We start from the raw sequence: 57,671 nt of genomic DNA on the forward strand, positions 1-57,671 counted from the left end.
CAACAGCGGGGGGGGGGGGCGGTCACGCCCGGGCCCTCGACGGTCACAGCCGGTTGACGTCCACCACGTGCACGACCGCGTAGCCCTCCGCGTCGGACGCGGCCAGGTCCACCTCCGCGCTGATGCCCCAGTCGTGGTCGCCGGCCGGGTCGGCGAAGATCTGGCGCACGCGCCACAGCCCGGTCTCCTCCTCGATGAGCAGCATCTTCGGTCCGCGCGCGTCGGGTCCGGTCCCGATCTCGTCGTGCTCGGCGAAGTACTCCTCCACGGCCTCGGCCCACTCCTCGCCGCTCCACTCGCCGTCCTGGGACAGCTTGCCCAGGTCCCCGTAGCGGCGGCGGGAGGCCAGCTCGACGCGGCGGAACATCTCGTTGCGCACCAGCACCCGGAAGGCCCGCGCGTTGGCCGTGACCGGCCGCACCTTCTCCTCGGCGGGCTCCTGCCCCTCCGGGGCCTCCTCCTCGGGGTTGGTCAGCCGCTCCCACTCGTCCAGCAGGCTGGAGTCGACCTGGCGGACCAGCTCGCCCAGCCACTCGATGAGGTCGCGCAGCTCCTCCGTCTTGGCGTCGTCGGGCACCGTCTGGTTGAGCGCCTTGTACGCGCTGGCCAGGTAGCGCAGGACCAGGCCCTCCGAGCGAGCCAGCTCGTAGTGGCCGACGTACTCGACGAAGTTCATCGCCCGCTCGTACATGTCGCGTGCCACGGTCTTGGGCCGGAGCGGGTGGTCGCCCACCCAGGGGTGGCCGCGCCGGTAGACGTCGTAGGCGTGGTGGAGGAGTTCCTCCAGAGGCTTGGGGTAGTCGACCTCCTCCAGCAGCTCCATGCGCTCGTCGTACTCGATGCCGTCCATCTTCATCTGCTGGACGGCCTCGCCGCGGGCCTTGTTGAGCTGGGCGCCGAGGATCTGCCTGGGGTCGTCCAGGGTCGACTCCACGACGGTGAGCACGTCGAGCGGGTAGGTCGGCGACTCCTTGTCCAGCAGGTCCAGCGAGGCCAGCGCGAACGTCGACAGAGGCTGGTTGAGCGCGAAGTCCGCCTGGAGGTCCACGGTGAGCCGGGCGGTGCGGCCCTGGTCGTCGGGTTCGGGCAGGGTCTCCACGATGCCGCCGTCGAGCAGCGACCGGTAGATGGCGATCGCCTCGTGGATGTGGCGGCGCTGCGCGGGCCGGTCGTCGTGGTTCTCGGTGAGCAGGTGGCGCATCGCGGTGAAGCAGTTGCCCGGGCGGGCGATCACGCTGAGCAGCATGGCGTTGCTCACCCGGAACCGCGAGGCCAGCGGCTCGGGGTCGGCCTCGATGAGCTTGTTGAAGGTCGCCTCGTCCCAGGAGACGAACCCCTCGGGCGCCTTCTTGCGCACCACCTTGCGGCGCTTCTTGGTGTCGTCGCCCGCCTTGGCCAGGGCCTTCTCGTTCTCGACGACGTGCTCGGGGGCCTGCGCCACCACGTGGCCGACCGTGTCGAACCCGGCGCGTCCCGCCCGCCCGGCGATCTGGTGGAACTCGCGGGCGCGCAGGCGGCGCACGCGCACCCCGTCGTACTTGCTGAGGGCGGTGAACAGCACAGTGCGGATGGGGACGTTCACCCCGACCCCCAGGGTGTCGGTGCCGCAGATGACCTTGAGCAGGCCCGCCTGGGCCAGCCGCTCGACCAGGCGCCGGTACTTGGGCAGCATGCCGGCGTGGTGCACGCCGATGCCGTGCCGCACGTACCGGGAGAGGTTGCGGCCGAACTTGGTCGTGAAGCGGAAGTTGCCGATCTCCGCCGCGATCGCCGCCTTCTCCTCCTTGGTGGACATGTTGATGCTGGTCAGCGACTGGGCGCGTTCGACGGCCTGCGCCTGCGTGAAGTGCACGATGTACACGGGCGCGTTGCCGTCGCGGAGCAGCTCCTCCAGCGTCTCGTGCAGCGGGGTCACCCGGTAGTCGTAGTAGAGGGGGACGGGGCGCTCGGCGGAGGCGACCACGGCCGTGGTGCGCCCGGTGCGCTTCTCCAGGTCCTCCTCGAACCGGCTGACGTCGCCCAGGGTGGCGGACATCAGCAGGAACTGCGCCTGCGGCATCTCCAGCAGGGGCACCTGCCACGCCCACCCCCGGTCGGGCTCGGCGTAGAAGTGGAACTCGTCCATGACGACGGTGTTGATGTCCGCGTTCGCGCCCTCGGCGAGCGCGATCTGGGCGAGGACCTCGGCGGTGCAGCACACGATGGGGGCGTCGGCGTTGACGCTGGCGTCGCCGGTCATCATGCCGACGTTCTCGGTGCCGAAGATCTTGCACAGGTCGAAGAACTTCTCCGACACCAGCGCCTTGATGGGCGCGGTGTAGAACGCGCACTCGTCGCGGGCCAGGGCGGCGAAGAGCGCGCCCGTGGCGACCATGCTCTTACCGGAGCCGGTGGGGGTGTTGAGGATGACGTTCGACCCGGAGACGACCTCGATGAGGGCCTCCTCCTGGTGCGGGTAGAGGGTGAGGCCCCGCTCCTCGGCCCACAAAGCGAACGCCTCGAAGAGGGAGTCGGGTTCTGGTTCGGCCGGAAGCACATCGATGAGACTCACAGTCTCTATACTGCCCGCTCCCGGGCCCCCTTCGGGACGTGGCGGGCGCCCGCCGACCCGCAGCGGCGCCCCGCGCGCCCCGGCCGGCCCGTACACGGCGACGGGCACGCCCCCGTGGGAGGCGTGCCCGTCAGCGGCCCTGCGGCCCTCGCCGGCTCTACACGAGGCCGAGCTTCCGGACGGTGTCGCGCTCCTCGACGAGCTCGTTGACCGAGGCGTCGATGCGGGCGCGGGAGAACTCGTCGATCTCCAGGCCCTGGACGATCTCCCACTTGCCGTCGCGGGACACGACCGGGAAGGAGGAGATGAGGCCCTCGGGCACGCCGTAGGAGCCGTCGGACGGGATGGCGGCGGAGGTCCAGTCGCCCTCCGGGGTGCCGTTCACCCAGTCGAAGACGTGGTCGATGGCGGCGTTGGCGGCGGAGGCGGCCGAGGACGCGCCACGGGCCTCGATGATCGCGGCGCCGCGCTTGGCGACGGTGGGGATGAAGTCGTTCTCCAGCCAGGCCTGGTCGCCGACGGCCTTGGCGGCGTTGCCGCCGCCGACCTCGGCGTTGAACAGGTCCGGGTACTGGGTGGCGGAGTGGTTGCCCCAGATGGTGAGCTTCTTGATGTCGTTGATCGACACGCCGAGCTTCTTGGCGAGCTGGGTGAGCGCGCGGTTGTGGTCGAGGCGGGTCATCGCGGTGAAGCGCTCGGCCGGGACGTCCGGGGCGTTGCTCTGGGCGATGAGGGCGTTGGTGTTGGCCGGGTTGCCGACCACGAGTACCCGGATGTCGTCGGCGGCGCCGGCGTTGATCGCCTCGCCCTGGGGCTTGAAGATGCCGCCGTTGGCCTGGAGCAGGTCGCCGCGCTCCATGCCCTTGCCGCGCGGCCGGGCGCCGACCAGCAGGCCGACGTTGGCACCCTCGAAGGCCTTGGTGGCGTCGTCGAAGATGTCGATGCCCTGGAGCAGGGGGAAGGCGCAGTCGTCGAGCTCCATCGCGGTGCCCTCGGCGGCCTTGACGGCCTGCGGGATCTCCAGCAGACGCAGCTTCACCGGGGTGTCGGCGCCGAGCAGCTGGCCGGACGCGATCCGGAACAGGAGGGCGTATCCGATCTGGCCGGCGGCGCCGGTGACGGTGACGTTGACGGGTGCTTTGGACATGGCGTGAACTCTCCTGACGACGATGTGCGACCCGCGATGTTACCAACGGGTCATACGCGGCGTCGGTGCCGGGCGCTGGGGTCCGTCCAGTCGCGCGCCGCACTCCACCACCCTAGACCGAGCCCCCTCGGGGCCCGGGACCCAGGTGCGGTGTTCGCGGCGTGCCCGCGCACCCGGTCCCAGCAGGGCCTGTCCTGTAACGGATTTACGGCGCGGAAACGCCGGACACACCCTGTTAGGATGACGTTTGCCGACGACGGCGGGCCGGTAGCTCAGTTGGTTAGAGCAGGGGACTCATAATCCCTGGGTCGCGGGTTCGAGTCCTGCCCGGCCTACCCCCTCCAGGCACACCAAAAGCGCCGCCGACCTGCGGATACAGGCCAGCGGCGCTTTCTTGTGCCCTACGGTCGGCTACGGACTTCCACGGTTCCGTCCGGGTGGCCGCGCCGAATACGCGTGGAAGTTTCGGGCCTCGGAAGTCGTCGAACCCGGTCCCGGCCCCGTCCAAGCACCTCGCGTAAATCCGAAGTAGGACATCAAGGTTGCGTCCGTCCTATTCTGCTACTTGTGGGGGATTAGTCCCTGTATTGGCCGGGCGATCCTCCCAGTGCCCCGGAGGGGCGTGCGGCGGGTGCGCCGGTCCCTCCCGTCCCGGCCGCCCCGTGTGCCGGTTCCGGGCTCCCGCGAGCCCCATGGGTCGGGGTGTGTCCGGTGGTGGCGGGTTTCGTGGGGATGAGTGCCGAAGATCCCGGTATCCTCGGTGGCGGTAATGCCGAGGTGCGGCCATCGGGGCGCTCGTCGGGGTCGGCCGGTCCGTGACCCGCCGGTCCCCGTTCGCGGGTCCGGGCCCCTCCGTCCTCGGCCGGTGGAGAACCCCTTCGTCCGCAGGGGGTGGGGGCGGACCCGTGTCCGCCCTGGTGAACTTCGTGGACTTTCGGCGCGTATGTCTTATTCATACGGATTCCTCTGCGTACGGTTCGGAGAGGGGCCGTCCGGTCCTGTCGTCCGTCCGGCCGCCGGGCGGGCGTCGTGCGAGACGGGGAACCCCTGTGTTCCCCCGGACTCCGGACCGCCCGGAAGTGCCCACAGACGCGGTCCGGAACATGCTCCGAACGACCGTGTGAGCGGGGACGGCTCGTCTAAACTGGCGGCCGTTCGGGGCGCAGAGGTGTCCCACGTCTCACAACCACCGTGCTCCCGGCGTCGTCCGACACGTCGGTGGAACTTCATCGGGAAGGGCGAGCGTTGGGCGCTGATGGGACCGGGGGGCGCGGCGCGCACCGCCGCAGACGTGACGACCTCGCCCCGCACCTGCTCCGCGGCGCGGCGGCAGCCCTCGTGGCGACGGTCCTCGTGACCGCCTTCTACGTCGTGACCTCGCGCGACGGGGACGCGGGCGTCCAGGACCGGCAGGAGCAGGCGGCGCCCCGGGCCATCGGCACCCCCTTCGCCAGCCTCGTGGACGAGATCGGCATCTCCCGGGACAACTCCGCCGCCAACGTCGACCTCGACGGCGCGGGCCACAGCCTCTCCTCGCAGGCCCTGGCCGCCGCCGGGTGGACGCCCGGCCGCGAGGTGGTCCTCCTGGGCACCGAGCTCGAGCTCCCCGACTACGCCCCCGGGCGCCCCGACCACGTGGTCTCGGACGGCCAGCTGCTCCGGTTGGACGAGGACCGCTACGGATCGCTCACCTTCCTGGCCACCGCCACGCGGACCGGCGGCGCCGGTGGCGGCCCCGCGGTCCACGGAACGGGCCGCGTGGTCTACACGGACGGCACGGAACAGGAGTTCGTCCTCTCCGTCCCCGACTGGGTCGAGGGACCCGCGGGGGACGCGGCGCTCTCGCTGCCCTACGCCAACTCCGCCGGCGTCGGCGGACCGAGCCCCACCCTCGGCTCCGTGCGCCTGTACGCGCGCAGCGTGCCCGTCGACCCGGCCCGGGAGGTCTCCCACGTGGTCCTGCCGCGGGTGGACGGGGACGGGGGCCGCCTGCACCTGTTCTCCGTGGACGGCCGCCCCTCCTCCGGCTGGACCGGCTCCTGGGCGCGGGCCACCTCCGGGTACCTGGAGGTCGGCCCCTGGCAGGACCAGACCCTGCGCCTGTCGGTCCGCACCACCGCAGGAGGGCACGTCGCCAGGATCCGCCTCGACAACACCTTCGCCGCGGAGCCCGTCACGGTGGGCGCCGCCTCGCTGGCGCTGCAGGGGGACGCCGCCGGCACGCGCGGGGCCGCGGTCCCCCTCACCTTCGACGGACGCGCCGACACCGTCATCCCGGCGGGCGGACAGGTGTTCAGCGACCCGGTGGAGATCCTCCTGCCGCCGCACACCGACGTCCTGGTGAGCTTCCACCTCCCCGAACTGGTGACCGCGGCCCCCGTGCACTACGCCGCGGTGGACACCAACTACAGCAGCGAGCCGGGCAGCGGCGACCAGACGCTCGACACCACCGGGGCGCCGTTCACCGGGCGTGTGGCGCAGTGGCCCTTCCTGACCGGTATCGAGGTCGCCGACGGGCCCGGCGCGATCGTGGCCTTCGGCGACTCCCTCACCGACGGGACGCGGTCCACCCGCGACGCCCACAGCCGCTGGCCGGACGTGCTGAGCACACGCCTCGCGGCACAGCCCGGTGTGCTCAACCCCGGTGTGCTCAACGTCGGCGTGGCCGGGAACCACGTGGTCACCGACGGGTACCCGGGGGAAGGGGTGTCCACCAACCCCAGCGGGGTCGCCATGGTCCACCGGGTCCAGAGGGACGTGTTCGCGCAGAGCGGCGTGGAGACCGTGGTCGTCTTCGCGGGGATCAACGACCTGCGCTGGGGCACCTCCCCGGACGCGGTGATCAGCGGGCTCGGCCAGATCGCCCGGCTGGCCGAGGCGCGCGGCGTCCGGGTGTTCGTGGCCACGCTCGGTCCCTGCGGGGGGGAGCGGCGCTGCACTCCGGAGGTCGAGCAGGCACGGCAGCAGGTCAACGCCTACCTGCGCACGCAGATCGGTGACCCGGCGTCGCCGTTCGACGGGGTGTGGGACTTCGACGCGGTCCTGCGCGACCCGGCCGACCCCGCCCGCCTCCTGCCCGCCTACGACTCCGGTGACCACATCCACCCCGGGGACGCGGGACTGCGGGCGCTGGCCGAGTCGGTGGACCTCCAGCAGCTCGTCGGCGGGTGAGCCCCGCCCCTCACCTGGGGGAGCCCAGGTGGTGGTGGACGACCAGGTCCACGTAGACGGCGCCGAGGCCGTCCAGGCTCAGCCCCGCATCCGGGTCGTACCAGTACAGGAGCGAGTCGAGGGTCTCCAGCACCTCGTCGGCGGCCCGGCCGGGGTCGCGTACGGCGAAGGCGCCCGCGGCCGCGCCGTCCTCGATGATCCCGCGCATGTGCTCCCGGTAGAGGCGCAGGAGGGAGCCGACCTCCCTGTGGCGCGCGGGGTGGACGGCCCGCAGCACCGGCAGCAGCTCGTGTGCCAGGGCTGACGCGGCCCGGTGCCGCCAGCCGGTCTCCACATGGCGTCTGACCAGCGAGGCCATGCGTTCGACGGCGGGCAGCTCCGGCCGGTCCGCGGCCAGCTGGCCGTCGACCCGCTCGTGTGCGGACCTGAGCACGACGGCGTAGGCCAGGTCGGTGCGGGTGGGGAACGCCCTGCGGAGGGAGGCCGTGTCCGCCCCGGTCTCCAGGGCGATGCGGCGGATCAGCTCGGACACGCCCGGTCCGCGCGAGCCGTGCCGGGCGAAGAGGCGCGCGGCGCAGTCCAGGACCGGGGCGGCGGCTCGGAGCGCGCGGGGCGAGGTGTGGGCCGTCATAGGGGTTCTCGTCGTCGGGAGGGCGCAGGGAAGGAGAGGGGTGCGCGGTCTTCCCCCGAGGGGCCATCGCTTTCCAGGGTATCCGCGGGGTGGCCGGAAGCGGCGTGGAACGGCGGAACCCGACGGGGCGGGGAACGGTCGCGGGCGCCGAGCCCCCGCGGGCACGGCGGCCACGCGCCGGAACGGCCCCCGGCGGGCTCCGGGAACGTGCCCTCCCGCCCGCGCCCGGGGCCCGGGGCTCAGACGGCCCCGACCGCCGTCGCCCCTCCCCGGCCCCGACCGCTCGTCAGCGACACGAGGTCGGCGATCCGCTCCGTGGCGAGCGCGTCGACGCCCATGCCGATCAGACGCGCCATCTCCGGGAACTCGTTCACGGCCCAGGCCGTGACGCGATACCCGAAGCGGTGCATCTCGTCGACCGCTTCCCGGGTCACGAGCGTGTGGTGCGCGCCCAGGAACTCCGGTCCCAGGGCGCGGACGGCCTCGTCCGGAGGCATGTCCGGCTGCTCCCAGACCGCCAGGAGCCGGGCGCCGGGGCTCTTGGCCCGGAGCGCGCCGAGGGTCTCGGCCGAACCGGTGAAGAGCACCTGGTCGCCGAACCCGCGTTCGCGCAGGAGCGTGTCCGCGGCCAGCGCGGCCCTCGGCGTGTCCGCGCCGACGAGCAGGGGTGGGGGCCCGTGGGCGCCGAACTCGGCCAGGACCTCCATCAGGGTGGGTATGCGCCGTTCCACGTCGTCGCGCACCCCGGCGAGTTCTGCCAGGGTGAGTCCGTCCACGGGGCGGGGCGGGGAACCGGGAAGGGCCACGAGTCGTTCGTCGACCAGGACGGAGTAGCCGTCCGAGGTCAGGTGGACGTCGATCTTGACCAGATCGGCCCCGGCGCGCCAGGCTGAACGCAGGGCCGGGAGCGTGTTGCCCGGGAAGCGGGCGGTGTCTCCGCGCAGTGCGATGGACAGCGTCATGCGGTCAAGGGTGGCAAATTCCGCCGTCCCACGTGGCGCAAACAGGAAAAACATCCACCAAGAAGGTCCGCGGCGGCGGTGGCCCGGGCCCGCCCCGGCCGGAGCGGCCGGGCCCCTTCGCCGCGATTGCGAGAGGACTCACGTCCGGAGAGCACCGTTCCGGGCGCGATGAGCTGGGAAACTTTGTTACATGGCGTCGTGATCGCACGGTGTCCCCATGGCCGGCCCCCGAGTGTGAGGCGAACGATGATCCCGGACCAGCGACGAGAGCACATCCTGAAGCTCCTCCAGGAGCGTCACGTGCTGAGTATCAACGAGCTCACGTCGATGCTGTCCGTGTCCCACATGACGGTCCGGCGCGACATCCAGGCGCTGGAGAACGACGGCAAGGTCCTGTCCGTCACCGGTGGGGTACGGCTCGCGGCACGGCTCAAGAGCGAACCCTCCTACCTGGCCAAGGCCCAGCTGGAGGTCCCCGCCAAGCGCGCCATCGCGCGCGCCGCCGCGGAGCTGGTCAGAGAGAACTTCACCATCTACCTGGACGCGGGGACGACCACGCTCCAGATGGTGCCGCTGCTCACCGACAAGGTCGGCCTGACGGTCATCACCAGCGACTTCAACGTGGTCGGGCACCTGATGGAGTACCCGGGGATCGAACTGATCCACACCGGCGGCGTCGTCTCGCACTCCGACCACTCCTCGGTCGGCCGGTTCACCGCCGACTTCCTGCGGCAGGTGAACGTGGACCTGGCCTTCATCGCCAGCAGCTCGTGGGACGTCGACCGCGGCTCGACCACGCCCTCCGAGGCCAAGGTGGTCGCCAAGCAGGCGCTGCTGCGGATCGCCTCCAAGAGCGTGCTCACCGTCGACAGCACCAAGTACGGCAAGTTCGGCACCTTCAGGGTGGCCAGCCTGGAGGAGTTCGACCTGATCATCACGGACGACCGGCTCCCGCGCTCGGCCGTGGACGAGCTGGGCGAGCGCGACGTGCGCCTCAAGCTGGTCGAGACCGACTAGACAGGGCCTTCCCGTGTGCCGGGAGGGACGGAGCCGGCGGGGGCGGATCAGTCCTCGTCGGCGTCCAGCTCCGCGGGGCAGAACAGCCCGAGCTCGGTGCCGTCCGGGTCGTAGAACAGCAGGGTGGAGCCCTCCTCGCGGTGCATGACGGGGGAGTGCTCCACGTCCATGTCCGCGAACCGCTCCTCCCACGCCTCCAGCTCGCCGAGGTTGTCGACGCCCAGGGTGAGCCGGTCCAGGCCGCAGTGCCTGCGGTCGAACCGGTTCTTGAAGTTGTCGCGGTGTTGGATGAGGGCGACCATCAGGCCCGACGCGGGGTGACGGCACTCGCTGCGCAGCGTGCCGTCGTGGTCGCGTCGTCCGAGCACCTTGAAACCCAGGACGGAGCGGTAGAAGCGCACGCTCTCGTCGCGGTCCCGCACGGAGAGGGTGACGCGGGCGAGCCCGTTGAGCTGTGGCACGGGCACCTCTTTGCGCCGGGGATTGATGCTGGTCAGTAGTTCGAGCACGGTCCACAAGCCTAGGTGGGTGTGTAGGGGGACGGACCCCTCTTTAACGCGGGCTTAACGCCCGATGTTCCCAGGATCACCCGGCTCCGCGAGCGGCGCCGCACGGGTCCCCGCCGAGGGGGCGGCGGAGGGTTTCGCGCCGGCCCGCGGCTCGTCCCGTGCCTCGCCGGTCCGCGCGTACCAGCGGGCCCGCATCACCAGGACGGCGACGGCGAAGGAGACCAGTCCGCCGAGCGTGGCCAGGGCGAACGCCCCCTGGTGGCCGTACGCGTCGGCGACGGCGCCCGAGACCACGGACCCCAGGGCCTGGCCGAGGATCAGGCTGCTCAGGACGACGGCCATCGACTGGGAGAGGCGGCTGGGCGGGGCGGCCCGCTCGATGAGCCCGAAGAGGCTCACGATGTGCGGGCCGATCGCCGCGCCCAGCACGAAGACGGCCACCGCGAGCGTGGCCGGCCCGTGGTCCAGGTACAGGGGCAGGCTGAGCACGAACAGGCCCCCGGCCGCGACCCGCGTCCGGGCGGTCAGGGAGAACCCGGCGGGCAGGGAGGCCATCAGCAGCCCGGCCGCCGCGCTGCTGGCGCCCATCACCGCGTACATCAGGCCGGACAGGTCCCCGTACCCCGAGGCCGCCGCGAACGCGGTCACGCCGGTGGACATGCCGCCGAAGAACAGCCCCTGGCAGAACATGGGGGCGGTGAGCACGAGCAGGGCGGGGGTGGCGATCCGGCCCTCCGAGCCGCGCACCGGCGGCGTCCCGGCCGGGGCGGTCCGGTGGAGGGCGAACACGGCACCGAACACGCCGATGAGAGCGGCGGCGCCCAGCACGCCGGCCGACGGGGAGAGGGTCACGGTGAGCACGCCCACGAGGGCGGGGCCGAGGACGAACGCGGCCTCGTCGAGTACGCCCTCGACCGACATGGCGGCCGACACCGAGCGCTCCCGTTCCGCGCCCCGGTCGGGTCCCCGGCGGATCAGCACCACCCACCGGGTCCTGGCCATGGGCCCCATCTGGGGCAGGCACATGCCCGTGACCGCGGCCAGAGCCGCGAGGGCGGGGGTCGGGGTCCCGGACCGGACCGCGAGGACCAGCAGGACGATCAGGACGGCGTCGACCAGCGCCATGACGAGCACGGGGGTCCGCTGCCCGTGCCGGTCGGCGAACCGGGCGATGACCGGGCCGCCGACGGCCTCGCCGAGGGCGAAGGCGCCGGCCACCGCTCCGGCGGCCGCCACACTGCCGGTGGTGGCGGTGACGAGGGTGAGCATGCCGATCAGGGCCATGGAGATGGGCAGGCGGGCCAGGAAACTGGCGAGGAGCAGCGGCCACCCGGCGATCCGGTGCATCCGCCGCAGTGTCTCGATGGGTGACATCCCGACCCCGTCCCGCTCGTGGTTCCCGCTCCCCGGATTCCAGCACGGCGGTCCTGCGCGGGCCATCAGTGGAGACGACAAAATTCATCCCATGATATGGCCGAGAATCGTCGTGATGCCCGGTTGCGCACCGGGCGTCCGCGGGTTCCGGCCGGTGGCGGGGCCGCCCCGGCACGGACGCCGGGGAGCCCCGCTGCGAGGCCGTGGACCCGGTGCTCGTGCACCGGTCCGCCGTCCCCGCCCACGGGGCACGGACGCCTCCGACATCTGATCCGGCCGGGTGGCGACGCGCCGGGGTGGGAAGGACCGGGAGTGTCCGAGGTACCCGCGTGAACGGTGAGAGACCTTGCCACTGAACGAGGAGGAGGCGGTCCTGCTGGCCGCCGCCTGGCGGAGGCTGGCCGGGGGCGGTCCCGAGGCTGCCGCGGTCGGGGCGGAGCTCCTGGACCGCTGGAACGAGCCGCACCGCCGCTACCACACGCTCCTGCACCTGTGGGAGACGCTCCGCGCCGTCGACGTCCTCCAGGAGGAGGCGCGCGACGCCGACTGCGTCCGCTACGCGGTCTGGTTCCACGACGCGGTGTACGAGGGGCGCCCCGGCCGGGACGAGGAGGAGAGCGCCGAGCTCGCCGGGCGCCTGCTGTCCCTGATCGGCGTGGAGCCCGGGCGGGTCGGCGAGGTGGTGCGCCTGGTGGGCGTGACCGCGGCGCACCGCCCCGAGGAGGGGGACGCGGACGGCGCGGTCGTCTGCGACGCCGACCTGTCGGTCCTGGGCGCGCCGGCCGACGAGTACCTCGCCTACACGGCGGCGGTCAGGGCCGAGTACCGCCATGTCCCCGACCGGGTGTTCCGCGAGGGCCGCACCGCGGTCCTGCGGTCCCTGCTGAACGGGCCCCGCCTGTTCCACACGTCGTTCGGCCGCGAGCACTGGGAGGCCGGGGCCCGGGCCAACATGCTCGCCGAACTCGACCGGCTGGCGTCGCCGGCGCCCCTGGACGCCCCGCCGCCCTGACCCTCCCGCACCCGGGGAGGGGGAGCCGTGCGCCTCCCCGGGCGGGCCCTCACGGCCGCCCGCCCACCCTGGGGGCCTTGCGCCGCCGGAGCCCCGCCGCGCGCAGACGGGTGACCAGCTCGCGCCCGGTCACGTGCGCGGCGCCCAGCTCCAGCGCGCGGGCGTGCAGGTGGCCCGGGATGTCGTAGTGGTCGCGGTCGAACGCCCGCGGGTCCACCCCCATGGCGCGGGCGAAGGCGTGCAGCTCGTCGAAGGAGCTGTCGCTCACCAGGTGCGCGAAGAGCAGGCCGCGCGGCCCGGGCCAGACCGCGGAGTCGATGAGGACGCTCATGGCGTACGGGGCGCGCTGACGGCCCGCCACGGGACCGGGCTGGACATGACCATGGTGCTGGAGGGGCGACCGTGCTCGGCGAGCTTGTCGATGACCTCCTCGAAGTGCTCCATCGAGCGGACCGCGATGAGCAGGACGCAGCAGTCGTCGCCGGTCACCCGGTGCACCTGCAGGATCTCGGGCAGCTCCAGCGAGGAGCCCTCCCGCAGCAGGCAGTGCGCGCCGAAGCACTCCATCCGGACCAGGGCGGTCACCGGGAGCCCGGCGGCGGCCGGGTCGACGTGCGCGTGGTAGCCGGTGATCACCCCGCGGTCGGTGAGGCGGCGGACGCGGTCGGCGACGGCGGGCGCCGACAGGTTGACCCTGCGGGACAGCTCGTTGAAGGACAGCCGCCCGTCCTGCTGGAGTTCGGAGAGGATGCGCTGGTCGACGCCGTCCAGCGGGGTTGCCAGTCGTGAGGCCATGCTTTGCGTTCCCAAGGTCGAAGCTCGTTAACCATGACGAATGCTAGGCCAATGCCCGACTTGCGTGTTCATCGGCCATTCCTTTCGCGGTTGTGTCTGCCCGATGATGTGACCTCACGTACACGGTGCCGTGTGCCGGGGCGGTTCCCCGCGCCGCGCGGTGCCCGCACAGCCGCTCAAGCAGTACCGACAAGGGGTCGTCATGCTCTCCACCGCCGCCCAGCAGTGTCCGTTCGCCCCCGGCGAGGACGCGGAAGGGGCCGAGGCGGCCCGGGCGCGCCGGGCCGCGACCGACGGGGGGCGGCCGACGCTCTCCTTCGAGAAGAACACCCCCTACGTCGACTACGTCGGGATCGACACCCTGCTCGGCCTCCGGAGACCGCGCACCGCCGAGCCGGCCGAGTCCGCGTTCATCATCGCCACCCAGGTGATGGAGCTGCTCTTCGCGCTGGTCCAGGAGCGCTGGGAGGCGGCCCGCGACGCGCTGGAGGCGGACGACGTGCCCGGCGCGCTGGCGTGGCTGCGCCGGGCGTGCAACGCTCAGGACGTGCTCAACGACTCCTGGGGCCTGCTCGGGGACATGACCCCCACCGAGTTCAACCGCTTCCGCGACTCCTTCGGCGAGGCCTCCGGGTTCCAGTCCTACGGCTACCGCAAGCTGGAGTTCCTGCTCGGCAACAAGTCGGCCGCCATGATCCGGCCGCACAAGGCCATGGCCGGAGTGGCGGACCAGCTCAGGGCCGTGCTGGAGAGTCCCGGCCTCTACGACGCCGCGCTGCGCCTGCTCCACCGCCGCGGCCTCCCGGTGCCCGCCGACCGCGTCGAGCGGGACTGGACACAGGACTACGAGCCCAGCGACGGGGTCGAGGCGGCGTGGACGGCCGTCTACGCCGACGACGTGCCCGGGAACGACCTGTTCCTGCTGGCCGAGGCGCTGCTCGACGTCGCCGAGAGGGTGACGCGGTGGCGCCACCGCCACCTCGTGGCCGTCAAGCGGACGATGGGCGGCAAGCCCGGCAGCGGGGGTTCCAGCGGCCTCACCTGGCTGGCGCGCAACGCCGAGCAGGACGTCTTCCCCGAGCTGTGGTCCCTCCGCAGCTCCGTCTGACCAGTACGCCGCGCCCCGCGCACGACCAGGAAGCAGGAACCGATGACGCCCACCACCCGTGAGGACTGCGTCGCGCTCGACGCCGCCGACCCCCTCGCCGCGTTCCGTGAGGAGTTCGTCCTCCCCGAGGGCGTGATCTACCTGGACGGCAACTCCCTGGGCGCGCTGCCGCGCTCCACCCCGGGCCGGGTGGCCGACATGATCGAGCGCGAGTGGGGCCGGGACCTCATCCGCAGCTGGAACGACGCGGGCTGGTGGGACAAGCCGCGCACCCTGGGCGCCAAGGTCGCGCCGCTGGTCGGCGCCGCCGCGGACGAGGTCGTCGTCGGCGACGGCACCTCCGCCAACCTCTTCAAGGTCCTGGTCGCGGCGCTGCGGATGTCCGACCGCTCCGTCGTGCTGGGCGAGGCCGGCAACTTCCCCACCGACCTGTACGTGGCCGAGGGCGCGGTCGCGCTGGCCGGGGCCGTCCAGCGCAGGGTGGACCCCGACGGTCCCGGGCTGGAGGCCGCACTGGCCGGGGGCGACGTCGCCGTCCTGCTGCTCAGCCACGTGGACTACCGCAGCGGAACCCTGCGCGACATGCCCGGCATCACCCGCCTGGCCCACGAGAACGGGGCCCTGGTGGTGTGGGACCTGTGCCACAGCGTCGGCGCGGTCCCGGTGGACCTGTCGGGCAGCGGGGCCGACTTCGCGGTCGGGTGCACCTACAAGTACCTCAACGCCGGTCCGGGCGCCCCCGCGTTCCTGTACGCGGCCCGGCGCCACCACGCGGTGGCCGAGCAGCCCGTCAGCGGATGGCACGGGCACGCCCGCCCGTTCGACTTCTCGGGCGACTACGAGCCCGCGCCGGGGGTCTCGCGCTTCCTCAGCGGGTCGCAGCCGCTGGTCGCGGACGCGGCGCTGGAGGCCTCCCTGGACGTGTGGGCCGAGGCCGACCTGGCCCAGGTGCGAGCCAAGAGCCTGGCGATGACCGACCTGTTCCTCTCCCGGGCGGCGCAGGCGGGGATCTCCTCCATCACCCCGTCCGAGCACGCCCGGCGCGGGAGCCAGGTGGCGCTGGTGGAGCCCGAGGAGGGCGCGGGGTACGCGATCGTGCAGGCGCTCATCGCGCGCGGGGTGATCGGTGACTTCCGGGCCCCCGACGTCATGCGGTTCGGGTTCACGCCCCTGTACCTGCGCCACGTCGACGTGTGGGACGCCGCGACAGCCCTGGTCGAGGTCGTCGGGACGGGCGAGTGGCGCCAGGAGCGCTTCGCCAGGCGGGGCCAGGTCACGTGACCCCTTCTTGACACTCCGGACGGGCAACCGTCCGGAGTTCTCTTTGCCCGGAGGGGAGAGGCCCCCGTCGCCGCTGACCCCCGCCCGGGACGGGCATTGCGCGGCCTTGACCGCGCCGCCCCCGACCGCACCGCGGGACCTCGGCGCGTGGACCGTGACCTTTTCGGCCCGTACACGGCCTCCTGTCCCACCTATCCCGCTTCGTGTCAACTCGGGCGAGTGTATGACGCGGGCCACGGAACGGCCCCTCCGCCTTCTCCGCATACGTCCGAGAACCCCTGTCCGGCAGGGGTTCTCGCGTTTCAGGGGTCCTTTCCCGGGGCACTGCGAGCCGTATGCGGGTAAACACGTGCTGTCATTTTACCTGGAAGGCTTGCACACTTTGCTTAAACCTGGGTTAGTGTCCTCGTGATCGCTTCGTTATGAGTCTTTAGCGAGTCGATGCCGAGCCCTTGACCGGCCGAGTGCCGCAAGGGAGTCGAGACCCTCACCGGGAATCGGGCGGCGCGTATCCACGCGCTCACGCCGGAGGACCACCGAATTCCATCGGTGCTCCCGTTCCCGCCCGCCACTCGCCGCCAGCGACGCGGGAGATCCCTGACATGACGCCCTCGCGGGGCGCACCGAGCGTGCCCGCGTGTTCTGGAGCGTCGTGCCCACGGTCTTCTCGGCCCTGTCGTCAACCTGGCCATTAATTTATGAGCAACGAAACTCCCATTCAGCACGGCGAAGTCACCGCGACCTACTTCTGGGACGACGGTTCCGGCATCAACGGGGACACCGGTGCACCCGCAGGCGGAGAGCCCATGCAGAAGGGGCTGTTCTCCAGCCCCAGCTGGCCGCTCGGCACCGAGGGCTACATCGTCTACGAGGGCGAGGAGTACGAGTTCTTCATCGGTGACCGCGGTCCCGGGGAGCCCTCTGCGGACTGCGACGTTCTGCTCGACATCGACGGCAAGACCTTCGCCGACATGATGGGCACGAGCTTCGACGAGAACTCCCTGACCGTCGGCGGCGGCAACGGCCACGCCGAGGTCGAGTACTACATCACCGAGTGGGGCGACGGGAACGGCACCGAGGGCGCCCCGCACCCCTTCCAGGAGCCCGGCAACAAGTGTGAGGACGCCGTCTCCCCCCTCCCCGAGGAGAAGACCGAGGAGGAGCCGAAGGAGGAGACCGCGAAGGAGACCTCCGAGGACGGCGCCGACCAGGCCGCCAAGGAGGAGGAGCAGGCGAAGGAGCAGGAGCAGTCCGAGGACGCGGCCGCGGCCGAGGGCCAGGACGGGAACGGCGACGGCGGCGTGACCGCCGAGACCGCCGCGAACGACCTCTCCGGAGCCGAGCTCACCGGTGCGGACGGCGTGATGAGCGGCACGGGTCTGCTGACCCTGGCCATCATCCCGGCGATCCTGATCGCGCTGTTCTTCGCCTGGACCCGCCGTCCGGCCGGCCAGCACGCCGGTGCGGCCGACGGCGAGGGCAAGGGTCTGATGGCCGAGAGCGACGGGCGCCACAGCCTGGGCTCCACGCTCAGCACCCTGTTCGACAAGCTGCGCGGCAACAAGTAGCGCGCAGGGCGTCCTCCGGGACCTCCCGGTCCCCCGACCGGTACCGGCCCGAGGCCGGACGCCCCCGCAGGAGCGGTCCCCGAAGGGCCGCGGCCGACAGGCCGCGGCCCTTCGGCGTGTCCGCGCCGGGACGCTCCCGGCGCGCGGGACGCGGGCGCGCCGCCGGTCGCCGTTGACCGCCGCGGCCCGCCCGCCCCTCGGGCGCGCCGACACGGGGTCCGCGCGCCCTGTCCCGCGCCTCGGCGGTCGGGGCGGCTCCCGGACCCGCGCCGGTGGCGACAACGCCGTCGCCGACGGGTCCGAAGCCTCCCCGCGTGCCCGGCGCGGAGGTTCGTGCGGGGACGCCCGGGGAGGGCGGCCCCGGCCGTGCCGCTCAGGGCATCCGGGCTCCGTCGGCCGGCTCCCTGCGCCGTCCCGGCAGGGGCGGGACCGCGGGGCGGACGCCCCCGGACGGCGGACGCGGGTCGCGGCCGCCCGACGGCGCCATGCGCTCGCGCACCGAGGCGGCGAACTCCTCCGCCTCGGAGCCGAGGGCGGCCAGTGCCCGTTCGGTCTCCCCGGGGTCCCCCAGCAGGCCCTCCGCCCGCAGGAGGGCCTCCACGCGGGTGACCGGGTCGCCCTCGCACCGGTGCCCGGACTCCGGCCCCTCCCGGCGGGGCGGCGCGCAGCAGGACCGCGGGTCCTCCCGGTACGCGACCGCCTCGACGACGGCCGGGCCGCCGCCGTCCCGGGCCTCGGCCAGCGCCCGGGAGACGACCGCGTACACGGCGGCGGCGTCGGCGCCGTCGACGCGGTAGCCCTTCCTGTCGTGCCCGGGGGCTCCGTGCACGGGTGCGGGGCCCCGCGGGTACGGGGGTGCACCGGCGGCCCGGTGGCCGCCGAGCACGAGGAAGACGACGGGCGTGTTCCACACGGCGGCGAAGTCGTAGGCCTCGTCGGTGTCGCCCCCGTCACCCGTCAGGGCCAGGGCCGCCACGTCCCGACCCTCGCGCCGGGCCGCGTAGGTGAGGCCGACCGCGTGTGAGGCGTTCGTGGCCACGGGGGTGCACTGCGGAGCGCACCGGTAGCGGCGGGGGTCGTATCCCGGACGCCAGTCGCCGCGGAAGAGCGTGAGGGCCTCCACCGGGTCCACCCCGTGGGCGACCAGGGCGACGCTGTCGCGGTAACCGGGGAAGAGCCAGTCCCGGTCCGACAGGGCGAGCACGCCTCCGACCTGGGACGCCTCCTGCCCCGCCGAGGACGGGTACACGGCGAGGAGGCCCTGGCCGGCGAGCGCGCGGGCCTGCCGGTCGAAGCGGCGCCCGATGACCATGGCGCGGTGGAGCCCGGCCAGCCGGGCGCCGTCGGGAGCGGTGAACCCCGGGTGCTCCACACGCAGCCCGTGCCGGTCGACGAGCCGCACGGGCTCCACCGGCGGGGGCGGAGGAGCCGGGCGAGGTCGCTCATCGGTGTGCTTCATGTCTTGAATATGCGGTGAATCACCCCATATTGTCGATGTCCCCAGGCTGATGCTGGACAAAATGGCCGGTCGTTCGCCAGAGCGCCACGGATGGTCTCACGCGGGTATCGTGTGAGCGGTATGAGGTGAGACACATGGCCGTGCGGCTGGACGACACCGACCGTCGCATCATCGCCCTCCTGCGGGAGGACGGGCGCATGTCCATCCGCGCGGTCGCGGAGCAGGCCCACATCTCCAGGGCCAACGCCTACTCCCGGCTCGAACGGCTGCGGGACGAGGGCGTCATCCGCGGGTTCACCGCCGTCATCGACCCCGAGAAGTACGGCACCGCCCTCTCCGCGTACGTTTCCGTGCGCATCGAGCAGCACTCCTGGGAGAGGTTCCGGGGCTACCTGCGCGACATCCCCGAGGTGGACCACGCGGCGCTGGTGTCCGGCGACGTCGACCTGCTCCTCCTCGTCCGCGTCACCGACGCGGCCGCGCTGCGCACCTTCGTCCTCGAACGGCTCCAGCGCATCCCCGAGGTCAAGAGCACCCAGACCATGTTCATCCTCGACGAGCCGCCCCTGTGACGGCGCCGGCCGGCGGGTGGCCGTCCGCCCCGCGACGGGGCCCCGGCACGGCCCCGCCCGGCCCCCGGGGCGTGGTCCGTCGGTGCTTTCGGCGGGCTCGGCGCTCGCGCCGATCGCCGCGAGCCCGGAACGACCCGCGGAACACGGCCTAGCCTGGGCCCATGCCCGAGTACCGCGTCGTCGACGCCTTCACCGACCGGCCCCTGGCCGGAAACCCCGCCGCCGTCCTGGTCCTGGACGACGCCTACCCCGACGCCTGGGCGCAGGGGGTCGCGGCCGAGTTCAACCTGTCCGAGACGGCGTTCGCGCGTCCCGTGGACGACCCTGGCGCCGACTACGAACTGCGGTGGTTCACGCCCGCGGTCGAGATCGACCTCTGCGGACACGCCACCCTGGCCACGGCGCACGCGCTCACCGAGCGCGGCGAGCCCGGACCGTTCCGCTTCACCACCCGCAGCGGCGTCCTCACCGTCACGAGGGAGGACGGGCTGCTGTGGATGGACTTCCCGGCCAGGCCGCCGAAGCCGGTCGAGGCCCCGGAGGGGCTGGCCGAGGCCCTGGGGGCGCGGCCCCGGTGGGTGGGTCTGGGCGGCGCGGAGGACCTCCTCGTCGAACTCGCCGACGAGGACGCCGTCCGGGGCCTGACCCCCGACACGGCGGCGGTCGCGGCCCTGCCCTTCCAGCTGGTCATCGTCACCGCCCGGGCCCGGCAGGGGCCCGACTTCGTCTCCCGGGTCTTCGCCCCCGCGGTGGGGGTGCCCGAGGACCCGGTGACCGGTAGGGCGCACACGGTCCTCACACCCTTCTGGGCCGACAGGCTGGGACGGGCGGAGCTGACCGCCCACCAGGCCTCCGCGCGCGGCGGCGACCTCCTGCTGAAGGACCGGGGCGGCCGGGTGCTGATCGGCGGCCGGGCGGTGACGGTCGCCACCGGGACCCTGCACCTCTGAGCGTGTCCGGGGGCGGCTCCGGCCCACGTCGTCCGGTGCGGGCGCCGGGCCCGCCGGGGTGTCGGCTAAACACGCCCGGGCCCCGTCCCCCTAGGGTTCGACGGGGGCCGGTCCGGCCCCGGGAACAGACAGCCGAGAGGAGCACCCCGTGGAGAAGTGGGCCACCAGGGAAGAGATCATCGCGGTCCGGGAGCGGTTGGAGGCCGCCGACCCGCGCTGGCGGCGTCCGGCCGCCCACGCCGTCGGCGTCATCCGCGACGGCCGGACCTCGTTCACCCTGACCAACCGGGACGGCAACCACCTTCCGGCGGTGATCCTGGCCAGGGCGGTCGGCCACTCCTCCGGCAGCGGCTCCTACCCCCTGTCGGTCGAGCAGCTGGAGACGGCGGAGGCCGAGCTGGCCCCGGCCGAGGCGTGCCCGGACTTCGAGCACCCGAACCTCCACCACTGGCGGGACCTCATCGCCGAGGTCACAGGGGAGGGCGGCCAGCTGGTCGCCGTGTTCGTGGGGGACCTGGCCGACGAGCCCGTCGACGAGCACGACCGGGCCCTGCGCGCCGCCTTGGAGGGGTAGGCCCGCCCCGGGGCGCGGAGCGGCCGGACCGGATCCGGAACAACGAGCGCCCTCCGGGGCCGGGCGGCCGTCGATGGGGAACTGGGGGCCGACGGAATCACGGTTTCCCCCTCGCGGCACCCGGACTTCCGGTAGAACTGAACGCGAGGCACCTCCCCACCCCTCCCGGGGAGGTGCCCGCCACACTCCGGCCCGGGACACCCCCTTGGTACCGGGAGGACGTGTGGCCCCCCGAGAGATCGGCCCCGGCGCCCCCCGGGGCCGATCTCCACCTCCGGGCGGGGCGGCCGGGCCCTGCGCTCGCCGACGCCGAGGAGGCCCGCCGCACCCGTCACCCCCTCCCCGGGTCCTCCCGCCTTCCGGCGAGGCTCACCAGACCGCAGCCGTACCCGCGCCCACGGCCGATTCCGCGGGTGAGCGCCTGCCGGAAAGGATCCGCGTCGGTGACCCGCGCCCCAGCCCCGTGGGGCCGGCCCCACGGACCCGATGCGCGAGGTCCGGCCGGAGGGGTCGCTGCCGGACGGGGCGCAGGTCGCTCACCCGGCCCCACGGACGAGGGCGTCCACGTGGTCGGCGGCGGCCCTGGCGCCGTCCGTGCCGGCCAGGCGGTCCCGCAGCTCCTCGGCGCGCGCCCGGAGCCCGGGGTCGTGCAGCACGGCCTCGAAGGCGCGGCGCAGGCGCTCTCCCCGGGCCCGGGCCGGAGTCAGCCCGACCGCGCTGCCGAACCGCACGCAGTCGTCGATGTTCGAGCGCTGCTCCATCTGGAGGCCGATCCCCACGAACGGCCTGCCCGAGGCCACAGCGGTCTGCACGGTTCCTTCCCCGCCGTGGATCACGGAGGCGTCGATGAGGCCGCCCAGTTCGTGTGCGGGGAGCAGGTCGAACACGTGCACATGGCGGCCGAGCCCTTCGAGGTCGCCCGGTTCCAGGTAGTGGGCGACCGGGGCCAGGACGGTCACCGGCATCCGCGAGAGCTCGCGGAGGACCCGGAGCACGATGTCGCGGCGGCCGGAGCTGCCCATGGCGAAGTACACGACGGGACGGCCGGCCTCGCGGGCCCGCCCGGCCGCCAGGGTCACCTGCGGGGGTACCTCCCGGTCCAGGCGGGCGTAGATCGGCCCGACCCAGCGATGGTGCGGCGGGAGCCTGTACGGGTGCAGAAAGCCGGAGATCGAGGCGATCAGGTTGAGGTCGCCGTCCAGCGCCTCGACGGTCCGTCGGGGCAGTGCCACGCCGTGCTCGCGGGCGACCCGCGCGAAGCCGCGGGGTTTGTACGAGGTGTACCGGGCAGCCTCGCGCAGCAGCACGGCCGCACCGGCGTTGACCGCCCCCGCCAGGAGGCCGCGACCGTCGAGCAGGGGCAGGGAGCGCGCCTGGCGCAGGTGGGGCCACGAGTAGGCGAACGGTCTGACGTGGACCAGCGGGATCCCGTCGGCCCGCGCGGACACCAGCTGGCTGAGCGTGGAGCCGATGACGGTGGCGGCCGGGCGCACCAGGGCGTTCAGTTCGCGTTCGCTCCCGACCCTGGCCCGGACCACGTCCTCCGTGAACGGGTGGTTCGGGCTCCGCCCCTGGTCGAAGCGGATCAGCTGGTCGGCCTGGGCGTCGGTGAGCTCGGGGGAGAGCCGGTGGTACTCGAAACCGGCGTCCTCGACCACACCCGCGTACCGCTCGGAGTACCCCGCGAACACGCACCGGTGCCGGTCCCGCAGGTGCCGGGCGACCTCGACCGCCCGGGTCGTCTCGGCGAGGTTGAAGGTTTCGGGGGCGAACAGGACCGTGCTCATGCGGGAACTCCTCGGCGGAAGGGGTTCCCCGCAACGTAGTCCCCGGGGAGGCGCCCGGGCAAAGGCACTCTCCGCCGGGCGGGCGAATGGCGTGTGTCACGTTCGCCGTCGGAGGGGGGCTTCCCGTGCAAGAATCTGGGACAAGTGTCCCATTTGTTTGCGTGCCGGGACACGCCGCCCCTCTCACGCCCTCGGAGGCCCCGCCATGCCCCACCCCTACGCCCGCCTCTTCGCGCCCCCCGGGGCCAGGGGCTTCGCCGTCGCGGGGATCATCGGCCGCATGCCCGTGGCCATGGCCAACGTCGGCATCATCACGATGCTGGCCGCCACCCACGGCAGCTACGCCCTCGCGGGCGCCGTCGCCGCGACCTTCACCCTGTCCATGGCGTTGATCGCGCCTCAGGTCTCGCGCCTCGCCGACCGCCACGGCCAGCGCCGCGTGCTCCCGCCGGCCGCCGCGATCAGCGTGGTCTCGCTCTTGGCGATGCTCGCGTGCGTGACCTTCGGCGCCCCGTCCTGGGCGCTCTTCGCGTCCGCCGTCCCGGCCGGGACGATGCCGAGCATGTCCGCGATGTCGCGGGCGCGCTGGACCGAGCTGCACCGGGGCTCGCCCGAGCTGCGCACCGCCTACGCCTTCGAGTCGGTGGCCGACGAGCTCACCTTCATCACCGGACCCGCCCTGTCCGTCGTGCTGAGCACCGCCGCCTTCGCCCAGGCCGGGCCCCTCGCCGCGGCGGCCTTCCTCGCGGTGGGGGTGGGCCTCTTCACGGCCCAGCGCGGTACCGAGCCCCCGGTGCGGGTCCCCGCCGACCGGGACGGACGGCGGACGCGCTTCCTCGGCCTGCCGCTCGCGGTCCTGATCCTCGTCCTGGGCGCCGGGGGAGTGATCGTCGGGGCGGTGGACGTCGTGGCGGTCGCCTTCGCCGAGGAGCTGGGCGCGCCCGGCGCCACCGGTCTCGTCCTGTCCGCCTACGCCCTCGGCTCCGCCGTGTCCGGTCTGGGCTTCGGCGCGCTGAACCCGGGGGGACGCCCGCACGTCCTGCTCGTCGCGGCCGTCGCCGGAACGGCGGCGACCACGGTTCCCTTCCTGGCGGTCGGCGGGATCGCCGCGCTGGCGGCCGCCGTGTTCGTCTCCGGCCTGTTCTTCGCGCCGACGATGATCCTGGTCATGACCCTGGTCGAGCGGATCGTCCCCGCCGAGCGGCTGACGGAGGGCATGACCTGGGCGCTGACCGGCCTCACCGTCGGCACGGCGGGGGGCACCTTCGCCGCCGGGACGGCGGTGGAGGGCTCGGGCACCACCGGCGGGTTCCTCGTGGCGGTGGCCGCCGGCGGCGCGGCCCTCGCCGCGGTGGCGGCCGCCGCCCCGCTGCTGGGCCGCGCGGCCGCCGACCCGGAGGAGGGCGGGGAAACCGGCGGGGAACCGCGGACGGAGGAGCCCCGGGCCTGCGGGGCCCCCGGCTGAGGCGTCGCGCGCCCCCGGGCGACGGTGCCGCTACCCTCGCCGTAGACCGGAGGAGGGGCCCTGAAACAGACCGACGGACGCCGAGCCAAGGGGGAACTGCGCCGGAACGCGCTGATCGAGGCCACCCTGCGCATCATCGAGCGCGACGGGGTGGCCGGCGTCAGCCACCGCACCGTCTCCCGGGAGGCGGGGCTGCCCACCTCCGCCACCACCTACTACTTCAGCGGGCTGGGCGACCTGTTGACGGCCGCCCTGACCAGTGTGATGAACGAGGACTCCGAGCGGATGCGCCGCCTCTCCGGCGGCGGCGACCGGCGGCGCGAGCTCGCGGAGCTCCTGGCCGTGGTCGCCGCCGACCCCGGACGCCTGCTCGCCGAGTACGAGCTCTTCCTGCTGGCCGCCAGACGCCCTCACCTGCGTGAGGCCACCGACGGGTGGCTCGCCGCCGTCTCGGCGTTCGCCCGGCGGTACACGGACGACCCGGTCCGGGTCCGCGTGGTCGCCGCGGTCATCGACGGGGTCCTGCTGCACAGCCTGCTCGGGGACACCGCGCCCACGGCGGAAGAGTTCGCCGCCCTCCTCGCCGACGTCCTCCCGGACCCGCCGGGGGCGGATCCGGCACCGGATCCGCGAGACCTCCCCTGAGCAGCGCGGACACTGTCGTCCACAGGCCCTCTGCGACGCTGTCCCGAAACCCCTAACCTGGCCCGGAGGATCATCCGAACCCAGGGAGGGCACCGATGTCGGGACGGTACGGGGGCGGCGGCCAGGGGCGCCGGTACGGCGGCGGGGGAGGCGGCAGGGGCGGCGGGCGCCGACCCGAGCCCGAGCCCCTCCGGGGGGTGCGGGACGACGCACGCCTCTCGGTGGAGCTGCTCCGCATGGACGGCGACTCCTACGGCCGCTACAAGTCCCTGCGGGGCGACTGGGACTTCGGCGACTTCACCCTGACGGTGCAGCGCGTGCAGGCCGACCCGTTCGCCCCGCCCTCGCGCGTGCGCGTGCTCGTGCCGGACGCCGGCATCCCCAGAAGCGCGTGGGGCGATCCGGTGCGCCGCCGCGCCACCGCCGACTACCTGGGCCGTCGTGCCCGCGGACTGCTCCGGGGCTCCCTGCTCAAGATCGACGCCGGGGGGCAGGAGGTCATCGAGCGCTCCTCCTGCCGCCTCACCGACGGCGGCCTCGAACTGCGCATCGGCATCGACCTCCCCGGCCACGGGCGCCGCATCGACGGCCGCACCGCCGAGCGCGAGCTGTGCACGACCCTGCCCGCGCTGGTCGACGACCTCGACTGGGAGGCGGTCGACGCGGCCGCGGCCGAGGCCTTCGCCGACAGCGTCGCCGACACGGTCGCGCTGCGCGCCGGCCTGGAGGACCGGGGGCTGGTCGCCTTCGTCGCCGACGGCGCGGTCCTCCCGCGCCTGAGCGGTGTCAGCGACGAGCCCATGGCCGACGGGGCGGTGCCCTTCGAGGCGCCGGAGAGCCTGCGGGTGGGCGTGGACCTGCCGCACCGGGGCGCCGTGACCGGGATGGGCGTGCCGGAGGGCATCACGCTCATCGTCGGCGGCGGCTTCCACGGCAAGTCCACCCTGCTGCACGCGCTGGAGCGGGGGGTCTACGACCACGTCCCCGGGGACGGCCGGGAGCTGGTGGTGACCAGGGACGACGCCGTCAAGATCCGGGCGGAGGAGGGGCGGCGGGTCGAGCGCGTGGACGTGAGCCCGTTCGTCCGCAACCTCCCCACCGGCGCGGACACGAGCGACTTCCGCACGGAGAACGCCTCCGGGTCCACCTCCCAGGCCGCCAACATCTGCGAGGCCGTCGAGGCCGGTTCGCGCACCCTACTGGTGGACGAGGACTCGACCGCCACCAACCTGATGATCCGCGACGAGCGGATGCAGGCGCTCGTCCACGGCGACCGCGAGCCCCTCGTGCCCTTCGTCGACCTGGTCCGGCCCCTGCGCCGCGACCACGGGGTGTCCACGGTCCTGGTCATGGGCGGCAGCGGTGACTACTTCGACGTCGCGGACCAGGTGGTCATGCTGGACGCCTACCACCCCCACGACGTCACCGAACGGGCGGCGGAGCTGGCCCGCGAGCGCACCGACGCCGACTTCGGCGCGCCGCGGGCCCGGGTGGTCGCCCCCGACTCGGTGGACGACACCGCGCGGGGCCGGGGGAGGATCAAGCGCCGCGACATGGACGTCCTCGTGTTCGGGGAGAGCGACGTCGACGTGCGGTCCGTGGAGCAGTTCGTGGACCCGGGGCAGCTCATCGGAGCCGGGCTGGCCCTGCGCGAGCTCGTCGCGGGCCGCCACCTGGACGGGGCGCGTACCCTGGCCGAGGCGCTCGACTCCCTGGAGGAGGCGCTGGAGGCCGAGGGCGTCACCCTGCTCGGCGACGACTTCGGGGGCGACTACGTCCTGCCGCGCCGGTTCGAGGTCGCCGCGGTCCTCAACAGGCTGCGCACGCTCCGCGTCGCCGCCCAGCGTCCGGGCGGGTGAACGCGCGGCCGTTCCGGCCCCGGCCCCGAACGCCGACCGGGGGCGGGAGCCGCGAGGGGCGCGCTCCCGTCGCGTCCCCCGCCTGGAGGAGGGGCGCGTGCGCGCACCCGCGGGGACGCTCCGGCGGCCGGGGTGTGACAGGCGTCCCATCGCAGGCCTGAGGGGGATCCGGTCGGTATTGTGGGAAAGCAGGGCACAGCCTCCCAGGAGGTGCGATGCCGGGCCCTCCCCGGTCGCGCCCCGGCGGTCGGACCGCCGTGAGGACGCCGCCCTGCGAATCCGACCAGTCTTGGAGAAGAGAACCCGGTGCGTGACCCCGCAGATCTGTACGAACTCCATCCCGGCTTCGACGACATCGCCGGGCTGGCGATGCTGGTCTGTCTGGACGGCTTCGTGGACGCCGGACACACCGGACGCCAGGTCGCCGAGGCCCTTTTCGAGCGCTTCGAGGCCGAGGAGGTCGCGACGTTCGACGCCGACCGGCTCGTGGACTACCGGTCCCGCCGCCCGTCGATGACCTTCGTGGAGAACACCTGGACGGACTACGAGCCGCCCAAGCTCGCCCTGTACCGGATGCACGACGAGGAGAACGCCCCGTTCCTGGTCCTGTACGGCCCGGAGCCGGACCGGGAGTGGGAGGCCTTCGCCGCCGCCGTCGTCCAGCTGGTCGAGCGGTTCTCGGTGTCGCTGTCCATCAGCACGCACGGCGTGCCGATGGCGGTGCCGCACACCCGTCCGGTCACGGTCACGCCGCACTCCACCCGCCCCGAGCTGGTGGAGGGCCACACCCCGTGGATCGGCCGGATCGAGGTGCCCGCCAGCGCCGCGGCGATGCTGGAGTTCCGCCTGGGGGAGCGCGGCCACGACTTCGTCGGCTACGCCGTCCACGTGCCCAGCTACCTGGCCCAGTCCCAGTACCCGCGGGCGGCCATCGCCGCCGCCGGTTACGTGGCCGGGGCGACCGGGCTCGCGCTGCCCACCGGCGGGCTGGAGGAGGTGGCGGGGGCGACCGACGTCGACATCGCCGAGCAGGTGGCGGCCTCCGCGGAGGTCCAGCGTGTCGTGGCCAACCTGGAGCGGCAGTACGACGACATCATGTCCTCGCGGACCGATCCCGAGGAACGCCCCACACTCCCGCTGGCCGACGACGAGGCCGGCCTGCCCACCGCCGACGAACTCGGCGCGGAACTCGAACGCTACCTCGCCGAGCGCGAGGGCGACGGAAACGGATGACCGTGTTCTACCAGATTGTCTTCCGCTCGGTCCTGCGCCACATGGACGCCGAGAAGGTCCACAGGATGAGCTTCGCCGCACTGCGCGGCGTGACCGCGATCCCCGGTGTGGCCTCGGCCATGGGGAGGGTCCTCGGCCCGCGTGAGCCCGAGCTCGCCGTGCGCGCCCTGGGGCAGGAGTTCCCGGGGCCGCTGGGCATGGCGGCGGGTTTCGACAAGAACGCGGAGAGCCCGTCCGGCCTGGCGGCGCTCGGCTTCGGTTTCGTCGAGATCGGCACGGTCACCGCCCAGCCGCAGCCGGGCAACCCCGCCCCGCGCCTGTTCCGGCTGGTCGAGGACCGCGCGATCGTCAACAGGATGGGCTTCAACAACGAGGGCTCCGCCCTGGTCGCCGAGCGCCTGCACCACCAGAGGGGCGGACGCCGCCCCGTGCTGGGGGTGAACATCGGCAAGACCAAGGTGACGCCCGAGGCGGACGCGCCCGCGGACTACGCCCTCAGCGCCCGGCGCCTGGCCCGCTACGCCGACTACCTCGTGGTGAACGTCAGCTCGCCCAACACCCCCGGACTGCGCAACCTCCAGGGCGTGGAGCAGCTGCGGCCCCTGCTCGCCGCCGTTCGCGAGGCGCTCTCCGAGGCCGGGCACCCGACCCTGCCGCTCCTGGTCAAGATCGCCCCCGACCTGGCCGACGAGGACGTCGACGCGGTCGCGGACCTGGCCCTGGCCGAGGGGCTGGACGGCATCATCGCCACCAACACCACCATCTCCCGCGAGGGGCTGGCCGCCTCCGCCGAGGAGGTGGAGGCCGCCGGGGCGGGAGGGCTGTCCGGCGCCCCGCTCAGGGAGCGGTCGCTGGAGGTTCTCCGCCGCCTCCGCGCCCGCGTCGGCGACCGCGTCACCCTGGTCGCCGTGGGCGGCATCGAGACCCCCGAGGACGCGTGGGCCCGAATCCGCGCCGGGGCGACCCTCGTGCAGGGCTACACGGGTCTGATCTACGGCGGCCCCCTCTGGCCGCGCCGCATCCACCGCGGCCTGGCCAGGCTGGTCCGCGAGGCCGGATACCGCTCGATCGGCGAGGCGGTCGGCGCCGACGTCCACGGGGCCGGCCTCCCCCAGGAGTCCACCGCCGTCTGACGGCCGCCGCGTCCCGCGGGGCCGGGAACCCCTCCCCGGGGTCCCCGGCCCCGCGGTGCTTCCGGGCGGCCCCCGGCCCCGGTGCGCCCCGACCCGCGCGCTACCAGTACTCGGGGACGGTGACGCCCGCCGCCGGATAGGACTCGCCGGGCTCGGGGTCGCCGACGACCTGGCTGACGGTCGCGAACTCGTAGCCCTCCTCCCGCAGCCGCTCGATGAGCCGCGGTGCGGCGGCCAGGGTCGGCGCGAGCGTGTCGTGCATGAGCACCACCGAGCCCGGCTCGACGTCGTCCATGACGCCGTCCACGATCTCCTCCGGGGACAGGCCGGTCCAGTCCTCGCTGTCCAGGTTCCAGAGGACCTGGGCCATCCCCTGCCTGCCGATCTCCTCGATCACCGGTCCGGAGGTGTCGCCGAACGGCGGCCGGAACAGTTCCACGTCCTGCCCCGTCTGCCGCCGGACCATCGCGCTGACCGCCGCGACCTGCGCGGGGAGCTCCCGGTCGTCGAAGTACTCCGTCATGTGCTCGTGCAGGTCGTTGTGGCTGGCGATCTCGTGCCCCTCCGCGTAGGCGCGCCGGAGCACGCCGGGGCGGGTCAGCGCGGGGTCGCCGTTGAGGAAGAACGTCGCCGACACCTCCTCCTCGGCCAGCAGGTCCAGGAGGGCCGCGGTCCCCTCCGCGGGCCCGTCGTCGTAGGTGAGCGCGACGCACTCGGTCCCCGGGGCCCCGCAGTCCAGGTCCGGGTCGCCGGCGGCGACCACCCCCGGTGCGGTCGGGAGGGACTCCGGGACGGCTCCGGGCGGGTCCACCGCGAGCACGGGCTCCTCCGCCGTCGACGCCTCCCGGGCGCGCTCTCCCAGGTCCGACAGGAGGGGCGCGGCCTCCTCCGACGGCACCACCGCGACGATCCGGCCCGGTTCCGACGAGGGCGGGTGGCCGACCACCACCGGGGAGAGGTGGCCGTCGTCGAACTCCACGAGCAGGTCGCCGTCGGAGTTGAACCCCATGGAGTCGTAGGTGCGCATGACGGGGTGCAGCCCCTCCGGGTCCACGTCCGGGTTCCCGGCCAGCTCCTCGTGCACGATCCCGTCGAGCCTTCCCAGGGCGTCGTCGTCCGCCAGGAGCTCCGTCGAGTACGCGGTGTGCCCGGTCTCCGCGTCGTACCAGTACGTTCCGTATCCCTGGCGCCGGCCGTGCAGGTCCTCCTCGGTGCGGACCAGGCGCACGCCCAGGACGCCGCTCCCGGCGCCCACGACCTCCCAGTCGACCGCCAGGCGCACGGGGTCGCGGCTGGCCCCGCGGAAGTCCCGCACCTCGCGGTCCACCTGTTCGGCCAGCCGGGAGGCGAACCGGTCGGCCCCCTCGAACACCGGATAGGAGACGTCGATCTCCACGCCGTCCGGCCGGTGGGGGTGGTCGCCGAAGTCCGCGGCACCACCGGTCCACTCGGCGACCTCCTCGCCGGGTTCGTCCAGGAGCACGGTCATCAGCTCCGGGTCGTCGCCCTCCGCCGCGCCGCCCGTGCCGCAGGCGGTGAACAGCAGCAGCGCCGCCACCGCCGCGCCGGTCCGGTGCGCCGCGCGTCGTGCGGCCCCTCCTGGGCGCCGGGGCCCCGGCCTCCGGTCGAGGCCCCGCCGGGGAGCGGTCTGGCCAGGACGGACTCGGCTCGTCGACAACACCGGTCTCCCTCATCCCTGCGCGGGTGCTTACGCGGTTGATGGGAGCAACATAGGGGACGCCGTCCGCGCGCCTGTGGCGGTGACCACATGTGGTCACCGCCACAGGAGGGGGTGCGGGTCCGCACCCGTCCGGAGCGTCGCGGCCGGGGCCGCCGGGCCCCGCCGGCCCCGGGACCCCGCGGGCCTCAGGCCGCCTCGTCCCCCTCCGGTTCCCCGCCGTCCCCTTCCGTGTCGGCGGGGGGCTCGGGGGCCCCGTCGACGTAGGCCTCGCCCGGCTCGGTGGCGCCGAGCAGCTGGGAGACGGTGACCATGGTGTAGCCGCGCTCGTCCAGTTCCCGGACGATCGCGCGGGAGGCGTCGACCGTCGTGTCGTGGATGTCGTGCATGAGGATGATCGCCCCGGGGGAGGCGCCGTCGACGGCGCGGTCCGCGACCACCGACGACTTGCGGTCCTTCCAGTCGTTGGTGTCGATGCTCCACAGGATCTGGGCCAGGCCCATGTCGGCGGTCACCGAGGCGACCTCCGCGTCGGTGGACCCGTAGGGGGGCCTCATGAGGTCCATGGTGTACCCGGTCTCGCGGTACACCAGGGCCTGCACGGTTTCGAGGTCGGAACGGATCCCGCCCGCTCCGAGCCCGGCCAGGTCGGGGTGGGAGAGGGTGTGGTTGGCCAGTTCGTGGCCCTCCGCGTAGGCGCGCCTCACGGTGCGCGGATCCTCCATGACCGGGTAGCCGGTGACGAAGAACGTCGCGCGGGCGTCGTACTCGGCCAGGATGTCCAGCAGTTCGGGCGTGCGCCCGCCCGGGCCGTCGTCGTAGGTCAGGGCCACGCACTTGGACCCGGGGGCGGAGCAGTCGACGTCCTCGCCCGCGGGCGGCAGGACCCCGGGGACGGCCGTCTCACGGCTGCCCTCCTCCTCCCGGGGCGGGGCCGCGACGGCGAAGTCGCGGACGCCCCGGGTCGCCGAGCGCAGCGCGCGCTCGCCCAGGTCCGACAGCAGGGGGGCGGACTCCGAGGCGGCGACGACGGCGTGGGTCCTGCCCTCTTCCACGGGGGCGACCTGTCCCGCGTCGAACTCCACGACGAGGTCGCCGGCGGGGTTGAACCCCACGGAGTCGTACAGCGAGGCGATCGGGTGCACCGCGTCCGGAGCCGCGGTCCCCGGGAGGGCGTCCCGCACGAGGCCGTTCAGCTCCTCCAGTTCCCCCTGGCCGGCGATCAGGGCGGTGGAGGGGTGGGTCGAGCCGGTGAGGGCGTCGTACCAGTAGGTGGTGTATCCCTCACGGGTCCCCTCGGAGTCGGTCTCCTCACGGGTCACGCGGACCCCGACGATGTCGTCGTTGGCCGCCGTCAGGTTCCACGCGGACTCGAAGGAGACCGCTCCGGGGTTGGCCGCCTCGAAGGCGTCCACCTCGGCGGCCAGCGCGCGGTCCAGGAAGTCGCTCAGCGGGTCGGCGTCGGGGACGACCGGGTAGGAGACCTCCGCGGCCACCCCGCCCTCGCGGGCGAGCTCGGCCTCGGCCAGGTCCACCACGTCGTCGGGGTCGACCACCGTCAGCCCGTCGGGCTCGCCGGCGGCGGGCGGGCCCGCCTCCGGTCCGCCGTCCGCCGACCCCGGGTGCGTATCGCTCACGGGTTCGGAGGCGAGCACGCCGGGCGGGGTGACGGCCAGCCAGACCAGCCCCGCGACGACCGCCAGCGCGACCGCGATCGTGGACAGGGGGTGACCGGGGGCCATGGTCGGTTGGGACTGCTTGTTCACCAGGGGTTCTCCACGTACATCTTCAGACGAACGATCGCGGGGAGCACGGGGGAGGACTCGGCCCCGCGACGCTTCATGTCGGTTGTGACGCCGGCCGCGCAACAGGGGTTCGCGCTGATTCCGGCCGGGGGCACAGGGCAGCACGCCGGGTACAGGGGCGGAGGGGTGCTCCCTATACTTGCAGGCGTGGAAGGTACATGCTCCACCCCAGAACCCGGGCCGCGCCCGGAAGGGGAGGGGTGTGTCGCAAGAGGGAACCCGGTGCGACTCCGGGACTGCCCCGCAGCGGTATGAGGGAACGAACGTCGCCATAAGCACTGGTAATCCGGTCGGAAAGGTCGGAAACCGGGAAGCGGCGGCCAGTAGGAGGACGGTGCTCGCGCCGTCCGCGCCCCCGAGTCCGAAGACCTGCCTCCACCCGGCGGCGCACCCGTGCCGCCGGTGGTCCCGTGCCCCGAGGGAGGGCCGAGGAGCGGCGGCAGGCGCACACGCCCACGGCGTGGCCCCGGGCATGCCCGCGTCCTCGCTCACCCCCGTGGCCGGTACCCGGCTTTCGACGAGGGAGAGAAGCTCATGCCCCACACCCCCGAGGCCTCCCGGCCGTCCGTGCGCTCCACCGTGCACGGCTACCCCCGGATCGGCCCGAACCGGGAACTCAAGCGCGCCTGCGAGTCGTACTGGAGGGGCGAGACCGCCGCGGAGGAGCTGGACGGCATCGCCGCCGGCCTGCGCCTGGGCGTCTACGCCCAGCTGCGCGAGGCGGGCGTCGACGACATCCCGTCCAACACGTTCTCGTACTACGACCACGTCCTGGACACCGCGGTCCTGTTCGACCTGGTGCCCTCCCGGTTCGCCTCGCCGGCTGCCGCCGGCGACCGCGACGAGGAGCTGCGCCGCTACTTCGCCCTCGCCCGGGGCGAGCAGGGCGCCCCGCCGCTGGAGATGACCAAGTGGTTCGACACCAACTACCACTACCTGGTCCCCGAGCTGTCGCCGAGCACCCGCCCGCGCCTGGTCGGTGACAAGCCCCTCGCCGAGTTCCGGGAGGCGGCCGAGGCGGGTTTCCCGACCCGCCCGGTCCTGGTCGGCCCGCTCACCTTCCTCCTGCTGGCCAAGGCCGCGGACGACGCCCCCGAGGGCTGGCGCCCCGTCGAGCTGCTCGACCAGCTCCTGGACGCCTACGCCCAGCTCCTCGCCGGCCTCTCCGCCGCGGGGGCCGCCGAGGTGCAGCTGGACGAGCCGATCCTGGCCACCGACGAGGGACGCGCCGCCGTCGGGCTCCTGGAGCGGGTCTGCCGGCGCCTGGGCTCCCTCACCGAGCGCCCCTCCCTCCTGGTCTCGACCTACTTCGGCTCCATCGGGGCTCCCGCACTGCGGGTCCTGAAGGACTCACCGGTGGAGGCCGTCGGCCTGGACCTGGTCACCGACGGCGAGGGCGTCGACGACCTCGTCAAGGTCTCGGGCCTCGGCAGCACCCGCCTGGTCGCCGGGGTGGTGGAGGGCCGCAACGTCTGGCGGACCGACGTCCCGGCCGCCGTGGCCACGCTCGGCACCCTGCTCGCCCTCACGGACGAGCTGACGGTGAGCACGTCCTGCTCGCTCCTGCACGTGCCGATCGACCTCGACGCGGAGACCTCCCTCGCCCCCGAGCTGCGCGAGGCCCTGGCCTTCGCCAAGCAGAAGGCGTACGAGACGGCCCTCCTCGGCCGCGTCCTCTCGGAGGGGACCGAGGCCGAGTACGCGGCGGGCGGGGCCGGCGGCGGTCCTGCCTTCACGGACGCCCGCGTGCGCGCCCGCCTGGACGCCCTGGGCCCGGACGCCTACGAGCGCCCCCAGGACAGGGGTGCCCCCACGGACACGCCGCTGACCACGACCACCATCGGGTCGTTCCCCCAGACCGCGGAACTGCGCCGCGCCCGCGCCGCGCACCGCCGGGGCGCCCTGGCGGAGGACGCCTACAAGCAGATCCTCCGGGAGGAGATCGACCGGGTCGTCGCGCTCCAGGAGGAGATCGGACTGGACGTGCTCGTGCACGGAGAGCCCGAGCGCAACGACATGGTCCAGTACTTCGCCGAGCAGCTGGAGGGCTACGCCACCACCGAGAACGGCTGGGTGCAGTCCTACGGTTCGCGGTGCGTCCGCCCGCCGATCCTGTTCGGCGACGTCTCGCGCCCCGAGCCGATGACCGTCGAGTGGATCACCTACGCCCAGTCGCGCACCGACAAGCCGGTCAAGGGCATGCTGACCGGCCCGGTGACCATGCTCGCCTGGTCGTTCGTGCGCACCGACCAGCCGCTGGGCGACACCGCCCGCCAGGTGGGCCTGGCGCTGAGGGACGAGGTCGCCGACCTGGAGCGTGCGGGCATCCGCCACATCCAGGTGGACGAGGCGGCCCTGCGCGAGCTCCTGCCGCTGCGCGAGGAGCGGCGCGCCGCCTACCTGGACTGGGCGGTGAACTCCTTCCGCCTGGCCACGTCCGGTGTGTCGCCGTCCACGACGATCCACACGCACATGTGCTACTCGGAGTTCGGCCTCATCGTCGGCGGCATCGAGGCGCTGGACGCCGACGTGACCAGCGTCGAGGCCGCCCGCTCCCGGATGGAGCTGGTGGAGGACCTGGGCCGCCGCGGCTACAAGCGGGGGATCGGGCCCGGCGTGTACGACATCCACTCACCGCGGGTGCCGTCCGTGGAGGAGATCGAGGGCTCGCTGCGGCTGGCCGTCGCGCACATCGACGCCGGGAGCCTGTGGGTCAATCCCGACTGCGGTCTCAAGACGCGCGGCTACGCCGAGGCGGAGCAGGCCCTGCGCAACATGGTGGAGGCCGCCCGCCGGGTGCGCGCCGACCTGCCCGGCGCCCGCTAGCGGGGTGTTCCGTGCCCGGCCCGGGCGCCTCCGGGGCGAGGCGGCCGGCGGTCTCCGCGAGCGCGCGGGCGCCCGGGCCGGGGCATCGGCTCCGCCGGTGCGTCTGGAGTGCGGTCTCCGCGAGTGAGCGGGCGCCCAGGGCCTCGGGCCGGGCACGGGGCGAAGCGGACGGGGAGGGGCCGCGGCCCCTCCCCGTCCCTGCGGTGGACCGGTCAGGTACCGACCACGGCCAGCGCGTCGGCGCCGGCGTTGACCATGATCTCCTCGAGGTTGTCGGGGAGGACCAGGTCCTCCGCGGAGTCCTCGCCCGTGAAGGACGGGTGCAGCTGGTACGTGATCTGGATGTTCAGGTTCGCGGTCCTGACCAGCAGCACGGCCTCAGGGATGAGGTCGCCCACGAAGTCGTACTTCGTGACGATGAAGTGGGCCTCGTCGCCGAGCTCCACCTCCTTGCTCTCCTCCACGTCACCGGCGTCGTACAGGGTGCTGTACTCGCTCTCGCCGGTGATCTGGGCGACCGTGTCCTGGAACTGGCTCGTGGCGGCCTCGACGGAGTCGGCGGCGGAGTAGGGGGTCTGGTACACGATCTCGAAGGAGGCGTAGCCGCCGGGGGGGTTGCCCTCCGGCAGGGTGGCGTCCAGGGTGTCGCAGTACGAGTTCTCGTCGCGGACGGACTTGTTGCCGCCGTCGGTGACGAGGAAGTCGGCCACGACCTGCTCGGTGAAGGCGTCGCAGGGCTCGGTGGGGACCGAGTAGGGGGGCTCGCCGGCGGGGGCCGCGTCGGGGTCGGGCTCCGGGGCCGGCTCGTCGCCGCCGGTCGCCTCCTCCGCGCTCGCGGAGGGCTCGCCCTCGGGCGGGGCCGCGACGGTCGTCCCTTCGTTGCCGTTGGTGACCAGCATGACCAGGACCGCGACCACGAGGACGACGATGACCACGCCGCCGCCGATGACGACCCACAGCCTGGCCCTGCCGCCGCCCTGGGGCGGCTGGGGCTGGGGATGGGGGTAGCCGGGGCCGCCGCCGTAGGGGGGCTGGCCGCCCGCGTACATCTGCTGCTCCGGGCCGGGGAAGCCCTGGCCGGGACCCGTGGGGGCGCCGTAGGCGGGCTGGCCGCCCGTGCCCGGGTCGCCGTAGGGGGCGCCGTAGGGGGGCTGGCCCCCGCTGTTGTCCCCGCCACCGTAGGGGTTCTGCGGTGGTTGGTTGTAAGGTCCGTTTTCGCTCATGGCTCCCCTCGCCCGTGATGTGCTGGCCGTGTTGTCTGGGACGCGTGTGCGTGCCGGTGGGTTCTCACGACTTCCGGGACCGCGCGGCCGTGCCGGAGCGCGGTCGGAGCGGTACAGGGGCCGTGCGAGGGGAGGCGCACCTACCGCCACCGCCTTCCCGCGGGCGAGGGCGGAGGCGTGGGGCCGGGCGTTCCCCGTCTCCGTGAGGAGGATCCCGGGGGACCGGGGGTGCCGATCGTGGCAGGCTCCGGGGGATCCCCGGGCCGAGGTCGGGACCTGTGCATAGTAGCCGCGGGGTATGCCCCCGCGGCAGGCCCGACCAGGGGTAACAGGGTGAATCGTCACTGTTTTGTGTCGGTTGCGTGCGAGATCATGGTTCGCGTGACGCAATCGTGACGCCGACGTCTGGATTCCGCGCCCGCGTCCGGGTAATGGGGCCGCTGTCCGCCGGGGCGCTTCGGCGCCGCGGCCGGTCGGCGCCCCGGCCGCGGCCGCCGCACGGCCTCAGAACATCGAGATGTGCACGTGGTCGAAGTGGTTCTCGGTGAGGTTGCCCCGGTCCGACATCGCGCGCCAGTCGGTGTCGCCGCGGCGCACGTCCCAGATCTGCTGCCGGTAGATGACGTACATGATCCCGTAGTCGTCGGCGTGCTCCATCGCCCACTCGGAGATCGCCCAGCCGCGGTCGACCTGCTCCTGCGAGGGCATGCCGCCGTTCGGGTCCAGCATGAAGTCGCAGGCCCGACCCAGCGGGTGCTCCCCGACGACCCAGCCGCCGACCGCCCGGTAGCAGCCCACGCCGCCCACGTCCCGGCCCTCGCCGAACTCGTCGATGACCCGCTGGCGCATCAGCTCGGTGCGCGGGGTGATGTTGTACTGGCCGCCCATCGGCTGCTCGGGGTGGTCGGCGATCAGCCGGTCCACCTCGGTGCGGCGCTCCTCCAGCTCCTCCAGGTCCGCCTCGACCTCGGCCAGCCGCTCCTCCGCGGCCTCCTGCGCGGTCTCGTCGCGGGAGAGGGCCTGGTCGAGCTGGTCGATCTTGTCCTGGTTGCTGGTGGCGAGGTAGTCGACGACCACGGCCCGGTCGATGACCGTGTCGGGCTCGTCCCCCACGAACAGCGACATCGACGGGTCGATGCCGCCGCTGGTGTAGGTGGCGACCGCCAGGGCGCGCACCTGCTCGCGCGCGGCGTCCACCTCCTCCCGGGTGCCCTCGGCGCGGTTCTCCGCGCGCTCGGCCTCCGCGATGACGCCCTCCATGTCGCGGAGCTCGCCGTTGTAGTCCTCGCTGAGGCTGTCCGCGCGCTCCCGCAGGGAGCTCATGCTCTCGGGGTCCATGGGCGCCGCCGCGAGGGCGGCCTGGGGAAGGACGAGGAAGCTCCCGACCAGGCCCGCGGCGAGCGCGGCCACGCGTGCGCGGCCGGGGCGGACGATCGCCGGGAGTACCCGTGCGAGGCCTTCGCCCCGGGCGCGGTCGGTGGGGTCGGGAGCCCAGAAGTCGGCGAAATCGTCCACTCGGCTCAGGTCGTCGGACTGCACTGTGTGGTCGCTCCTCGAGCCCGCGCACACTCCCGTCGGGCACGGGAGAGGGGCGGGCGCTGCTTCTCGTCTGTTCCCGTACGGGGTCGGGCCGCCGTTGCGGCCCCGCCCCCTGACCCCTCGCGCGTGCCGCGGAGGGGGAGTGGGAGTCACGGGATGGTCATGAGTGTAGGCACTCGCGCGGGGATTGGGGAAAGACGGGACGATTCCACCGGTGGACAAAGGTTGTCAATGTGGTCTAAATAACCTGAATTCGGATGATGATTCAGGTGAAGCGGCTGGTCCGCCATGGTTGGCTTGGGACCGTGAAGGCTCCAGAGCGCGACCAAGCGACCACCATTCCCGCCCGGGCGGACGGCACCGCGGGGTGTCCGGCCTCCCGCCGGGGCCTGTGTCGCGCCCGCACGGGCCTGCGGGCCCGCTCCGGGAACCGCTCGTAGGGAGCCGCCCGCCCGCCGCGCCGATCCGGGCCGCCCCGCGGCGCGGGGGTGTCGGACCCTCCCGACCACACGGGGGCGCCCGCCCGCCGACCCGCCGCGCGCACCCGCACCGGCGCGTCGCCGCCGCCCGCCCGCGGGGCTCTCCGTACGCTCGGACGTGGGCGTCAACCCCACGCCGAGTCCAGCCCCCCGCGCTCCTGCACAGGGCGCCGTGAGACCACCGCTGAGACGTCGATGGGAAAACCGTGATTGACGCAGTGGGCCTGCACAAGGCCTACAGGTTGAAGAAACACCAGGTGACCGCCCTGGACGGGGTCGACCTGCATGTCGAACCCGGGGAGATCTTCGGGGTGGTCGGCCAGAGCGGCGCGGGCAAGAGCACCCTCCTGCGCTCGGTGAACCTCCTGGAGCGCCCCGACGCCGGGACGGTCGAGGTCGCGGGCGAGGAGCTCACCTCGCTGCGCGGGGCCCGGCTGCGCGCGGCGAGGCGCAACATCGGCATGGTGCACCAGCACTTCGCCCTGCTGTCCTCGCGCACCGTCGCCGGGAACGTGGGCTTCCCCCTGGAGGTCTCCGGCGTCGACAGGACCCGCAGGCGGGCCCGCGTCGGCGAACTCCTCGAACTCGTGGGCCTCGGCGACAAGGCGCGCGCCTACCCCGCGCAGCTCTCCGGCGGCCAGAAGCAGAGGGTCGGCATCGCCCGGGCCCTCGCCTCGGCCCCCCAGGTGCTGCTCAGCGACGAGGCGACGTCCGCGCTGGACCCCGCCACCACCGACTCGATCCTCGCCCTGCTGCGACGCCTGCGCGACGAGCTGGGTCTCACCATCCTCCTCATCACGCACGAGATGGACGTGATCAAGCGGATCTGCGACTCCGCGGCGATCATGGAGAAGGGCGTGTTCCTGGAGTCGGGCCGGGTCCTCGACCTGATCGGCACGCCGGGGTCGCTGCTCGCGCGCTCCCTCTTCCCGCTGCCCGCCAACGGCGGCCCGGAGACGGTGTTCATCACCTACCCGCGCTCCTTCGACGAGCCGTTCATGTCCGAGCTCACCCGCCGCTTCGACGTCGACGTCAACATCCTGGGCGGCGGCGTGGAGCAGGTCGCCGGGCAGTCCGTCGGCCGTCTGAGCGTCGACATGCGCGGCGCCCGCCGCGCCGAGGCGCTCGCCTACCTGTCCGAGCACGGCCTGCTGGTCGAGGAGGCCGGAAAGTGATGACCAACCCCACCGACGCCCTCACCCTCGCGGCGTCCGCGGCCGACGGCGGCAGCGCCTGGGACGCGATCGTCGCGTTCGTCCAGGACTGGCCGAACATGTGGCCCAGCCTGTGGCTGGGCACCCAGGACACCGTCTACATGGTGGTGTGGGCGACGCTCATCAGCGTGCTGGTCGGCCTGCCGCTGGGCGTGCTCCTGGTGTCCACGGACCGGGGAGGGCTGACCCCGGCGCCGGCCGTGCGCGCCGTCCTGAGCGCGGTCGTCAACATCGGCCGCTCGCTCCCGTTCATCGTCCTGATGGTGGCGGTGCTCTCCCTGACCCGCTTCCTGGTGGGCACCACCCTGGGCCCGACCGCGGCGATCGTGCCCCTGAGCATCGGCGCCATCCCGTTCTTCGCCCGCCTGGTGGAGACCTCCCTGCGGGAGGTCGACCGCGGCGTCGTCGAGGCCGCGCACGCGATGGGCACCCGGCGCTTCACGATCGTGGGCAAGGTGCTGCTGCCCGAGGCCCTGCCCGGCCTGATCGCGGGCCTGGTGATGACCGTGGTCGCCCTCATCTCCTACTCCGCGATGGCGGGCGCCATCGGCGGCGGGGGACTGGGGGACCTGGCCATCCGCGAGGGCTACCAGCGGTTCAACGACCACTACCTGTGGGCCACCGTCATCCTGCTGATCGTGATCGTCCAGATCGCGCAGAGCATCGGCGACCTGCTGGTGCGCCGCCTGTCACGGCGCTGACCGGGTCCCGTCCGACGGCCGGCGACCCCGGGGGCGGGCCGCGGGCCCGCCCCCTCCCGCACTCCCCCCGACCCCCCGATTTTTCTGACCGACGAGGAAGGAGACAGCGATGACCGGGAGCACGAGGGCACGAGTGGCGCGGGGGGCCGCCGCCGCGGGGTTGGCCGCGGCCGTGCTGGCGGCCTGCGGCAGCCCCAGCGAGCGGGCCCAGGAGGGCACGGACGCCGAGGGGCTGACGACGCTGAGGATCGGCGCCACGCCGATGCCGCACGCGGAGATCCTGGAGTTCGTCGACGAGAACCTGGCGGCGGACGCGGGCCTGAACCTGGACGTGGTGGTGTACACCGACTACAACCAGCCCAACGCCGCCCTGTCGGAGGGCGAGCTGGACGTGAACTACTACCAGACGGCGCCCTTCCTGGACGAGTACCTGGAGGGCAACCCCGACGCGGACCTGAGCTACGTGTCGGACGTGCACCTGGAGGCGTTCGGCGTCTACTCGCAGGAGCTCACGGACCTGGCCGACCTGCCCGAGGGCGGAGAGGTGGGCGTCCCCAACGACACCTCGAACATGGGGCGCGCCCTGGAGCTCCTGGCCGCCGAGGACGTGATCACGCTCGCCGACACCGGCGGAAGCGCCCCCTCGGTCGACGACATCGAGGAGAACCCCCTCGACCTCACCGTCACGCCGGTGGAGGCCGCCCAGCTGCCGCGCTCGCTCCAGGACCTGGACGCGGCCGTCGTGAACGGCAACTACGCCCTGGAGGCGGACCTGCCCGCGACGGCCAACGCCCTCGCCTGGGAGGGCACCGAGGACAACCAGTACGCCAACGGCCTGGTCGTGCGGTCCGAGGACGCCGACGCCGAGGACGTGGTCAGGCTCGACGAGCTGCTGCACAGCGACGAGGTGCGCCGGTTCATGGAGGAGCGCTGGGAGGGCATCGTGCTCCCCGTCGGCGGCGGGGCCTCCGAGGACTGAGCCCCCCGGGGGCGCCCGCGCGCGGCGCAGGCGCCCCCGCGTAACGGTTGGGTTTCGGCCTGCATCCGGTCGATTGACATCGGGGTACTACTCTGTTTGTTTTATGGGAGCGCTCCCACAACGATGTCCCCTCGTCACGGAAGGTGCGTACCGAAGAAGTGAGCAACCGCAACGATTTCCCCGAGGGCTTCCTCTGGGGGGCGGCGACCGCCTCGTTCCAGATCGAAGGCGCCACCACCGAGGACGGCCGGGGCCGCAGCATCTGGGACACCTTCGCCGAGACACCCGGCAAGGTCCTGGGCGGCGACACCGGTGACCCCGCCGACGACCACTACCACCGCTACGCCGAAGACGTCGCGCTCATGAAGGAGATGAACCTCGGGGCGTACCGCTTCTCCGTGGCGTGGCCGCGGATCGTCCCCGAGGGCTCCGGCGCCGTCAACCAGGCCGGGATCGACTTCTACGACCGCCTCGTCGACTCCCTCCTGGAGGCCGGGGTCCAGCCCTGGGCGACCCTGTACCACTGGGACCTGCCCCAGCCGCTGGAGGACGCCGGGGGCTGGCCCGCCCGCGACACCGCCTACCGCTTCCGCGACTACGCCCAGGTCGTCGCCGAGGCCCTCGGCGACCGCGTCGGCCACTGGATGACCATCAACGAGCCCTGGTGCTCGGCCTTCCTCGGCTACCACAACGGCCACCACGCGCCCGGCCACAAGGACGCGGCCCAGGCCGTGGCCGCCACCCACCACCTGCTGCTCGGCCACGGCCTGGCGGTGGAGGCCATCCGCTCCACGGGGCACCCGGCCAAGGTCGGGCTGGCCCACAACCAGGCGGTCATCCGACCCCACGGCCCCACCGCGGCCGACGCCCGCGCCGCGCGCCGCGCGGACGGGGTGCGCAACCGGATCTTCACCGACCCGCTCTTCAAGGGGCGCTACCCGGCGGACGTCCTGGAGGACCTCGCCGAGATCAGCGACTTCTCCTTCGTCGCCGACGGAGACCTGGAGACCATCTCCGCGCCGCTGGACTTCCTCGGTGTGAACTACTACTCGCCGGAGTTCGTCGCCGCCTCCGCCAAGGGGCTGGACCCCGAACTGGTCAGCGGCGAGGGCGGGAACGCCTGGCTGGCCTCGGACCCGGAGGAGGTGCACGTCTCCCAGGGGCTCCCCGTCACCCACATGGGATGGGAGATCGACCCCACCGGGCTGTACGACGTGCTCCAGCGCCTGGCCGGCGAGAGCGGCGGCATCGACCTCTACGTCACCGAGAACGGCTGCGCCTTCGAGGACACCGTGACCGAGGACGGGCGGGTCCACGACACCGAGCGCACCGACTACTACGAGGGCCACCTGAGGGCCGCCGGAGAGGCCGTCCGCGCCGGGATCCCCCTGCGCGGGTACTTCGCATGGTCGCTCCTGGACAACTTCGAGTGGGCGTGGGGATACTCCCGCCGGTTCGGGATCGTGCACGTCGACTACGAGACCCAGCGCAGGACCGTCAAGGACAGCGGGCTCTGGTACGCCACACTTGCTGGGACGGGCCGGTTCCCCGAGCGGTAGGCGCGGGCGTACAGGCGCCGGCGGCCCGGTGGGCCGCGGACGGCAGTGGGGCGTCCTCCGGGGCGCCCCACACCGTCGTTCCCGGCGGGACGACACCATGAGAGCGTCCGTCGAACACACCGCCGCCCCGGGGCCCGCCCCGGGGCGGCGGAACACGAACCCCAGAGGGAGCCTCGAAGTGGCCAAGAGCGGTGGCGGTCGGCAGCGTCCGACCCTGGAGATGGTGGCGGAGCGTGCCGGGGTCGGCCGCGGTACCGTCTCCCGGGTGATCAACGGCTCCGCCCAGGTGAGTCCGCACACCCGGGAGGCCGTGCACAACGCGATCGCCGAACTGGGCTACAGTCCGAACCAGGCCGCGCGCACCCTGGTCACCAGGCGCACGGACACGATCGCGCTGGTCGTCTCCGAACCGCGCGACCGGTTGTTCGCGGACCCCTTCTTCGCCGACATCATCCGCGGCGTCAGCTCGGTCCTGCACGAGCGCGACCTCCAGCTGATGCTGACCACGGCCCGTACCGAGGCCGAGCACAAGCGCGTGGGCGACTACCTCAGCGGGTTCCACGTGGACGGGGCGCTCCTGGTGTCCCAGCACCGCGACGACCCGCTCTCCACGCGCCTGGCCGAGGCGGGCGTGCCGGTCGTGCACGGCGGCCGCCCCCACTCCCCGGACCAGCCCGCCCCGTACTGCGTGGACATCGACAACTACGGCGGCGCCCGCGCGGCCACCCGGTACCTGCTGGACCGCGGTCACCGCAGGGTGGCCACCATCACCGGATCGCTGGACATGAACGCCGGCCAGGAGCGCCTTCGCGGCTACCGCGACGTCATGGCCTCGGCCGGGATCGAGGTGGACGAGAGCCTCGTGGTCCGCGGGGACTTCAGCGTGGAGGGGGGAGCCGAGGCCATGGCGCGCCTCCTGGACACCGGTCCGGCGCCGGACGCCGTGTTCGCGGGCTCCGACATGATGGCCATCGGCGGCATGCGCGTGCTGCGCGAGCGCGGGCTGCGGGTGCCCGACGACGTGGCCCTGGTGGGCTACGACGACACGGTCATGGCCCAGCACAGCGACCCGCCGCTCAGCACCATCCACCAGCCCACGGTCCAGATGGGCCGGGAGATGGCGCGACTGCTCGTCGACGTGGCGATCCCCCGCACGGTCGAGGCCGAGACGGTCACCCTCGACACCCACCTGGTGGTGCGCGAGTCCGGCTGACCCCGCGCCGAGACGCCCCGCGAAGCGCCTCTGACCCGGCGGTTCGCCCCCGGCCCGGCTGGACTCCCGTACCACCGCTGTGCAAGGCTGGTCGCGATTTCGCTGGAGACGGTGGGAGCGCATGGAGCCGATGCGGGGACCGACACACACCCGGTGCGCGATTTCGTCGTGCGGGTGGTGCGACCAGGACGGCGTCGAGTGCCGGTTCTGTTCCGGAACGGGATGGTGGCGGCCCGAGCGGCCGCACCGGGACGGGAGCGGTGTGATCGTCTGGCTCAGGGTCGACGAGCCGTGCCGGGGGTGCGCCGGGACGGGCAAGGAGCACAGCCCGACCGCTGTCCTCTGAGGCGCTTCCGCTCCCGCGTGGAAAAGGAGAAGCGCATGCGCTGGGTGACCTATCTCTCGCCGAGTGGCGGGGGCGAGCGCGTCGGGGTGCTGGAGGACGGGGACGTGCTGGGCAGTCCCGACCCCGGCGGCCTGGCGGACCTGCTCGCGGCGGGCGGCGACGCCCTGGCCGCGGCCGGCGGGCGGGCCGCCGCCGCGCCGGTCGAGATCATCGTCGAACCGGAGGCGCGCATGTGCGCGCCGGTGACCCCCACGGCCCTGGTGCCCGCCCTGGTCGGCGGCGAGGTGTGGGAGATCCACCCGGAGCTCGTACAGGGCTCGGACGACGCGGTCCCGCCCGCCGCGCGGACGGCGCTGGTGGGCGTGGCGGCCGTCGCCGGCGGCGACGGTCCGGCGAGCGCCTACACACCCGCCTGCCTGTGGCTGGACGAGGGCGGGGCCGCGGTGCAGCTGAGCCTGGGGCCCGTCCTGACCACCGCCGACGAGGTGCCGGGGGCGCCGCTGGAGCTGAGCGCCTCGGTGGACGACAGGGAGGTCGGCCGGGGGATCGCGGACCCGGCCGACGCCTGGCTGGTGTCGGGCCCCTCCGGAGCGGGCCGGATGCGCGTCCTCCTGCCCGTCTCCACCCCGCGCCTGGACGAGGACGACGAACTGTTCGTGGACGCGGGCGTCCTGGGGACCTTCGAGGTCCGGGTCGGCTCCCAGGTCTGAGCGGAGCCGGGGCCGGGACCGCCGTCAGGGCGTGAACTCCCAGTGCCAGGGCTCGAACCCGCCGCGCGCCCAGGGCGGGTTGTCCCAGCCGTACCCGGGGGCATGGGCCAGCATCCACTCGTGTTCGGGGGACCCCGCCTCGTGCACGCCCCCGCACAGGTCCACGGCCACACCCAGCCCGTGCCGGCTGGTGCCCGGGCGCGCGGCCATGCCGGGCACCATCTCGTGGAACAGGCTCACCTGCTCGTGGTAGGGGCGGTAGGAGTCGGTCACGCACATGGGGCGGCCGAACGCCTCGCGGTAGGCGCCGTCGAGCTCTATGAAGGCCTCGGCGGCGTCGGCCCGCAGCCGTTCGCCGGGCTGGGGGAGGGGGCACAGCACCGACTCCGGCATGCGGCCGTTGGCATGGGCCGCGGCCTCCCCCCGCGCGCACCCCGCGTCCGCGGAGGGCGATTGCCGCGCTTCCCGGCCGTTTCTGTCATCGCCGACATTGTTCCGTTCACCGTTGTCTCCATCGGTGGATGACAACGCCGCGCGCGCGTTGCGCAGGGTCTCCTCACGGCGCCGCTCCCTGCCCCCCGCGTCGCCGACCTCCGCGAGCCGGGCCTCCAGGCGGGTCTGCTCCTCCAGGAGCCATGCGGTCCGCTCCTCCTGGGCCGTGACGGCCTCCACGGCCTCCTCGCGGGCCGCCGCCGCTGCCTCCACCGCCTCCGCCTGCTCCCGCTCGGCGGTCTCGGCCAGGCCGTCGACGGTCTCGGCCACGACCCGCGCAGCCCCTGCGCGGTCCAGCTCGGCGGCCCTGTGCTCCCCCAGCACGTGCAGGAGGGCTCCGCGTTCGAGCATGCCCGAGGGGCCCTCGGACCCGCCCCACGCGTGCACCGGTCCCACGTCGGCGCCCATGTAGACGGCCGCCGCCTGGCGGGCGGCGGCGATCCTGGCCTCCTCGCCGCGCTCGCCGGCGGCGTCCGCGCGCTCGGCCGCCTCGGCGCTCCGTTCGGCCAACTCCTCCAGGCGCTCGCTCTCCTCCGCGTAGCGCTCGATCTTGCCGAGGGCCTCCTGTCGTAGGACCTCTGTGCCCGCGCGCAGTTCGGCCAGCTCGACGCGCACGTCCCCGAGGGTGGCCGCCCCGGTCGTGTCGTCGGCCGCGGCCCCCGGGGTCGCGGACAGGGCGAGAAGGGCCAGGAGACCCAGCGGAAGTGCGGCGGTGACCGAAATGGACCGGTTCCGGGAGGCGGCTTCCCTTCCTGGGACCGGACCGTCCGAATGCGTTCCGCTGCGCACGGTAGCCGCACCGGGGCAAGGCGATGCACGCATCTCCGCTTCCTCCTCAGGACCTGCGTCTACGTCTTGTCACGATGTCATGTCGGGGGAGTCTTGATGGGGAAGCTGGTGGTGTGTCCAAAAAGTTACCTGGCCACCCGAGTGGGTTTCGGTCGCTATGTCTGACCTGGGGGATTAGCCATAATGCCGACATTGAGGGCATTATGCTGCTAGGCGGACGAAGATGATCTTGTCCATCGCCGTCAAACGGCGGAAGCGATACCTTCGCACGCATTGGTACGCTATCCACCGCACGCGCACCTCCTGAAGCTTTTGGGTGCGCGCAGCCTCTCCTCCCAGGCGAGTCCGGCGGACAGTCTTCACATCTCCCCACATTCCCCACCGCTCCTGGTTCGGTGGCCCACGTGGTCCCCACCGTTTTTCCCCGAAGAGTCTTCGGCCGGAGTGGTCGGCCCCTGGGGTCCAACCAACCGCTCGAGGCGGTGACACGAAAGGTTGCGAGGGTCCGTGTCGACACGAGCGACAAAAGACGGGGCCAGCGCTCAGAGCGCGGCGGCGCAGGCCGAAAACGCCGACGCCGCGCCCCAGCGCAGAGCCAAACGGTGGCAGCCACGCAACTGGCGGGTGCGCTCCCGGCTGGTGGCCCTCATCGTCATCCCCACCGCCGTGGCGCTCGCGCTCGGCGGACTGAGGGTCTACGAGGCAGCGGTCTCCACCGTCACCCACGCGCACATCGAGGACCGCGCCGAGATCGGCGTCCTCATCGTGCAGCTGGCCAACCAGCTGGGCCGCGAGCGCACCGCGAGCGCGGTGTACATCTCCGACAACGCCGACCCCGCGCGGCGGTCGGACGACCTCCGGCAGGAGATGGAGGACCAGCGCAACGCGACCCGCGACCTCCAGCAGAGCCTCACGGCCCGGCTCGACGACATCGGCGAGGTCGAGGGCTCCCTCGCCAACAACCGGCTCACCGGCATGCGGAGCCAGATCGCGACCCTGGACGCCCTGCGCACCGAGGTCGACGAGACCCGCATCACGGTCCTCCCCGTCGTCACCAAGTACCGCACCGTCTCCCGCGCGCTGACCGAGTTCAACCAGACGATCGCGGACGACACCGGCGACACCGCCCTGCGTGAGAGCGTCCGGACGCTCACCGCGCTCTCCAACGCGCGCGACCAGCTCTCGTACGAGACGGCGCTGATGAGCCACTCGCTGGCCCGCGACTCGATGACCGGCGGCATCTCCGAGGCCATCGACTCCAGCCGCGCCCGCTACGAGAACGAGATCTCGAACTTCGTCCAGGCCGCCTCCACCGAGCAGCGCGCCGTCTTCGACGAGCACTTCACCGGCCTGGAGGTCAGCCAGGTCTCCACCATGCGCATGCGCGTCATGTACCGCGCCGAGCGCGACGACCCGCTGACCGGTGTGACCGCCAACGACGGCCCCGACGCGTACAAGGACATCGCCGACGTCGCGCTGGAGCGCCTCCAGACGGTCGAGGAGGAGATCGCCGAGGGCATCGCCGCCGAGGCCAACGACCTGCGGGCCGGCGCCATGATGCGCGCCCTCACCGACCTCCTCGTCGTCGCCCTGGTGCTTCTCGCCGTCTTCGTCCTCACCTCCCTGGTGGTCCGCTCCCTGGTGCGCCCGCTGCGCACCCTGGAGGACGGCGCCCGCCGGGTCGCCGAGCGCGACCTGCCCGACGCGATCAACCGGATGCAGGAGGCCGGCTCGGTCCCCGAGGCGGTCAAGGTCACCCCGATCGAGGTCGAGAGCAACGACGAGATCGGCGAGGTCGCCCGCGCCTTCGACGACGTCCACCGCGTGGCCCTGACCCTGGCCTCCGACGAGGCGGCCCTGCGCAGCAACGTCAACGCGATGTTCGTCAACCTGTCCCGCCGGAGCCAGACCCTGGTGGAGCGGCAGCTGCGCCTGATCGACGGCCTGGAGCAGTCCGAGCAGGACTCCGACCGGCTCTCCGACCTGTTCCAGCTGGACCACCTCGCCACGCGCATGCGTCGCAACAACGAGAACCTGCTGGTCCTCTCCGGTCAGGACAACACCCGCAAGTGGGCCCAGCCCGTCCCGCTGGTCGACGTCCTGCGCGGCGCGGTCTCCGAGGTCGAGCAGTACGAGCGCGTCAACGTGCGCGCCCCCTCCCACATCTCGGTGCTCGGCCGCCCGGTCAACGACGTCATCCACCTCGTCGCCGAGCTGGTGGAGAACGCCACCTCGTTCTCCCCGCACGACACCGAGGTCCTGGTCAGCGCCAAGACCCTCGACAACGGCGGCGTGCAGGTCGACGTCACCGACAGCGGCATCGGCATGGCCCCGGAGGACCTGGCGGCGATCAACGCCCGCCTGGCCGCCCCGCCGGTCATCGACGTCGCCGTCTCGCGCCGCATGGGCCTGTTCGTGGTCTCCCGCCTGGCCCACCGCCACGGCGTCAAGCTCCGGCTCGAGGAGGCGCACGGCGGCGGTACCACCGCCCACGTCACCTTCCCGCCGGACCTGCTGATCACCCCCGTCGAGGGGCAGCACGCCCTGGGCGTGGCCGACAGCCGGCCCGAGCTCACGTCCGGGGCGCCGGACACCTTCGCCGACGCCCAGGCGGCCTTCGCCTCCAGCCCGGCGGCGAGCGAGCCCGGCGACCCCTGGCAGACCCAGGGGGCCGACTCCGGCGCGGGCGACTTCGGCGGACTGCCCAAGCGCCAGCCCGGCACCGTCCGCTCCGACGAGCACCCGCCCAGCGGCCAGGACCTCTGGCAGAGCAGCGGCTCCGACGTCTGGGGCACCGCGAAGGGCTCCGGGACCACCGGGGCGGACGCCGGCGCCAACGGCCGACCGGTCGTGGACCCCTACGACACGCCCGAGGACGACGACCGGGGCCCGAAGCCGGAGACCGGTGGACGCAGCCTCTTCGACCCGGCCCCCCGCTCCGACGCGGGGAGCGACTCGCCCTTCCGCGACAACGGGTCCGCCGACCGCTCCTCCGACACCGGAGCGTTCGGCCGTCCCGCCGACACCGGGTCCTTCCGCCGTCCCGTCACCGACACCAGCGCCTTCCGGCGCCCGGCCGGGGCCGCCGACTCCTACGACGCCTTCGGCAACACCGGGTCGGCGTCGCAGGGCGGCGGACAGTCCGAACGGAGCGTCTTCGGCAGGGACGAGGGCGCGGGCCGCGACGCGGGGGCCCACGAGCGCCCCGCGGCCCCGGCGCGAGGGGACGACACCGAGACCTTCCCGGCCGTCGCCTCCGACTGGAACGCCGGAACCCAGCAGCCCCAGGCCCCCTCGTCCAACGAGACCGGGAACTGGCGCTCGGGCGGCGGCGACACGCGCGAGGGCTACGGCTCCACCGCCTACCTCTCCCGCCGCTACGGAGGGACCCAGGGGCCGAACAACACCGTCGTGCCGCCGAGCCCGTCGGGCGAGGACAACGACTCGCTGCCGATCTTCGACGCGATCGAGTCCAACTGGTTCAAGCGCCGCACAGGCGGGCCCACCGTGGACACGACCGAGACCGGTCCGATCCAGCAGGTCGACCCGAACCAGGACCGCCGGGCGCAGCCGACCCGGTCGGCCCAGCGCCCCCAGCCCGCGGCGAACGGCCAGGACACCCGTTCCGAGCAGGAGTGGAACTCCGCGGCCGACCGCGGCTGGAAGGCCGCGCGCACCGCAGCCGAGCCGCTCGCGGGCGGCCTCACCACGTCGGGCTTGCCAAAACGGGTTCCCAAGGCAAACCTTGTCCCAGGAACAGCCCCCAAGCCGGAGAACTTCAAGCAGATGCCCACTCGTAGTGCGGACCGTGTCCGAAACCGCTTCTCTGGTTTCCAGAAGGGTGTCCGCGACGGCCGGAACCAGCTCGGCGAAGGTACGGAGGAGTGACCCCAGTGCAACCTGGTGGGACGGGGTCCCCCTTATTCGGGGAAGCCGGATGCAATAGCATCTACCGAGCTTCTCGGACGCGCCGCACCCACGGCTTGACCAGAGCAGAACACCAGACTCCCGGCCACCCCCACGGGAGGGGCCGGGCAGTTCCTAGAGGCAGTGCTGTCACATGCCGTGCCGGCGGTAGCAGTGCCGAGAGACCAAGCCGGCGAATTGGACAGGAGATCAGATGAGTCGACAGGTGAATGAACTCAACTGGTTGATCACTGACTTTGCCGACCGGGTCCCTGACGTCGCCCACGCGATCGTCGTCTCCTCAGACGGCCTTCCGTTGGCCTCGTCGGCGGGGTTCCCGGCTGACAGGGCCGACCAGCTGGCGGCGATCGCCTCCGGTCTGTCGAGCCTGACGCAGGGCGCGGCCCGGGTGTTCGAAGGTGGGGCGGTCGCCCAGACCGTGGTGGAGATGGAGCGGGGGCTGATGCTCATCATGGCCATCAGCGACGGCTCCTGCCTCGCGGTCCTGGCGGCGGCGGAGAGCGACCTCGGCCTGGTCGCGTACGAGATGACCCTGCTCGTCGAGCGGGCGGGGCGGGCGCTGACACCAACGGCGCGCACCTCGGGAATCCACTGATCCACCACCGACAGGAGGAAGTGGTGGCACCTCACAGTAGAGATGCCGGGAGCGCCTCGTGGTTCGGACAACAGCCGGGCGGACCCCCCACCGGGGGGACGCCGGCCGTGCCGGGCGGCGGAGATGTTCCTCGACCAATCCAACAACAGTACGAACAACGACCCGCGGCGGGGAGCGCGCCCAGTTCTCTGGTCCGCCCCTACGCGGTCACCAAGGGACGCACCAAGCCGAAGTCGCAGCTTCCCCTGGAAGCTCTGATCTCGGCGACCGCCGCGGCCCGTAACGAGTCTGGGACGCTGACGCCCGAATGGCAGGCGATCAGCGACCTGTGCCGGGAATGGCGTTCCGTGGCGGAGATCTCCGCGCTGCTGCGGATGCCGCTCGGCGTGGCGCGGGTGCTTGTGGCGGACATGTCCGAGCAGGGACTGGTCCAGATCAGGTCCTCGCTCAACAACGAAGCCCGTCCCAACACCAACCTGCTTGAAAGGGTGCTCAGTGGACTTCGCAAGCTCTAGCCCAGCCGAGGAAGGCGGTGCTGGGGGGAACGCGATGACGTCGGTCAAGATCGTCGTCGCCGGGGGCTTCGGTGTCGGGAAGACGACATTCGTTGGCTCCGTCTCCGAGATCGTGCCGCTGACCACCGAGGCGGTCATGACCAGCGCCAGCGTCGGGGTGGACGACCTCGCCAAGACGCCGGACAAGCAGACCACCACCGTGGCGATGGACTTCGGCCGCGTCTCCCTCGACTCCGACCTGATCCTGTACCTGTTCGGCACACCCGGACAGCACCGGTTCTGGTTCATGTGGGACGACCTGGTCAAGGGTGCGATCGGCGCCGTCGTGCTGGTGGACACCCGCCGCCTGGCGGACTGCTTCCCGGCGATCGACTACTTCGAGGAGGCGCGCCTGCCGTTCATCGTGGGGATCAACGGCTTCGACGGCTACTACCCCCACGCCGCGGACGAGGTCCGGGACGCTCTGACGCTCAGCCCGGAGATCCCCATCGTCCAGGTGGACGCCCGTGACAAGGCCTCCACCAAGTCGACGCTCATCACCCTCGTCGAGCACGCCATCACGGTGGGGGACCCCGAGGGCGCCGCAGGACAGCCCACTTCCACGGGTGGTCAGAACTCCTGGCGTTAGCCCGCAGGCTTCTGGGCCAACCCGGGCCGGGGTCCCGCACAGAGCACGGCCCGGTTCCCGCGACGCGGGAACCGGGCGTCCGTGCTGGCATCATGGCGGGATGAGCTCTTCCTCCCAGCCCGGCGCAGAGGCGATGACACGGCGGTTCCGCGAGGTGGCCGAGCGGGTGCTCGACTTCCTTCTCGACGACGCCCCCGAGTGGGCGCTCGACCTGGGCGACCCCCGGGGCGCGGCCCGCCTCTCCGACCTGTCGGCGCAGGCCGACGCGCACCGCGTCGCGGTGCTCACCGACGCCCTCGGCTCCCTGGACGAGATCGACGGCGACCTCGTCCCTGCGGGCGACCTGGTCGACCTGGAGGTCCTGCGGTCGAGGATCAGCGCGGACCTGTGGCACACCACCGAGCTGCGGCCCCGCACGTGGGACCCGCTCCTGTACTCGCCGGGAGAGGCCCTCTACGCCCTCCTGGAGCGCGACACCCTCCCCCTTCCCGAGCGCCTGGCAGCCCTGGCCTCGCGCTGCGCCGCGCTGCCCGACTACCTCGCCACCGCGCGCGCCCGCCTGTCCGAGGGACCGGGCATGCCCCGTGTGCACGTCGAGACGGCCCTGGCGCAGCTCGACGGGGCCAGGGCCATGCTGGCCTCGGGCGTGCCCGCGCTGGCCGCACAGGAGCCGTCGGCGCCCTCCCGGCTCGAGGCGGAGCGCCTGGCAGCCCTGGCAGCGGTGGAGGAGTACGCGGACTGGCTCCGCGGCCGGATGGAGGGGGCCACCGCGGACCCGCGGCTGGGCGCCCGGGACTTCGCCGCCCAGCTCTGGTACACGCTCGACTCCGAGCTGTCGCCCGACGCGCTCCTGGTGCGTGCCGAGAGCGACCTGCTGGCCACGGAGGAGGCGATCGCCGAGGCTGCCGCCGAGTACGAGGGCCGGCCGCGCCGCGAGGGCCAGGTGGCGGACGTGCTCGCGGCGCTCGCCGCGGAGAACGCCACGGACGCCGACACCGTGCGCCCGGCCTGCGCCGACGCGCTCATGCACCTCGACGGGCGTGTGCGCGGGCTCGACCTGGTGACGGTGTACGACGACCCCGTCCGGATCATCCCGATGCCCGAGTCGCGCAGGGGCGTGGCCGTGGCCTACTGCGACCCGCCCGCCCGCCTCCCCGCGCCCCCCTCCAGGGACGCCTTCGGCGCGGTCGTCCCCACCCCGCTGGACCCCGCGGTCCTGGAGCGGCCGACGCTGGTGGCGGTCGCCCCGCCGCCCGCCGACTGGCCGGCCGAGCGCCGGGCGTCGTTCTTCCGCGAGTACAACGCGAGCATGCTGCGCAACCTCATGGTCCACGAGGCGGTGCCGGGCCACGCGCTCCAGCTCGCCCACGCGGCGCGCCACACCGGCGGCACCCGGGTCGGCAACGTCCTGTGGAGCGGCACCTTCATCGAGGGGTGGGCGGTCTACGCGGAGGAGCTCCTCGCCCGGCACGGCTGGGCCGAGGACCCCCGGGAGAACCTGGCCCTGCGCCTGGTGCAGCTCAAGATGCGCCTGCGGATGATCCTCAACGCGATCCTGGACGTGCGCCTGCACACGGGCGACCTGGCCGAGGCCGAGGCGATCTCCCTGCTGACGCGGCGAGGCCACCAGGAGGAGGGCGAGGCGGTGGGCAAGTGGCGCCGGGCCCAGCTCACCAGCGCGCAGCTGTCCACCTACTACGTGGGCTACGCGGAGGTGTCCGACATCGCCCGGGACCTCGCCGCCGCGCGCCCCTCGCTCAGCGAGCGCGAGCGGCACGACGCGATGCTCGCCCACGGCTCCCCGCCCCCGCGCCACCTGCGCACGCTGCTCGGGCTGTAGGGGCCCGGGCCGGGGAGGACGGGCAGGACACGGCCCCTCCCGCCGGTCCGGGAACGCGACCGGGGCCGCGAACCGGGCGGGCCGGGGCGCCTCCAGGGGAGGCCGCCGCCCCGCGGCACGGCGGCACGCCCGCGCGCGGGCCCTCCTATGCTGGGGACGCGGAGAGTACGGTCAGGCGACGGAAACGGACGACCCATGAACGGTGCCGAGGACGGGCGGGACGACCAGCGGGACGCCCCCGGAGCGGGAACCGGTTCCCCCGACGGCTGGGACCGCCTGTGGACCCCGCACCGGATGGCCTACATCAAGGGCGAGGGCAAGCCCACCGGCTCCCGCCCCGAGGACGGCTGCCCCTTCTGCCGCGCCCCGGCGCTCACGGACCCCGAAGGACTCGTGGTCGCCCGCGGCAAGAGCGCCTACGCGGTCCTCAACCTCTACCCGTACAACAGCGGCCACCTGATGGTGTGCCCCTACCGCCACGTCTCGGAGTACACCGGCCTGGACGAGGACGAGACCGCGGACGTCGCCGCGCTCACCCGCGCCGGCATCCGCGCCCTCACCGCGGCCTACCGGCCGCAGGGCTTCAACGTCGGCATGAACCTCGGCACCGCGGCGGGCGCGGGCATCGCCGCCCACCTGCACCAGCACATCGTTCCGCGCTGGGGCGGCGACGCCAACTTCATGCCCGTCGTCGGCCACACCAAGGTGCTGCCCGAGATGCTGGAGCAGACCCGGGAGAAGCTGGCCGACCACTGGCCCCGCGACTAGACAGCCCCGAGCACCGACCGCGCGGCGGCCCCAGGGCCGCGACAACGCACGGCCGCGGCGCCGCCCCCGGCCCGGCACCGGGCGGTCCGGTGGCGCGCCACCCCCACCGGACGCGGTTCCCACCCCCGGGGCCGTTCCCGCCCTACGATCACAAGAAGCCATGCTGAGAATCCTTCGCCCCATCACCTCCCGGGTCACCGCTCCGCTCGGACGGAGCCTCGCCCGGATCGGCCTCACACCGAACCTCGTGACCATCATCGGCGCCACCGGCGTCGTCATCAGCGCGCTCTACTTCTACCCCCGCGGCCAGCTGTACGCGGGCTCGGTCGTCATCACCGTGTTCGCGCTCTTCGACATGCTCGACGGCGCGGTGGCGCGCGCCAACGACAGCGGCAGCGCGTTCGGGGCCTTCCTCGACTCCACCCTCGACCGCGTGGCCGACGCCTCCATCCTCGCCGGGCTGCTCTGGTGGTTCATCGGCGACGGTGACGACCCGCTGCTCGCCGGACTGACACTCTTCTGCCTGATCAGCGGCTTCATGGTGTCCTACATCAAGGCGCGGGCCGAGGGACTGGGCGTCAACTGCGACGTCGGCGTCGCCGAGCGCACCGAACGCCTGGTGATCATCCTGGTGGCCGTGGGGCTCAGCGAGCTCGGCGTGCCCTACGTCCTGGCCGGCGGCCTGTGGCTGCTCGCCGGGATGAGCCTGCTCACGGTCCTCCAGCGCCTGGTCGAGACCAGGGCCCGCCTCAACGACCCCTCCTACGTCGACGTCACCCGGAGCACGGACGGCACGGCGGAGGGCACCGACGACACCGTCGGCGGGGCCTGAGGAAAGGACGGGGAGCACGACGTGGACGAACGCTGGGCCGATCTGGCCTACTCCGCGGGCTGGGAGCTGGTCCGACGCGCCCCCGAGGGGGCGGGCCGGGCCGTCTTCCGGCACCTGGCCGACCGCTCCTGGCGCGCCCACGACGGCGGGACGCGCGGCCTGGAGCGCAACCTGCGCCGCCTGCTCGGCCCCGGGGCCACCGACGCCCGGCTGCGCGCGCTGTCCCGGGCGGGCATGCGCTCCTACATGCGCTACTACTACGAGATGTTCCGGCTGCCGGCGATGGACGAGCGGTACATCCTCGGCCGCACCCGGGCCACCGGCATCGAGGTCCTGGAGAAGCACATCGGGTCGGGCCGGGGCGTGGTCGCCGCACTTCCCCACATGGGCAACTGGGACCACGCCGGGGCCTGGATCACCCTCCGGGGCACCCCCCTGACCACCGTCGCCCAGCGGCTGAGCCCGGAGAGCCTGTTCGAGCGGTTCACGGCCTACCGCGAGTCCCTGGGGATGGAGGTGCTGCCGCTGACCGGCGGAGGCAACACGGTCGCGACCCTGGCGCGCCGGCTGCGCGACGGCGGGCTGGTCTGCCTGCTCGCCGACCGCGACATCCACGGCACGGGCCTGGAGGTGGACTTCTTCGGGGAGCGCGCCCGCGTGCCCTCGGGGCCCGCCGCGCTCGCCCTCAACACCGGGGCCGCACTCATGCCGGTCTCGCTCTGGTACGACGGCCCGTACTGGAACATCCGCGTCCACGACGAGATCCCCGTCGCGGAGGGGCCCACGCGCTCCGCGCGGATCCAGGCCACCGCGCAGGAGCTGGCCCGGGTCTTCGAGGGCGCCATCGCCGAGCACCCCGAGGACTGGCACATGCTTCAGCCGGTGTTCAGCCTCGACCACGAGCAGGACCGACTGCGGCGCCCGGGGGCCGGGGCCGCCGACCTCCGTCCCCCCGGGCGCCGGGACGAGTGAGGCGCACATGCGGATCGGCCTGGTCTGCCCCTACGCCTGGGACGTCCCGGGCGGGGTGCAGCAGCATGTCGGGGACCTCGCCGAGGCCCTGACCGGCATGGGGCACGAGGTGTCGGTGCTCGCCCCGGTGGGCGACGCCGGGACGGCCGTGCTCCCCGACCACCTCGTCCCCGCGGGGCGGCCGGTCCCGGTCCCCTACAACGGGTCTGTGGCCAGGCTCAGCTTCGGTCCGCGCACGGCGACACGGGTCCGCCGCTGGATCTCCGAGGGCGGTTTCGACGTGCTGCACGTCCACGAGCCCTCGGCGCCCAGCGTCTCCCTGCTGGCGTGCTGGGCTGCGGACGGCCCCCTGGTCGCCACGTTCCACACGTCCAACCCCCGCTCGCGGGCGATGGCCGCGAGCTCCCGGGCCCTGCGCTCGGCGACGGAGAAGATCAACGGACGCATCGCCGTGTCCGAGGCCGCCCGGCGGACCCTGGTGGAGCACGTCGGCGGGGACGCCGTGCTCATCCCCAACGGGGTCGCCGTGCGGGCCTTCGAGCACGCCGACCCCCTGCCGGGCTGGCCCGGGGAGGGCGGCTCCCTCGGCTTCCTCGGCAGGCTGGACGAACCGCGCAAGGGCCTGGCCGTGCTGCTGGACGCCTTCGCCCTGATGGCTCCCGCGCGCCCGGGCCTGCGACTGCTGGTCGCGGGTCCCGGGGACCGGGAGGCCGCGCTGGCCGGCGTCCCCGCAGGGCTCCGGGAGCGCGTCGTACCGCTCGGCCGCCTGGACGACGCCGACAAGGCGCGCGCGTACCGCTCCGCCGACGTCTTCTGCGCCCCCAACCTGGGAGGGGAGAGCTTCGGCATCGTCCTGACCGAGGCGATGGCGTCGGGGGCGGCGATCGTCGCCAGCGACATCCCCGCCTTCTCCGCGGTGCTGGAGGGGGGCGACGCCGGAGACCTGTTCTCCGCGGGCGACCCCGCCGACCTGGCGGAGCGGGCGGGAGCGCTCCTGGACGACCCGGAACGGCGCCGCGCCCTCTCGGCGGCCGCCCGCAGGGCGGTGCGCGCCTACGACTGGGAGACCGTCGCCGCCGACGTCGTCCACGTGTACGAGACGGTGCTCGCGGGGCAGGGGACCGGTGACGGGCGCCGCCCGGGGGTGCGCCTGGACACCGGGCCCCGCGCCACGGCTCTGCTGCGGAGGGGGTCGGTGTGAGCGGGACCGGAACCGCGGATCGGGGTGAGCGGCCCTG

47 protein-coding genes, 1 tRNA gene and 1 riboswitch are annotated in these 57,671 nt (G+C 73.3%); of the genes, 32 read left to right on the top strand and 16 right to left on the bottom strand.

Features of this window, described 5'->3' with window-relative positions:
* Window positions 1–43: 43 nt before the first annotated feature.
* Window positions 44–2,536, bottom strand: a complete 2,493-nt coding sequence (locus ABZ234_RS09460) for a DUF3516 domain-containing protein (protein WP_344176365.1) — start codon at window positions 2,534–2,536, stop codon at window positions 44–46.
* Between the two features lie 172 nt (window positions 2,537–2,708).
* Window positions 2,709–3,698, bottom strand: coding sequence for a malate dehydrogenase (locus tag ABZ234_RS09465; protein WP_330160533.1), 990 nt, complete (start codon window positions 3,696–3,698; stop codon window positions 2,709–2,711).
* A gap of 261 nt (window positions 3,699–3,959) precedes the next feature.
* On the opposite strand from ABZ234_RS09465, the gene ABZ234_RS09470 reads away from it, so the two are divergent.
* Window positions 3,960–4,033 (top strand) — tRNA-Ile (locus ABZ234_RS09470).
* Window positions 4,034–4,943: 910 nt separating this feature from the next.
* Window positions 4,944–6,869: an SGNH/GDSL hydrolase family protein gene (locus tag ABZ234_RS09475; protein WP_355011683.1), complete on the top strand. Its 1,926-nt coding sequence runs from the start codon at window positions 4,944–4,946 to the stop codon at window positions 6,867–6,869.
* Between the two features lie 10 nt (window positions 6,870–6,879).
* On the opposite strand, the gene ABZ234_RS09480 is transcribed toward ABZ234_RS09475, so the two are convergent.
* The gene (locus tag ABZ234_RS09480; RefSeq protein WP_355011684.1) at window positions 6,880–7,500 is read right to left on the bottom strand and encodes a TetR/AcrR family transcriptional regulator; all 621 of its coding nucleotides are present in this window, start codon (window positions 7,498–7,500) and stop codon (window positions 6,880–6,882) included.
* 239 nt (window positions 7,501–7,739) lie between these two features.
* Window positions 7,740–8,462, bottom strand: coding sequence for a glycerophosphodiester phosphodiesterase (locus tag ABZ234_RS09485; protein WP_267945922.1), 723 nt, complete (start codon window positions 8,460–8,462; stop codon window positions 7,740–7,742).
* Between the two features lie 246 nt (window positions 8,463–8,708).
* Here ABZ234_RS09485 and ABZ234_RS09490 point away from each other — a divergent pair, with 246 nt between their 5' ends.
* On the top strand, window positions 8,709–9,479 hold the full coding sequence (locus ABZ234_RS09490) for a DeoR/GlpR family DNA-binding transcription regulator (RefSeq protein ID WP_267945921.1): 771 nt from the start codon (window positions 8,709–8,711) through the stop codon (window positions 9,477–9,479).
* 47 nt (window positions 9,480–9,526) lie between these two features.
* Here the strand turns inward: ABZ234_RS09490 and ABZ234_RS09495 are convergent, their stop codons facing one another.
* Both ABZ234_RS09495 and ABZ234_RS09500 read right to left on the bottom strand, forming a co-directional pair.
* The gene (locus ABZ234_RS09495) at window positions 9,527–9,997 is read right to left on the bottom strand and encodes a VOC family protein (protein ID WP_267945920.1); all 471 of its coding nucleotides are present in this window, start codon (window positions 9,995–9,997) and stop codon (window positions 9,527–9,529) included.
* A 45-nt stretch (window positions 9,998–10,042) separates the two neighbouring features.
* Window positions 10,043–11,362 carry an MFS transporter gene (locus tag ABZ234_RS09500; RefSeq protein WP_355011685.1) on the bottom strand — a complete coding sequence of 440 codons (1,320 nt, stop codon included), beginning with the start codon at window positions 11,360–11,362 and terminating at the stop codon, window positions 10,043–10,045.
* 346 nt (window positions 11,363–11,708) lie between these two features.
* Between ABZ234_RS09500 and ABZ234_RS09505 the strand changes: the two genes are divergently transcribed.
* Window positions 11,709–12,374 (top strand): metal-dependent phosphohydrolase, encoded by a 666-nt coding sequence (locus ABZ234_RS09505; RefSeq protein ID WP_355011686.1) that lies wholly within the window; start codon window positions 11,709–11,711, stop codon window positions 12,372–12,374.
* 49 nt (window positions 12,375–12,423) lie between these two features.
* On the opposite strand, the gene ABZ234_RS09510 is transcribed toward ABZ234_RS09505, so the two are convergent.
* Both ABZ234_RS09510 and ABZ234_RS09515 read right to left on the bottom strand, forming a co-directional pair.
* On the bottom strand, window positions 12,424–12,705 hold the full coding sequence (locus tag ABZ234_RS09510) for a DUF4031 domain-containing protein (RefSeq protein WP_267950469.1): 282 nt from the start codon (window positions 12,703–12,705) through the stop codon (window positions 12,424–12,426).
* On the bottom strand, window positions 12,702–13,169 hold the full coding sequence (locus ABZ234_RS09515) for an Lrp/AsnC family transcriptional regulator (protein WP_267945917.1): 468 nt from the start codon (window positions 13,167–13,169) through the stop codon (window positions 12,702–12,704). Before ABZ234_RS09515 ends, ABZ234_RS09510 begins: the two co-directional genes overlap by 4 nt.
* Before the next feature lie 202 nt (window positions 13,170–13,371).
* Between ABZ234_RS09515 and ABZ234_RS09520 the strand changes: the two genes are divergently transcribed.
* The 3 genes from ABZ234_RS09520 (at window position 13,372) to ABZ234_RS09530 (ending at window position 17,126) form a co-directional block, all read left to right on the top strand.
* Window positions 13,372–14,277: a tryptophan 2,3-dioxygenase family protein gene (locus ABZ234_RS09520; protein WP_355011687.1), complete on the top strand. Its 906-nt coding sequence runs from the start codon at window positions 13,372–13,374 to the stop codon at window positions 14,275–14,277.
* 42 nt (window positions 14,278–14,319) lie between these two features.
* Window positions 14,320–15,558: a kynureninase gene (gene kynU / locus ABZ234_RS09525; RefSeq protein WP_267945915.1), complete on the top strand. Its 1,239-nt coding sequence runs from the start codon at window positions 14,320–14,322 to the stop codon at window positions 15,556–15,558.
* 698 nt (window positions 15,559–16,256) lie between these two features.
* The gene (locus ABZ234_RS09530; RefSeq protein WP_355011688.1) at window positions 16,257–17,126 is read left to right on the top strand and encodes a hypothetical protein; all 870 of its coding nucleotides are present in this window, start codon (window positions 16,257–16,259) and stop codon (window positions 17,124–17,126) included.
* 373 nt (window positions 17,127–17,499) lie between these two features.
* Here ABZ234_RS09530 and ABZ234_RS09535 read toward each other — a convergent pair whose 3' ends face one another.
* Entirely contained in the window at window positions 17,500–18,585 is a 1,086-nt protein-coding gene (locus ABZ234_RS09535; protein ID WP_355011689.1) for a thiamine pyrophosphate-dependent enzyme, read from the bottom strand.
* Between the two features lie 134 nt (window positions 18,586–18,719).
* Between ABZ234_RS09535 and ABZ234_RS09540 the strand changes: the two genes are divergently transcribed.
* The 3 genes from ABZ234_RS09540 to ABZ234_RS09550 all read left to right on the top strand — a co-directional run bounded on the left by ABZ234_RS09540 (window position 18,720) and on the right by ABZ234_RS09550 (window position 20,681).
* Window positions 18,720–19,157: an Lrp/AsnC family transcriptional regulator gene (locus ABZ234_RS09540; protein ID WP_267945912.1), complete on the top strand. Its 438-nt coding sequence runs from the start codon at window positions 18,720–18,722 to the stop codon at window positions 19,155–19,157.
* A gap of 161 nt (window positions 19,158–19,318) precedes the next feature.
* Window positions 19,319–20,107 (top strand): PhzF family phenazine biosynthesis protein, encoded by a 789-nt coding sequence (locus ABZ234_RS09545; RefSeq protein WP_355011690.1) that lies wholly within the window; start codon window positions 19,319–19,321, stop codon window positions 20,105–20,107.
* A gap of 148 nt (window positions 20,108–20,255) precedes the next feature.
* Complete coding sequence (locus ABZ234_RS09550) at window positions 20,256–20,681, top strand: hypothetical protein (RefSeq protein ID WP_267945910.1); 426 nt, start codon at window positions 20,256–20,258, stop codon at window positions 20,679–20,681.
* 331 nt (window positions 20,682–21,012) lie between these two features.
* Here ABZ234_RS09550 and ABZ234_RS09555 read toward each other — a convergent pair whose 3' ends face one another.
* Window positions 21,013–21,231 (bottom strand): type I-E CRISPR-associated protein Cas6/Cse3/CasE, encoded by a 219-nt coding sequence (locus ABZ234_RS09555; protein ID WP_355011691.1) that lies wholly within the window; start codon window positions 21,229–21,231, stop codon window positions 21,013–21,015.
* Window positions 21,218–22,468 (bottom strand): nucleotide disphospho-sugar-binding domain-containing protein, encoded by a 1,251-nt coding sequence (locus tag ABZ234_RS09560; RefSeq protein WP_355011692.1) that lies wholly within the window; start codon window positions 22,466–22,468, stop codon window positions 21,218–21,220. Before ABZ234_RS09560 ends, ABZ234_RS09555 begins: the two co-directional genes overlap by 14 nt.
* 205 nt (window positions 22,469–22,673) lie before the next feature.
* Here ABZ234_RS09560 and ABZ234_RS09565 point away from each other — a divergent pair, with 205 nt between their 5' ends.
* The 5 genes from ABZ234_RS09565 (at window position 22,674) to ABZ234_RS09585 (ending at window position 28,803) form a co-directional block, all read left to right on the top strand.
* Window positions 22,674–23,933 carry an MFS transporter gene (locus ABZ234_RS09565; RefSeq protein ID WP_355011693.1) on the top strand — a complete coding sequence of 420 codons (1,260 nt, stop codon included), beginning with the start codon at window positions 22,674–22,676 and terminating at the stop codon, window positions 23,931–23,933.
* A gap of 150 nt (window positions 23,934–24,083) precedes the next feature.
* Window positions 24,084–24,578 (top strand): TetR family transcriptional regulator, encoded by a 495-nt coding sequence (locus tag ABZ234_RS09570; protein ID WP_355011694.1) that lies wholly within the window; start codon window positions 24,084–24,086, stop codon window positions 24,576–24,578.
* Window positions 24,579–24,673: 95 nt separating this feature from the next.
* A complete protein-coding gene (locus ABZ234_RS09575; RefSeq protein ID WP_355011695.1) occupies window positions 24,674–26,437 on the top strand; it encodes an ABC-ATPase domain-containing protein in 1,764 nt (587 codons plus the stop codon).
* 306 nt (window positions 26,438–26,743) lie between these two features.
* On the top strand, window positions 26,744–27,670 hold the full coding sequence (locus ABZ234_RS09580) for a PAC2 family protein (protein WP_267945905.1): 927 nt from the start codon (window positions 26,744–26,746) through the stop codon (window positions 27,668–27,670).
* The gene (locus tag ABZ234_RS09585) at window positions 27,667–28,803 is read left to right on the top strand and encodes a quinone-dependent dihydroorotate dehydrogenase (protein ID WP_355011696.1); all 1,137 of its coding nucleotides are present in this window, start codon (window positions 27,667–27,669) and stop codon (window positions 28,801–28,803) included. The genes ABZ234_RS09580 and ABZ234_RS09585 overlap by 4 nt, the downstream gene beginning before the upstream one ends.
* Window positions 28,804–28,903: 100 nt before the next feature.
* On the opposite strand, the gene ABZ234_RS09590 is transcribed toward ABZ234_RS09585, so the two are convergent.
* Together ABZ234_RS09590 and ABZ234_RS09595 are read right to left on the bottom strand one after the other, a co-directional pair.
* A complete protein-coding gene (locus tag ABZ234_RS09590; protein ID WP_355011742.1) occupies window positions 28,904–30,361 on the bottom strand; it encodes a polysaccharide deacetylase family protein in 1,458 nt (485 codons plus the stop codon).
* A 308-nt stretch (window positions 30,362–30,669) separates the two neighbouring features.
* On the bottom strand, window positions 30,670–32,223 hold the full coding sequence (locus ABZ234_RS09595; RefSeq protein ID WP_355011743.1) for a polysaccharide deacetylase family protein: 1,554 nt from the start codon (window positions 32,221–32,223) through the stop codon (window positions 30,670–30,672).
* A gap of 272 nt (window positions 32,224–32,495) precedes the next feature.
* Window positions 32,496–32,657: riboswitch (cobalamin riboswitch) on the top strand.
* 163 nt (window positions 32,658–32,820) lie between these two features.
* Between ABZ234_RS09595 and metE the strand changes: the two genes are divergently transcribed.
* Window positions 32,821–35,112 (top strand): 5-methyltetrahydropteroyltriglutamate--homocysteine S-methyltransferase, encoded by a 2,292-nt coding sequence (gene metE, locus ABZ234_RS09600; RefSeq protein WP_355011697.1) that lies wholly within the window; start codon window positions 32,821–32,823, stop codon window positions 35,110–35,112.
* 212 nt (window positions 35,113–35,324) lie between these two features.
* Here the strand turns inward: metE and ABZ234_RS09605 are convergent, their stop codons facing one another.
* Entirely contained in the window at window positions 35,325–36,335 is a 1,011-nt protein-coding gene (locus tag ABZ234_RS09605) for a DUF3558 domain-containing protein (protein WP_344176266.1), read from the bottom strand.
* A gap of 504 nt (window positions 36,336–36,839) precedes the next feature.
* Window positions 36,840–37,874, bottom strand: a complete 1,035-nt coding sequence (locus ABZ234_RS09610; RefSeq protein ID WP_355011698.1) for a hypothetical protein — start codon at window positions 37,872–37,874, stop codon at window positions 36,840–36,842.
* 697 nt (window positions 37,875–38,571) lie between these two features.
* Here ABZ234_RS09610 and ABZ234_RS09615 point away from each other — a divergent pair.
* The 7 genes from ABZ234_RS09615 to ABZ234_RS09645 all read left to right on the top strand — a co-directional run bounded on the left by ABZ234_RS09615 (window position 38,572) and on the right by ABZ234_RS09645 (window position 45,075).
* Window positions 38,572–39,528 carry an ATP-binding cassette domain-containing protein gene (locus ABZ234_RS09615; RefSeq protein WP_267950466.1) on the top strand — a complete coding sequence of 319 codons (957 nt, stop codon included), beginning with the start codon at window positions 38,572–38,574 and terminating at the stop codon, window positions 39,526–39,528.
* Complete coding sequence (locus ABZ234_RS09620) at window positions 39,528–40,268, top strand: methionine ABC transporter permease (RefSeq protein WP_355011699.1); 741 nt, start codon at window positions 39,528–39,530, stop codon at window positions 40,266–40,268. The genes ABZ234_RS09615 and ABZ234_RS09620 overlap by 1 nt, the downstream gene beginning before the upstream one ends.
* A 109-nt stretch (window positions 40,269–40,377) precedes the next feature.
* A complete protein-coding gene (locus ABZ234_RS09625; RefSeq protein WP_344176270.1) occupies window positions 40,378–41,247 on the top strand; it encodes a MetQ/NlpA family ABC transporter substrate-binding protein in 870 nt (289 codons plus the stop codon).
* Window positions 41,248–41,405: 158 nt separating this feature from the next.
* Complete coding sequence (locus ABZ234_RS09630) at window positions 41,406–42,806, top strand: GH1 family beta-glucosidase (RefSeq protein WP_355011700.1); 1,401 nt, start codon at window positions 41,406–41,408, stop codon at window positions 42,804–42,806.
* Between the two features lie 178 nt (window positions 42,807–42,984).
* Window positions 42,985–44,019 carry a LacI family DNA-binding transcriptional regulator gene (locus ABZ234_RS09635; RefSeq protein WP_355011701.1) on the top strand — a complete coding sequence of 345 codons (1,035 nt, stop codon included), beginning with the start codon at window positions 42,985–42,987 and terminating at the stop codon, window positions 44,017–44,019.
* A gap of 121 nt (window positions 44,020–44,140) precedes the next feature.
* Complete coding sequence (locus tag ABZ234_RS09640) at window positions 44,141–44,365, top strand: hypothetical protein (RefSeq protein WP_267945897.1); 225 nt, start codon at window positions 44,141–44,143, stop codon at window positions 44,363–44,365.
* A 35-nt stretch (window positions 44,366–44,400) separates the two neighbouring features.
* Window positions 44,401–45,075 carry a hypothetical protein gene (locus ABZ234_RS09645; protein ID WP_267945896.1) on the top strand — a complete coding sequence of 225 codons (675 nt, stop codon included), beginning with the start codon at window positions 44,401–44,403 and terminating at the stop codon, window positions 45,073–45,075.
* A gap of 24 nt (window positions 45,076–45,099) precedes the next feature.
* Here ABZ234_RS09645 and ABZ234_RS09650 read toward each other — a convergent pair whose 3' ends face one another.
* Window positions 45,100–46,182, bottom strand: a complete 1,083-nt coding sequence (locus ABZ234_RS09650) for a M15 family metallopeptidase (RefSeq protein WP_355011702.1) — start codon at window positions 46,180–46,182, stop codon at window positions 45,100–45,102.
* A gap of 798 nt (window positions 46,183–46,980) precedes the next feature.
* Between ABZ234_RS09650 and ABZ234_RS09655 the strand changes: the two genes are divergently transcribed.
* The 9 genes from ABZ234_RS09655 to ABZ234_RS09695 all read left to right on the top strand — a co-directional run bounded on the left by ABZ234_RS09655 (window position 46,981) and on the right by ABZ234_RS09695 (window position 57,634).
* Window positions 46,981–50,244, top strand: coding sequence for a nitrate- and nitrite sensing domain-containing protein (locus tag ABZ234_RS09655; RefSeq protein WP_355011744.1), 3,264 nt, complete (start codon window positions 46,981–46,983; stop codon window positions 50,242–50,244).
* 232 nt (window positions 50,245–50,476) lie between these two features.
* Complete coding sequence (locus ABZ234_RS09660) at window positions 50,477–50,878, top strand: roadblock/LC7 domain-containing protein (RefSeq protein ID WP_014909276.1); 402 nt, start codon at window positions 50,477–50,479, stop codon at window positions 50,876–50,878.
* A gap of 107 nt (window positions 50,879–50,985) precedes the next feature.
* Window positions 50,986–51,393, top strand: coding sequence for a DUF742 domain-containing protein (locus ABZ234_RS09665; protein WP_267945894.1), 408 nt, complete (start codon window positions 50,986–50,988; stop codon window positions 51,391–51,393).
* 34 nt (window positions 51,394–51,427) lie between these two features.
* Window positions 51,428–52,021: an ATP/GTP-binding protein gene (locus tag ABZ234_RS09670; protein WP_017565656.1), complete on the top strand. Its 594-nt coding sequence runs from the start codon at window positions 51,428–51,430 to the stop codon at window positions 52,019–52,021.
* A gap of 100 nt (window positions 52,022–52,121) precedes the next feature.
* On the top strand, window positions 52,122–53,861 hold the full coding sequence (locus ABZ234_RS09675; protein WP_355011703.1) for a DUF885 domain-containing protein: 1,740 nt from the start codon (window positions 52,122–52,124) through the stop codon (window positions 53,859–53,861).
* 195 nt (window positions 53,862–54,056) lie between these two features.
* Window positions 54,057–54,629, top strand: coding sequence for an HIT domain-containing protein (locus ABZ234_RS09680; RefSeq protein ID WP_344176275.1), 573 nt, complete (start codon window positions 54,057–54,059; stop codon window positions 54,627–54,629).
* A 181-nt stretch (window positions 54,630–54,810) separates the two neighbouring features.
* Window positions 54,811–55,461, top strand: a complete 651-nt coding sequence (gene pgsA, locus ABZ234_RS09685; RefSeq protein ID WP_355011745.1) for a phosphatidylinositol phosphate synthase — start codon at window positions 54,811–54,813, stop codon at window positions 55,459–55,461.
* A 21-nt stretch (window positions 55,462–55,482) separates the two neighbouring features.
* Window positions 55,483–56,433 (top strand): phosphatidylinositol mannoside acyltransferase, encoded by a 951-nt coding sequence (locus ABZ234_RS09690; protein ID WP_355011704.1) that lies wholly within the window; start codon window positions 55,483–55,485, stop codon window positions 56,431–56,433.
* 7 nt (window positions 56,434–56,440) lie between these two features.
* Window positions 56,441–57,634, top strand: coding sequence for a glycosyltransferase family 4 protein (locus tag ABZ234_RS09695; protein ID WP_267945890.1), 1,194 nt, complete (start codon window positions 56,441–56,443; stop codon window positions 57,632–57,634).
* Window positions 57,635–57,671: the final 37 nt, after the last annotated feature.

The sequence above is a fragment of the Nocardiopsis sp. NPDC006198 genome (genome assembly GCF_040613895.1).
Classification (GTDB): domain Bacteria; phylum Actinomycetota; class Actinomycetes; order Streptosporangiales; family Streptosporangiaceae; genus Nocardiopsis; species Nocardiopsis tropica.

Excerpts from the sequence above, each read along its gene's own strand:
- ABZ234_RS09465 (WP_330160533.1), bottom strand. The coding sequence starts at position 3,698 with ATGTCCAAAGCACCCGTCAACGTCACCGTCACCGGCGCCGCCGGCCAG.
- ABZ234_RS09480 (WP_355011684.1), bottom strand. The coding sequence starts at position 7,500 with ATGACGGCCCACACCTCGCCCCGCGCGCTCCGAGCCGCCGCCCCGGTC.
- ABZ234_RS09485 (WP_267945922.1), bottom strand. The coding sequence starts at position 8,462 with ATGACGCTGTCCATCGCACTGCGCGGAGACACCGCCCGCTTCCCGGGC.
- ABZ234_RS09490 (WP_267945921.1), top strand. The coding sequence starts at position 8,709 with ATGATCCCGGACCAGCGACGAGAGCACATCCTGAAGCTCCTCCAGGAG.
- ABZ234_RS09500 (WP_355011685.1), bottom strand. The coding sequence starts at position 11,362 with ATGTCACCCATCGAGACACTGCGGCGGATGCACCGGATCGCCGGGTGG.
- ABZ234_RS09510 (WP_267950469.1), bottom strand. The coding sequence starts at position 12,705 with ATGAGCGTCCTCATCGACTCCGCGGTCTGGCCCGGGCCGCGCGGCCTG.
- ABZ234_RS09515 (WP_267945917.1), bottom strand. The coding sequence starts at position 13,169 with ATGGCCTCACGACTGGCAACCCCGCTGGACGGCGTCGACCAGCGCATC.
- ABZ234_RS09520 (WP_355011687.1), top strand. The coding sequence starts at position 13,372 with ATGCTCTCCACCGCCGCCCAGCAGTGTCCGTTCGCCCCCGGCGAGGAC.
- kynU (WP_267945915.1), top strand. The coding sequence starts at position 14,320 with ATGACGCCCACCACCCGTGAGGACTGCGTCGCGCTCGACGCCGCCGAC.
- ABZ234_RS09530 (WP_355011688.1), top strand. The coding sequence starts at position 16,257 with ATGAGCAACGAAACTCCCATTCAGCACGGCGAAGTCACCGCGACCTAC.
- ABZ234_RS09535 (WP_355011689.1), bottom strand. The coding sequence starts at position 18,585 with ATGAAGCACACCGATGAGCGACCTCGCCCGGCTCCTCCGCCCCCGCCG.
- ABZ234_RS09540 (WP_267945912.1), top strand. The coding sequence starts at position 18,720 with ATGGCCGTGCGGCTGGACGACACCGACCGTCGCATCATCGCCCTCCTG.
- ABZ234_RS09545 (WP_355011690.1), top strand. The coding sequence starts at position 19,319 with ATGCCCGAGTACCGCGTCGTCGACGCCTTCACCGACCGGCCCCTGGCC.
- ABZ234_RS09560 (WP_355011692.1), bottom strand. The coding sequence starts at position 22,468 with ATGAGCACGGTCCTGTTCGCCCCCGAAACCTTCAACCTCGCCGAGACG.
- ABZ234_RS09565 (WP_355011693.1), top strand. The coding sequence starts at position 22,674 with ATGCCCCACCCCTACGCCCGCCTCTTCGCGCCCCCCGGGGCCAGGGGC.
- ABZ234_RS09575 (WP_355011695.1), top strand. The coding sequence starts at position 24,674 with ATGTCGGGACGGTACGGGGGCGGCGGCCAGGGGCGCCGGTACGGCGGC.
- ABZ234_RS09585 (WP_355011696.1), top strand. The coding sequence starts at position 27,667 with ATGACCGTGTTCTACCAGATTGTCTTCCGCTCGGTCCTGCGCCACATG.
- ABZ234_RS09595 (WP_355011743.1), bottom strand. The coding sequence starts at position 32,223 with ATGGCCCCCGGTCACCCCCTGTCCACGATCGCGGTCGCGCTGGCGGTC.
- metE (WP_355011697.1), top strand. The coding sequence starts at position 32,821 with ATGCCCCACACCCCCGAGGCCTCCCGGCCGTCCGTGCGCTCCACCGTG.
- ABZ234_RS09605 (WP_344176266.1), bottom strand. The coding sequence starts at position 36,335 with ATGAGCGAAAACGGACCTTACAACCAACCACCGCAGAACCCCTACGGT.
- ABZ234_RS09620 (WP_355011699.1), top strand. The coding sequence starts at position 39,528 with ATGACCAACCCCACCGACGCCCTCACCCTCGCGGCGTCCGCGGCCGAC.
- ABZ234_RS09625 (WP_344176270.1), top strand. The coding sequence starts at position 40,378 with ATGACCGGGAGCACGAGGGCACGAGTGGCGCGGGGGGCCGCCGCCGCG.
- ABZ234_RS09640 (WP_267945897.1), top strand. The coding sequence starts at position 44,141 with ATGGAGCCGATGCGGGGACCGACACACACCCGGTGCGCGATTTCGTCG.
- ABZ234_RS09645 (WP_267945896.1), top strand. The coding sequence starts at position 44,401 with ATGCGCTGGGTGACCTATCTCTCGCCGAGTGGCGGGGGCGAGCGCGTC.
- ABZ234_RS09660 (WP_014909276.1), top strand. The coding sequence starts at position 50,477 with ATGAGTCGACAGGTGAATGAACTCAACTGGTTGATCACTGACTTTGCC.
- ABZ234_RS09670 (WP_017565656.1), top strand. The coding sequence starts at position 51,428 with ATGACGTCGGTCAAGATCGTCGTCGCCGGGGGCTTCGGTGTCGGGAAG.
- ABZ234_RS09675 (WP_355011703.1), top strand. The coding sequence starts at position 52,122 with ATGAGCTCTTCCTCCCAGCCCGGCGCAGAGGCGATGACACGGCGGTTC.
- ABZ234_RS09680 (WP_344176275.1), top strand. The coding sequence starts at position 54,057 with ATGAACGGTGCCGAGGACGGGCGGGACGACCAGCGGGACGCCCCCGGA.
- ABZ234_RS09695 (WP_267945890.1), top strand. The coding sequence starts at position 56,441 with ATGCGGATCGGCCTGGTCTGCCCCTACGCCTGGGACGTCCCGGGCGGG.